This window comes from Actinokineospora spheciospongiae (assembly GCF_003182415.1).
GTDB classification, from domain to species: domain Bacteria; phylum Actinomycetota; class Actinomycetes; order Mycobacteriales; family Pseudonocardiaceae; genus Actinokineospora; species Actinokineospora spheciospongiae.
The window spans coordinates 1-56,891 of record NZ_QHCP01000012.1 but is presented as its reverse complement, the minus strand read 5'-3'; the positions used below and the strand labels follow the sequence as shown (position 1 = coordinate 56,891).

Here is a 56,891-nt window from a genome sequence, read left to right as displayed (position 1 = left end):
GCTGGTCGAGATCGTCACCAAGACCATCGAGGGCACCGGCGCGCGGGCACCGGAGGTGGCCCGCGCCTACGTGCGCACCCTGCGCGAACTGCTCCAGGCGCTCGACGTGTCGGACGTGCGGATGGACCAGGGTTCGCTGCGCTGCGACGCGAACGTGTCGCTGATGGCCAAGGGCGCCACCGAGTTCGGCACCCGCACCGAGACCAAGAACGTCAACTCGCTGCGCAGCGTCGAGCGGGCGGTGCGGCACGAGATGACCCGCCAGGCGGCGATCCTGGTCGAGGGCGGCACCATCCGCCAGGAGACCCGGCACTTCGAGGAGGTCTCCGGCACGACCCGCGCGGGCCGGGCGAAGGAGACCTCGGAGGACTACCGGTACTTCCCGGAGCCCGACCTGGTGCCGATCGCACCGTCGCGGGAGTGGGTCGAGGAGCTGCGCGGCACCATGCCCGAGCCGCCCGAGGAGCGCCGCAGGCGGGTGCAGGCGGAGTGGTCGCTGTCGGACGCGGAGCTGCGCGACCTGGTCAACGCCGGGGCGGTCGACCTGGTCGCGGCCACCGTCGCGGCGGGCGCCCCCTCGGGTGAGGCCCGGTCGTGGTGGGTGTCGTACCTGGCGCAGTCGGCGAACACCCGGGGCGTGGAGCTGGCCGACCTGCCCATCACCCCGGCCCAGGTCGCCAAGGTCATCGCGCTGGTGGCCGACGGGTCGCTGACCAACAAGCTGGCCCGGTCCGTGGTGGACGGGGTGCTGGCCGGCGAGGGCGAGCCGGAGCAGGTCGTGGAGTCGCGCGGGCTCAAGGTCGTCTCGGACGACTCGGCGCTGTACGCGGCGGTCGACGAGGCGCTGGCGGCCCAGCCGGACGTCGCGGACAAGATCCGGGACGGGAAGGTCGCCGCCGCCGGTGCCATCGTCGGCGCGGTGATGAAGGCGACCCGGGGGCAGGCGGACGCGAAGCGGGTCCGCGAGCTGGTCCTGGAGCGCTGCGGGGTCTGAGCGGTGTGACGGGAAGGGCCGGTCTCCGCACGGGGGACCGGCCCTTCCGCGCGTCGCGTGCTGCCGACCGCCGAGGTTCCCGGTCGCGGCCTGCGGTCCGGGGTGATCACCCGTTCCCGGGCCGAGCCCTAGTCGACCCCGCCGCCGCCCGCCTGGGGCTGGACGAGGATCGCCACCGCGCGGTCGTCGCTGGAGAGGGGGGTGCCGCCGCGCTTGTTGACCGTGCCCGCGACCGCCACCTGGTCGGTCATCAGGTCCAGGCCGTCGACGCGGCCGTAGCCCTCGGTGTCGGCGAAGGAGACCGTGGGTTTGCCGGTGAAGGAGCCGTCCGGGGCCTGGGGGAGGCTTTGCAGGTGGCCCGCGGTGGACATGGCCACCCACAGCAGTTGGGTCGTGGCCGCGCAGCCCGCCACGCCGGGGCGGTCGGTCCACTTCCAGGCGGGGGTGCCCAGCGGTTTGCCCGCCTCCACCTGGTAGATCACGTCGGCGGCCGGGGTGCGGTCGGTGACCCAGGTCCGCGACCCGTCCAGGGAGGCGCAGACGCCGCCGGGGGAGACCAGGCCCGCGGCCAGGACCGGGCTGCCCGGGGTGGGGTTGTCCGCGGCGGGTTTGCCCTCGCCGGTGAGGCGCAGGACCTTGCCCGCCAGTGACGCCGGGTCGGCCGCCGCCGTGGGGTTGCCCGCGGTGCCGGTGGCCAGGAGCAGGGCGCCCCTGTGGTCATTGGCCAGGGAGCCGCGGTTGCCGGTGGTGCCGCGCGGGATGCCGGTGAGGACCGGTTTGGGGGTGTCGCCGGGGGCGATGCGGACCACGCGGTTGTCGGTGGGGGTGGTGACGTAGGCGAAGACGAGTTGGTCCTCGGCGTAGGTGGGGGACAGCGCCAGGCCGGTGAGGCCGCCGTCGCCGGTGCCGTCGACCGGGACGGTGGCGAAGAGCGCGGGTTCGGTGTCCTTGCGGACCAGCAGGATGCGGCCGGTGGTGCGCTCGCCGACCAGGGCGGTGGGGTTGGTGCCGTCGCCGGGGAGGGCGGCCACGGCCATCAGCGTGTCCAGGCAGGTGGCCAGCACCGAGTCGTGGAAGTCCTTGCAGCCGTCCGGTGGGGGGACGGAGGTCTGCGGGCCGCTCGGTGCCCCGCCGCCCTGGCCGCCGCCACCGCCGCCGGAGCCGCCCTCCTGGGGGTCGGGTGCGGCCTGCGGGCTGAGCTGCGGCGCTTCCGACCAGTTGCCGGGGGCGGGCTGGTCGGTGAAGGAGGCGCACGAGGACAGCAGCAGTGCCGCCGCCGCGGTCGAGGCCGCGAGCACGCGGGACCCGCGCGGCATACCGGACATGCTCACCGACCCTAGGCGGGGGGTCGTGAACCCGGGGTGAGCGCGGCGGGGTCCGCGTCGGCCCTGGCCCGTTCCACCGCCGCCACCCGCCGCACCAGCATCGCCAGTTCCGCCACGATCACCTCCGGCGCCTCCAGCGGCATGAAGTGGCTGGTCGGCACCACCCTGGTCCGCGCGTGCGGCAGCCCGGCCACCGCCTCCAGGGTCCGCCGGGGGTCGGCGACGACGTCGTACTTCCCGGCCAGCACGGTCACCGGGACGCCGATGCCGGTCAGGTCCCGCTCCGGCACGTCGGCCAGGGCCAGCGCCAGGGTGACGTACCAGCGCGAGTCGTGGCCGAGGAAGCGGCGCACCGCCTCGGCCACCTCGTCCGCCTCCGCCCCGCCGGGCAGCATGAAGCCGGTGTGCTGGAGCAGCGTCGCCGTGGCGCGGTTGACCGGCACCCGGTGCAGCACCGCGTCGACCAGCGGGCCCAGCCCCTTGACCGCGTGCGCGGCCAGCAGCCCCAGGGCGCGCCCGAGCGGCCGGGGGACACCGGCCACCCCGAGCAGCGCGCCGAACATGTCCCCGGGCACCCCCGCGGCGAGCATCAGCCCGGACACCCGGTCGGGGTACCGCTGGGCCAGCTCCGTGGCCACCATCACACCCATCGACCAGCCCATCACCACGCACCGCCGCACGCCCGCCGCGTCCAGCACCGCGAGCGCGTCGGCGACGTGGTCGGCGAGGGTGATCCGGCTCTCGTCGGCCGGGCGGTCCGAGCCCATCGTCCCCCGGTGGTACCAGCTCAGCACCCGCACGCCGGAGTCCGGCAGCAGCAGGGCGGGCCAGGCCTCGGGGATGGTGCCCAGGCCGGGGCACAGCAGCACGACCGGCCCGGTGGAGTCGGTGTGCCAGCCGCGCACGCGGGTGCCGTCGGCGGAGAGGACGTCGTGTTCGCGCACGGGAACCGAGTCTGCCGCACCGGCCGCCGCCCGCGCTTAGTGTGTGTGCTGTGACAACCACCGTTCTGGTACCGGACGAGCAGGGACTGGTCACCCTCGGCGCCCTCGACGGCGTCCGGGCGGTCCGCTACGCCGCGGGGGCCGACCTGCCCCCGGAGGCGGCCGACGCCGAGGTGCTGGTGCCCGACTTCCTCGCCGCCGACCAGGCCGCGCTCGTGGCCGCGCTGCCCAGGCTGAAGCTGGTGCAGTTGCTCACCACCGGTGCCGACGCCTGGATCGGCAGGCTGCCCGACCACGTGATGCTCTCCACCTGCCGGGGCGCGCACGGCGGCAGCTCCGCCGAGTGGGTCGTCGGCGCCCTGCTGACCGTCTACCGGGACCTGGTGGGCTTCGCCGACGCGCAGCGCGCCGGGCGGTGGACCACGCACGTCACCGAAACCCTCCAGGGCAAGCAGGTGCTGGTCATCGGCGCGGGCGACCTGGGCAGGCAGTTGGAGCGGCGCCTGCTCGCCTTCGACGCCGAGGTCACCCTGGTCGCCACGTCCGCCAGGCCCGGGGTGCGCGCGCTCGCCGAGCTGCCCGCGCTGCTGCCCGAGCACGACGCGGTGGTGCTGGTCGTCCCGCACACGCCCGCCACCAGGGGCATGGTCGACGCGGGGTTCCTGGCCCGGATGCCCGACGGCGCGGTGCTGGTGAACGTCGCCCGCGGCCCGGTCGTGGACACCGGCGCCCTGCTGGCCGAGCTGACCTCCGGGCGGTTGCGCGCCGCGCTGGACGTCACCGACCCCGAGCCGCTGCCCGAGGGCCACCCGCTGTGGTCGGCGCCGGGCCTGCTGCTGACCCCGCACGTGGCGGGGAGCTGCACCGGGCACCGCGAGCGCGCCTACCGGGTCGTCGCGGAGCAGGTCGCCCGGTTCGCGGCGGGCGACAAGCCGGAGAACCTCGTGCAGGGCGACTACTGACCGCGTTCTTGTCATCCCGGCCACATCCGCCCCGGACGGGAAGTCGGCAAAAGGCGAGGTCAGGTCAGGCAGGCGGGAATCGGCGATCGAGGTCACGCCTGGTGGGCACCGGCCTCCCCCATCGTTTAGTGTCCGGCCCGTGAGCACCGATGACTTCTACCGGGCCTCGGAGTCGAAGACCTCCGGACCCGGCTACGACAAGGTCGCCTACGACGACGGGGCCACGGCCGCGTTCAAGGCCCCGCACGACGAGGTCTACCCGGAGGAGCGCAAGCCCGCCCGGGAGCCGCACGAGTGGCACTTCGGCGCGGACCTCGCGCTGTTCGTGCTGCGGGTGACCCTCGGCGCGCTGATCCTCGCGCACGGCCTGCAGAAGGTGTTCGGGCTGATGGGCGGCCCCGGCATCGGCGGGTTCGCCGAGTTCCTGGGCACCCAGGGCTTCCAGCAGACGACCCTGCTGGCCTGGGTCACCGGCGGTACCGAGCTGGGCGCGGGCGCGCTGCTCATCCTGGGCCTGTTCACCCCGGCCGCCGCGGCGGGCGTGCTGGGCGTCATGGCCAACGCGATCTGGATCAAGGTCGAGCCGCAGGAGTTCGTCGGCGCGGTGGAGCTGGAGGTGCTCTACGCCGCCGCCGCGTTCGCGCTGCTGTTCGCGGGCGCGGGCAAGATCTCCCTCGACCGCAACACCCCGTGGTTCCGCCGGGCCCCCGCGTTCGGGTTCATCTTCCTGCTCATCGCCGCCGGGCTGTCCGTGGTGACCCTGGTCGTCCTGCGGTAGGAGTGCCGATGGAAAGGGCCGCACCCCGACGGGGGTGCGGCCCTTTTCGCGTCTTCGCCGACTACCGCGACGGGTCGCGCACCGCGCCGGTGGAGGCGTCGGTGGCCATCCGCGCGTAGGCGCGCAGCGCGCTGGTCACCGGGCGGTCCCGGTCGACCGGCTGCCACGGGCGCTCGCTGGCGTCCATCTTGGCCCGGCGCTCGGCCAGCACCGCGGGCTCCACCAGCAGCTCCAGCAGGCGGGCGTGCACATCGATGCGGATCTGGTCACCGTCCTCGACCAGGCCGATCGCGCCACCGCCCGCCGCCTCCGGGGAGACGTGGCCGATGGACAGGCCGGACGTGCCGCCGGAGAAGCGGCCGTCGGTGACCAGCGCGCACTTCTTGCCCAGGCCGGTGCCCTTGAGGTACGCGGTCGGGTGCAGCATCTCCTGCATCCCCGGCCCTCCCGCCGGGCCCTCGTAGCGGATCACCAGCACCTCACCCGGCTGGACGACCTTGTTGAGGATGACCGACACGGCCTCCTCCTGGCTCTCCACCACCCGGGCCGGGCCCTGGAAGGTGAACAGCTCCTCGTCGATGCCCGCGGACTTGATCACCGCGCCGCGCTCGGCCAGGTTGCCGTGCAGCACCGCCAGGCCACCCTCGGCGGTGTGGGCGTGCTCGACGTCGTGCACGCAGCCGTTCACCGCGTCGGTGTCCAGCGACGACCAGCGGTTCTGCGTGGAGAACGCCTGCGTGGTGCGCACCCCGCCCGGGGCGGCGTGGAACAGCTCGATCGCGGCCTCCGACGGCGACTCGGCGCGGATGTCCCACGCGCCCAGCCACTCCTCGATGGTGGCGCTGTGCACGGTGTGCACGTCGGTGTTGAGCAGCCCGCCGCGCCACAGCTCGCCCAGGATGGCGGGGATGCCACCGGCCCGGTGCACGTCCTCCATGTGGTAGTCGGAGTTCGGCGCGACCTTGGACAGGCAGGGCACCCGCCGGGAGATCGCGTCGATGTCGGCGAGGGTGAAGTCGACCTCGCCCTCCTGCGCCGCGGCGAGGATGTGCAGCACGGTGTTGGTGGACCCGCCCATGGCCATGTCCAGCGCCATCGCGTTCTCGAACGCCTTGCGGTTGGCGATGGTGCGCGGCAGCGCGGTCTCGTCGTCCTGCTCGTACCACCGCCTGCACAGCTCGACCACGGTCCGGCCCGCCTGCTCGAACAGGGTGCGGCGGGCGGCGTGGGTGGCCAGCGTGGAGCCGTTGCCCGGCAGGGCCAGGCCCAGCGCCTCGGTGAGGCAGTTCATCGAGTTCGCGGTGAACATGCCCGAGCAGGACCCGCAGGTCGGGCAGGCCGAGCGCTCGACCAGGTCGAGCGCGGCGTCGTCGACCCCGCTGTTGGCCGAGGCGGAGATGGCGGTGACCAGGTCCGACGCGGGGTGCGCGACGCCGTCGACGACGACCGCCTTGCCCGCCTCCATCGGCCCGCCGGAGACGAACACCACCGGGACGTTGAGCCGCATGGCCGCGTTGAGCATCCCCGGGGTGATCTTGTCGCAGTTGGAGATGCACACGATCGCGTCCGCTTGGTGGGCGTTGACCATGTACTCCACCGCGTCGGCGATGACCTCCCGCGAGGGCAGCGAGTAGAGCATCCCGCTGTGGCCCATGGCGATGCCGTCGTCCACGGCGATGGTGTGGAACTCCCTGGGCACCCCGCCCGCCGCGCGGACGCCCTCGGCCACGATGTCGCCGAGGTCGCGCAGGTGCACGTGCCCGGGCACGAACTGGGTGTAGGAGTTGGCGATGGCCACGATGGGCTTGCCGAAGTCGCTGTCGGTCATGCCCGTGGCGCGCCACAGGGACCGGGCTCCGGCGGCGTTGCGGCCGTGGGTGGTGGTGCGGGAGCGCAGCGCTGGCACGGCTCCTCCAGATCTCGTCAGTGCTCGGGGGGCGAAAAGCGGGGACGGCGGCCGGGTCGGCGGTCGTCGGTGCCGGGAGCGGTACCCGACAGGTTACTCCGGTCCGGCCGCCCGCTCGCCCCGCGCGGCGCCCGGTTCCGCCGCCCCGACCACGGGGGCGGACTCGTCCACCGGCTCGGCGTCGGGTTCGGGCACGGGGTCGGCGCCCGGTTCCGGCGCGCGCTCGGTCGGGTCCGGGACGAGGCCGCCGCTGATGAACGACAGGGCGGGCAGGTGCCGCACCCGGACCTGCGGCAGGGCCACCTCGGTGCCGTCGTCGAGCACCGCGGTCACCCCCGCCTTCCCGGTCAGCCGCAGGCCGCGCAGCAGCCGCCACGGCACCCGGCGCGACCCGGTCAGGGTGTGGGCGACGAGGCCCTCGGTGTCGGCCACCGTGCGCACCCGCAGCACCCACACGATCAGGGCGACCGGGATCAGGTAGATCCACAGCAGGTACGGCGCGGCGGCGGCCACCGGTGTGGCGCAGATCGCCAGCAGCAGCGCGGCGAGCACCGCGATGCCGGGCACGCGGAACACGAGACGGGTCGGGACCTGCTGTTCAGCCACCCCCTGATGGTGCACCGGGCGCCCGCGCGCCCCGCGCCCGGGTCCGCGCGCGTCCCAGGACGCGGTCCAACATCCGAGACACGCGTCTCGCAGAGTTGACGCTCTACTGCGAACGAACTAACGTCCCCGACGTGCCTGCTCAGTCCATTCTCGTACTTCCGCCGCGCGTTCGCCGCTGACGGAAGCCGACTCAGCATCGAACGCGCGACCCTCGTGCGACCTTTGAGGTCGACGGGGGTTTTTTCGTGCCCAGAGCCGCCCCACCCGACCGACGACCGCCCCCGCACCGCCCACTGGAACCACGAACCCACGAGGCAGAACCGATGACCAGCGCAACTTCTCGGCCCAGCGCGGCCGCGGCGAACCCCGCCACCGCGCACGCCCCCCGACCCAAGCCCGCGCCGCCGACCGGCACCCCGGTGCGGGTCACCGGGGCGCAGTCGCTCGTCCGGTCCCTCGAGGCGGTGGGCGCCGAGATCGTGTTCGGCATCCCCGGCGGCACCATCCTCCCGGCGTACGACCCGCTGCTGGACTCCACCAAGGTCCGGCACGTGCTGGTCCGCCACGAGCAGGGCGCGGGCCACGCGGCCACCGGCTACGCCCAGGCCACCGGCAAGGTCGGCGTCTGCATGGCCACCTCCGGCCCCGGCGCGACGAACCTGGTCACCCCGCTGGCCGACGCCAACATGGACTCGGTCCCGGTCGTGGCCATCACCGGCCAGCAGACCCGCGCGCTCATCGGCACCGACGCGTTCCAGGAAGCCGACATCTGCGGCATCACCATGCCGGTCACCAAGCACAACTTCCTCGTCACCGACCCCGCGGACATCCCGCGCACGATCGCCGAGGCGTTCCACCTGGCCAAGACCGGTCGGCCCGGCCCGGTCCTGGTGGACATCCCCAAGGACGTCCTGCAGGAGCTGACCTCCTTCTCCTGGCCGCCGGAGCTGCGGCTGCCCGGCTACCGGCCCACCACCCGCCCGCACGGCAAGCAGGTCCGCGAGGCCGCCAAGCTCATCCGCGCCGCCAAGCGCCCGGTCCTCTACGTCGGCGGCGGCGTCATCAAGGCCGAGGCGTCCCCGGAACTGCTGGAGCTGGCCGAGCTGACCGGCATCCCGGTCGTCACCACGCTGATGGCCCGCGGCGCGTTCCCCGACTCGCACCGGCAGAACCTGGGCATGCCCGGCATGCACGGCACCGTCCCCGCCGTCGGCGCCATGCAGTCCTCCGACCTGCTGATCGCCCTCGGCGCCCGCTTCGACGACCGGGTCACCGGCGCGCTGGACAGCTTCGCCCCGAACGCGCAGGTCGTGCACGCCGACATCGACCCGGCCGAGATCTCCAAGAACCGCCGCGCCGACGTGCCGATCGTGGGCGACTGCAAGGAAATCATCACCGAGCTGATCGCCGCGGTGCAGGCCGAGGCCGAGCCCGCCCAGGACCTGGCGCCGTGGTGGGCCACCATCGACGAGTGGCGCCGCACGTTCCCGCTGGGCTACGAGTGGCCCGAGGACGGCACCCTGTCCCCGCAGTACGTCATCGAGCGCATCGGCGCCATCGCCGGACCGGACGCCGTCTACACCGCGGGCGTGGGCCAGCACCAGATGTGGGCCGCCCAGCACATCCGCTACGAGAACCCGCGCACCTGGCTCAACTCCGGCGGCCTGGGCACCATGGGCTACTCGGTGCCCGCCGCCATGGGCGCCAAGTTCGGCCGCCCGGACGCGGTGGTGTGGGCCATCGACGGCGACGGCTGCTTCCAGATGACCAACCAGGAGCTGGCCACCTGCGCCATCGAGGGCGCCCCGATCAAGGTGGCCGTCATCAACAACGGCAACCTGGGCATGGTCCGGCAGTGGCAGAACCTGTTCTACTCGGAGCGCTACTCCCAGACCGACCTGGGCACGCACAAGCACCGCATCCCCGACTTCACCCTCCTCGCCGAGGCCCTGGGCTGCGCCGGGCTGCGCTGCGAGACCAAGGAGGACGTCGACTCGGTCATCCAGCGGGCCATGGAGATCAACGACCGCCCGGTCGTGATCGACTTCGTGGTCGGCAAGGACGCCCAGGTGTGGCCGATGGTCGCCTCCGGCACCGGCAACTCCGAGATCATGGCGGCCCGGGGCATCCGCCCCCTGTTCGACGAGTGAGCGAGCGGAGAGCTGTGTTGAATTTCTCCCACCACCCGCCCCCTCGTCCCCGCCCGGCATCGTCCCCGACTCGCGTCGGCGGACTGCGGACCGGGGCCGCGGACCTGGACAGCCCGAAGCGTGAAAGCGGAGAGAGCGCATGAGCACCCACACCCTGAGCGTCCTGGTCGAGAACAAGCCCGGCGTGCTCGCCCGCGTCTCGGGCCTGTTCTCCCGGCGCGGGTTCAACATCGAGTCGCTGGCCGTCGGCCCGACCGAGCACCCGGACGTGTCCAGGATGACGATCGTGGTCGCGGTCGAGGAGCTGCCGCTGGAGCAGGTCACCAAGCAGCTCAACAAGCTGGTCAACGTCATCAAGATCGTCGAGCTGGAGCCCTCGGTCGCCGTGCAGCGCGAGCTGCTGCTGGTCAAGGTCCGGGCCGACGCCACCGTGCGCAGCCAGGTGCTGGAGACCGTGCAGCTCTTCCGGGCCAAGGTCGTCGACGTGTCCCCGGAGGCGCTGACCATCGAGGCCACCGGCACCCACGACAAGATCGAGGCGCTGCTGCGGATGCTGGAGCCCTACGGGGTGCGCGAGATGGTGCAGTCCGGCATGGTCGCCATCGGCCGCGGCCCGCGCTCCATCACCGCCACGGCGGTCCGCTAGACCCCCTGTTTTCTCGCGAGTTCCACCGAAGGGAAGTACTGAGCACCATGTCCGTCGAGATCTTCTACGACGCCGACGCCGACCTGAGCATCATCCAGGGGCGCAAGGTGGCCGTCATCGGTTACGGCAGCCAGGGCCACGCCCACGCGCTGAGCCTGCGCGACTCCGGCGTGGACGTCCGGATCGGCCTGCCCGAGGGGTCCAAGTCCAAGGCCAAGGCCGAGGAGCAGGGGCTGCGCGTGCTCACCCCGGCCGAGGCGTCCGCCGAGGCCGACCTGATCATGGTCCTGGCGCCGGACACCAAGCAGCGCTTCATCTACAGCGACGACATCGAGCCCAACCTCAAGGACGGCGACGCGCTGTTCTTCGGCCACGGCTTCAACATCCGCTACGACCTGATCAAGCCCCCGGCGGGCGTGGACGTGGCCATGGTCGCCCCCAAGGGCCCCGGCCACCTGGTCCGCCGCCAGTTCGTCGACGGCAAGGGCGTCCCCGCGCTCATCGCCGTGCACCAGGACGCCACCGGCGGCGCGCAGGCGCTGGCCCTGTCCTACGCGGCGGCCATCGGCGGCGCCCGCGCGGGCGTCATCAAGACCACCTTCACCGAGGAGACCGAGACCGACCTCTTCGGCGAGCAGGCGGTGCTCTGCGGCGGCGCGTCCGCCCTGGTGCAGACCGGCTTCGAGGTGCTGACCGAGGCGGGCTACGCCCCCGAGATCGCCTACTTCGAGGTCCTGCACGAGCTCAAGCTCATCGTCGACCTGATGTACGAGGGCGGCATCGCCCGCCAGCGCTACTCCATCTCCGACACCGCCGAGTACGGCGACCTCACCCGCGGCCCGCGCGTCATCACCCCCGCGGTCAAGGAGGAGATGAAGAAGATCCTGGGCGAGATCCAGGACGGCACCTTCGCCCGCGAGTGGGTGGCCGAGGACGAGAACGGCCGCGAGAACTACCGCAGGCTCCAGCAGGAGGGCGAGGCCCACCCGATCGAGGAGACCGGCAAGAAGCTGCGCGGCCTGATGTCCTGGGTCGACCGGCCGATCACCGAGACCGCCTGAGCGGTTCTCGACGGGGGAGGGGTCCGCGGCGGTGGCGCCGCGGACCCCTCCCCCGTCCCGGTCAGAAGTCGGGGTGCGTCCGCAGGGTGATCAGGGCCTCCGGGGCCAGCTCCGGCTCGAAGGACCAGCCGGGGAACCCGCCCCAGGCGATCGACTCGCGCAGGTACTCCACCAGGGTGATCCCCGGCCGCCCCGCCACCCCGTCCAGCTCGACGTCGGCGTGCAGGGACGGCAGCCGCACGTCGTGCGTGCCGCCGCTGAGGTTCGCCTTGCGCAGCTCGTCCGGGGCCAGCGGGAAGGTCAGGTCGTCGCCCTGGTCGAACTGCTCCAGCTCGTAGGCCAGGTGGTAGGCGTTGCCCAGGCACAGCGGGTCGGGGAAGTCCGGCCCCGGCGGCACCGTCGTCGGCGCGGGCTCCTGGTGGTGGGTGAGGAACAGCAGGTCGCAGTCCCCGGCGAACCACACCTCCCCCACGTGCCGCAGGCACGCCTCCAGCGACAGCGGCAACCCGCCCACCCGCTCCACCAGCGAGTCGACCAGCGCGTTGTCCGAATCCGTGGGCGGCTGGTGCGGCCGCACCATACGATCGGAGGACACCCAGCCGAGTTCCGGCAGGGCGGCCGCGAGCCGGGACACGTGCTGCGAAACCCGCACCATCGTCTCCTCCGCCACGGCGGCGGCGTCCTCCAGCAGGTCGTCCGGCACCGGACCGAGCGCCCGCAGCTCAGCCCACACGGTGACGTGCTCGCCGCGCAGATATCGCCCGTAGTAGGAGGTCACCCGTCGTACGCTACTGAGCGCAACCGCACACCCCCGCCAACGACACGTCCCCACCCGGGTGACGGCCAACCGCGAACGGTATACCTGACCCCCGACACAGAGCTTGAGGAGACGGTGATGGACAGCGCCCCGATCTACGACGACAAGGCCGAGGTCCGCGGCAGGCTGGACCTGACCAAGGCCGACTGGCAGCGAGCCGCCGAACCCGATGCCGACCCCGACGGCGAGTACGTCGAGATCGCCTTCGTCCCGCACACGGACGGCAAGACCTACATCGCCATGCGCAACTCGAAGTTCACCGGCCCGGACGACACGGTCCTGGTGTTCACCGAGTCGGAGTGGGACGCCTTCGTGGCGGGCGCCAAGGCGGGGGAGTTCGACGAGCCCTGGTGAGCACCGGGGGAGCAGGTTTGGGGGAACTGGCAGGTGGGGACTGAACGCCCGGTGTGGCTGACACCCGAGGAAGTGGCCGCGAGCGGGCCGGAGCACGCCCGGGAGCCGTCAGCCGCACCCGGTCCGGCACCCGCGACGCCCTCCGGTTCGGAGCTCGGGCCGTCCCCCGGGTCGGCGACGGTCTCCGGGCACCTGCCGATCCCACCGCACACCACGGCCTCGGCGCCCGACCCCGCCGCGACCGCCGCCGCGGACCCCCGTGCCGCTGCGGTTGCGCGCCCGGCTGCGGATTCCGGCGCCGCTGCGGTTGCGGGCCTGACCTCGGATTCCGGCGCGGTCCCGGCCGCCGCGGAAAGCCCGGCGCAGGATTCCGCCGCCGCAGCGGCCGCCGTCGAGGGCGAGGTGGTGGGTTCCGGTGCTGCTCCCGCCGTTGTCGGGGGCCCGGCCGCGGGCGCCACTCCGGCCGCCACCGGAAGCCCGGCAGATCCCGGCGTGCCCGCGACCGCGGGTTCGACCCCCACCCCGACCGCGGGTGCGAACCCCGGCACCGCTCCGGCCTGCCCCCCTGAAGCAGCCCCGGAGCCGAGCGCGGCGAGGCTTCCGCTGCCGAGCGCGGCGCCCGCCGCGGGAACCGGCGCCGGACCGGCCGACGCGTCGGCGGCGGCGCGTTGCCCGCTCGAAGCCGGCTCGCTTGGTGTGGCATCTGTTGCGGGGGCTGGTGCCGGGTCAGGTGGGGCGCGGGTGGTGGCATCTCGTTCGTTCGACGCCGATTCACCCGGCGCGTTCGCCGTGCCGCAGGGTGGCGATGGGTTCGCCGGTGCCGGGACCGTCGTGGCGTCCGTCGTCGTGCCGGTGCCGGGCGAGGCGATCACCGTGGCCGCGATGGCGGCGGATCAGCGGCCGGACCCCGGCTCCCCCGCGCCTCCCGTTCCGGTCCCGGAGCCGGTGGGCGCGGGTCTGCAGCCTGCCCCGGTCGCGGTTGCGACATCCGGGGAACCGGCCGCCCCACCGCTCACCCAGGGACCGCGAATGCCGTCGACCCCGAGACCCGGACCACCCGGCGAGGCACCACTCACCCCCGCCGAACCGTTCGGACCACCACCGGACGAGTCCCCACCCGCCGCGTCCACCGAGCAGCCGGACCGCCCCGCCGACGCCCCCGACCCGCGTCCCGGCACCGAGTCGAGCGCCGCACCACCGGCCTCCACCCCGCCCTCGGACGCCGTCAGCCCAGCCGAATCCCCGAGGCCCACAGCGGCATCAGTGTGGACGCTGCCGGAAGACCTCCCCGCGAAGCCTCCCGCCGATCCCCCCGCACCCAGGCCCGTCCGCACAGACCCGTCCTTCTCAGGGGAACTCCTCCTCCCCGCACCGGACCGCCACCGTCCGCAACAGCACCAGCCCGGAACCCCTGTGCCACAGGGCTTCCCCACCCAGCCCGGTACCACCGCGCCCCCACCCCGCGCGCAGCAGAATCCACCGCACCACAACCCCGGATGGCAAAACCCGCACCAGCCCCCCGGTCCGCAAAACCTCCCGCAGCAGCCCCAGGCACAGCAGAACCCGTCGCAACAGCCCCCCGCGCAACGAACCGGCCCCCACCACAACCCGGACCGCCGCGACCCCGTCCACCCCGGCCCCGGTCCGCGACAACGCCAAGGCGACCAGCCCCCCGCCCCACCGGGCTTCCCGCCCGACCCCGGCTCGCCCCGGCAGAACCCGGGCCCGCACAGCGCCGGGCAGCGGAGCCCGGAGAGGCAGAACCCGCCGCGCCGAAACCCCGGCAACCCCGGCCCGGGCAACCCCAACCCGGCGCAGCCAGCTCCGCCGTGGCCGAACCCCGGCAGGCCGACCCCCGTGGAGCAGGACCGCGCGCACCGGGGCCTGCCCCCGCAGGACCCCCGGCAGCACCCCGGTCAACCGGGTGCTTCGCCGCGGAACCCAGACCGGGTGAACCCGGCGCACCAGGTGCCGCCCGGGCGGCAGGATTCCCCGAACCACCGCCCCGAACAGCGGAACCCCGCCCAGCAGAGCGCGGGCAACCAGCCCCCTGGCAACCAGCCCCCGCCCCGGCCGGAACCCCAGCAGCAGTCCGGCCAACGGCCCACCCCCGGAAGGCCCACCGGCCCACACCCGACCCCGCCGCAGCCCGGCCGAACCGCGCAGCACCAACCCCCACCGCAATCCACCGGCACCGCCCGCTCACCCCAGCCCCCGCCTCAGCCCAGCGGAGCCGTGCAGCCACCCCAACCGGGCGGGACCACGCAACAGCCCGCACCCCGGTCCAGCAGGGCTGCGCAGGCGCAACAGCCCGCACCCCAGCCAGGTGGGGCCGTGCCTGCGCACCAATCCCCGCCGCAGTCGGGTGGGTTGGCGCAGCCGCAGCAGTCTGCGTCCCAGTCCGGTGGGGGTGCCCAGGCGCACCAGTCCGCGCCCCGGTCGGGTGGGGCTGTGCCGACGCAGCAGTCTCCGCCGCAGTCGGGTGGGTTGGTGCAGCCGCAGCAGTCCGTATCCCAGTCCAGTGGGATTGCGCAACCGCAGCAGCTCGCGCCTCAGTCGGATAGGGGCACTTCTGCGCAGCAGTCTCCGCCGCAGTCGGGTGGGTTCGTGCAGCCGCAGCAGTCCGTATCCCCGTCCGGTGGGGGTGCCCGGGCGCATCAGTCCGCGCCCCAGTCGGGTGGGGCTGTGCCCGCGCAGCAGTCTCCGCCGCAGTCGGGTGGGTTCGTGCAGCCGCAGCAGACCGCCCCCCGGTCCAGTGGCGGCGCCCAGCCGCAGCAGTCCGCGCCCCAGTCGGGTGGGGCCGGGCCTGCGCGTCAATCCCCGCTTCAGCCGGGCGGGGTCGCGCAGCCGCAGCAGTCCGCACCGCAGCCCAGCGGCACCGCGCAGCGGCCCCGACCCGGCAGGCCCGCGCAGCACCCCCCGCGACCCGGCGGTTCCGCGCAACCGACCGGCGCGCAGCGCACCCCACCCAACCCCACCCAGTCGCGCCCCGCCCCGCCCCAACCGTCCCGCCCGGCTCCGCGCCCGGCCCCGCCGCCCCGCGCCCTCCCGCCCCCCGCCGTCATCTCCACCCTCCCGCCGCCACCCCCGGTGACCTCCTTCGGCCCCGGCGGCTTCGGCCCGGCGGGTTCCGGTGCGGGCGTCACCGGCACGACCCCCGTCCCGCTCCGGCAGGACGCGGCGGAGGCCGATCCGGGTCCGGCGGTGGAGACGCGCCGGAGCAGGCCCGCGTACCTGGTGGAGGGCGATGACGACGAGATGTTCGGCAACGCCGACTTCACCGCGCCGCCCGTCATCGGGGAATGACGTGTCTCGTGGCTCACCCTGCGGTGGAACGGTTCAGTGACCGGCCTAGACTCCCTGTGGTTACAGAGTGGTAACCGCACCCAAAAATGCTGTCAGCACAGGAGCCCGCGTGACAACTACGAGCCGCCCCGTCGTCCTCATCGCCGAGAAGCTCGCGCCGTCCGTGCTGGACGTCTTCGGCGACGAGTTCGAGGTCCGCCACGTCGACGGCACTGACCGCCCCGCCCTCCTCGAGGCCGTGGCCTCCGCCGACGCGCTGCTCGTGCGCTCCGCGACCCAGGTCGACGCCGAGGTGCTCAAGGCCAGTGACACCCTGAAGGTCGTCGCCCGCGCGGGTGTCGGCCTGGACAACGTCGAGGTGCCCGCCGCCACCGATCGCGGTGTGCTGGTGGTGAACGCGCCGACGTCGAACATCGTCTCCGCCGCCGAGCACGCGGTGGCGCTGCTGCTGGCCACCGCCCGGCAGATCCCGGCCGCGCACCAGACCCTGCAGGAGGGTCAGTGGAAGCGCAGCTCGTTCTCCGGGGTCGAGGTGTCCGGCAAGACCGTGGGCGTCGTCGGCCTGGGCAAGATCGGGCAGTTGTTCGCGCAGCGCCTCGCCGCGTTCGGCACCACCCTGATCGCCTACGACCCGTACGCCTCGCCCGCGCGCGCCGCCCAGCTCGGTATTGAGCTGGTCGAGCTGGACGACCTGCTGGCCAGGGCGGACTTCATCTCCGTGCACCTGCCCAAGACCCCGGAGACCAAGGGGCTGATCAGCGCCGAGAAGCTCGCGCTGACCAAGAAGGGCGTCATCATCGTCAACGCCGCGCGCGGCGGCCTCATCGACGAGCAGGCGCTGGCCGACGCGGTGCGTTCCGGCCAGGTCGGCGGCGCGGGCATCGACGTCTACACCAAGGAGCCCACCACCGAGTCGCCGCTGTTCGGCGTCCCGGGCGTCGTGGTGACCCCGCACCTGGGTGCCTCCACCGCCGAGGCGCAGGACCGGGCGGGCACCGACGTGGCCCACTCGGTGCGGCTGGCGCTGCGCGGCGACTTCGTCCCGGACGCGGTCAACGTGGCCGGTGGCGTCGTCGGCGAGGAGGTGCGCCCGTACCTGTCGCTGACGCAGAAGCTGGGCACCGTGCTGACCGCGCTGGGCAGCAAGGCCCCCACCGCGATCACCGTGCTGGTGCGCGGCGAGCTGTCCTCCGAGGACGTGTCGGTGCTGTCGCTGGCCGCGCTGCGCGGGGTGTTCACCGGGATCGTCGAGGACCAGGTGACGTTCGTGAACGCCCTGCAGATCGCCGAGGCCCGGGGCGTGGCCGTGGAGGTCGCCACCGAGACCGAGAGCGCCAACCACCGCAGCGTGGTGACCCTGCGCGGCGCGTACGCCGACGGGTCGGTGGTGACCGTCAGCGGCACCCTGTCCGGCCTGGACCAGGTGCAGAAGCTCGTGGAGGTGCACGGCCGCGCGTTCGACCTGCGCGCCGAGGGCGACGTGCTGCTGCTGGAGTACGCCGAGCGCCCGGGCGTGATGGGCGCGGTCGGCACCCTGCTGGGCGAGTCCGGCATCAACATCGACGCCGCGCAGATCAGCCAGACCGCGCAGGGTTCCGACGCCGTCATGCTGCTGCGGGTGGACCGCGCGGTCGACCCGTCGGTGCTGGAGTCGATCGGCGCCTCGGTCGGGGCGAGCATCGTGCGGGCCATCGACTTCGGCTGAGTCGACCGCTCCACCCGTCCACGGGTTGGGACGCGGCGGAATTGCCGAACGGTGCCCGGATCGGTTGGTTGACAACCCTTCCGGGCACCGTTCGTGTCATATATCGGCCCAGAAGACATCTCGAAACCACCCGAACAGGTGGCGCGATGCGGCATCCGGGCGGCTTCCCGGTAGCCTTCGTTCGACTACCAGGCCCTGACAGTTCGGGCCGATACCCCGGGAGGTGTGTGCATGCGGCTCGCGGTGATCCCAGGTGACGGGATCGGGCCGGAAGTGATCGCCGAGGCACTGAAGGTGCTGGGCGAGGTCATACCGACCGCCGAGATCACCCGCTACGACCTGGGCGCGGCGAGGTGGCACGCGACTGGTGAGCTGCTGCCGGAGTCCGTTCTCGGTGAGCTGCGGGACCACGACGCCATCCTGCTCGGTGCGGTGGGGGACCCGTCGGTCCCCAGCGGCATCCTGGAGCGCGGGCTGCTGCTGCGGCTGCGCTTCGAGCTCGACCACCACGTCAACCTCCGCCCGGCCCGGCTGTACCCGGGGGTGAAGAGCCCGATCGCCGACCCCGGCGAGATCGACATGATCGTCGTCCGGGAGGGCACCGAGGGCCTGTACGCGGGCAACGGCGGCCTGCTCCGCAAGGACACCCCGCACGAGATCGCCACCGAGGTCAGCGTCAACACCTCCTTCGGCGTCGAGCGCGTCGTCCGCGACGCGTTCACCCGCGCGGCGGCCCGCCCCCGCAAGCACCTGACCCTCGTCCACAAGACCAACGTGCTCACGCACGCGGGTTCGCTGTGGTCGCGCGTGGTGGAGGAGGTGTCGTTGCAGCACCCGGACGTCACCGTCGCCTACCAGCACGTGGACGCCACCACCATCCACATGGTCACCGACCCCGGCCGCTTCGACGTGATCGTCACCGACAACCTGTTCGGCGACATCCTCACCGACCTCGCGGCCGCCGTCACCGGCGGCATCGGCCTCGCGGCCAGCGGCAACCTCGACATCACCCGCCGCAACCCGAGCATGTTCGAGCCGGTCCACGGCAGCGCCCCGGACATCGCGGGCCAGGGCATCGCCGACCCCACGGCGGCCGTCCTGTCCGTCGCCCTGCTCCTCGACCACCTCGGCGAGCACGAGTCGGCCCGCCGCATCGAGGCGTCGGTCGCCTTCGACCTCGCCACCCGCGACCACAACTCCCCCGGCGGCACCTTCGCCATCGGGGACCGCCTCGCGGCCCTGGTGTCCTCGAACGTCCGCACCGGCTGACCCGGCCACCGCACCACCCGCGAAGGCCCGCTCCCACCCGGAGCGGGCCTTCGCCGCTTCCCGGGCTTGCCCCGGCGAAAGCGCTTGCCCCGCCCATCGCGGACGGCGTGTGCGCGGGTCAACCGGCTGAGCGCGAGCGGGCGAGCGGGTGTCAGGGGCGGCGTCAGCCCAAGCGTCCGCTCGGAGCGGGCAGCCGCGTGCGCGGGACCAAGCCGCTGTCCTGGCGCCCGGCGCAGCCGAAGGCGCGGTGGATCGAGCGGGCAGTCACACGCAGCACAACGGTGAGCCACCGCCACGCGCAGCCAGGAACCCCAGCAGGCCAAGCGGGCGGCCACGCGCAGCACTGCGGTGAACCACCGCCGCTCGCACCCGAGGTACCCGAGTTGGCGCGAGCAAGTGGCCGCGCGCAAGAAGATGGTGGAACGCTGGATCGGGTGGTTGTTCTTGGTTGGGGGAGAAGACCCTCTGCCAAGCTGGCCAGCGACGGTGGGCATCCCTTCGCCCACTCACGCGCACCGCGGCAGAGGGTCTTCGTAGGGGCCCCGACCAAGAACAACCACCCGATCCAGCACTACCCACCCAAAAGAGCAGCCCCCGAATCAACCCAACCACGCGGCACCGACAGAAAAGCCGAGCAGGCAGGCAGTTGTCCACAGGCGGCACGGAGCAGCCCCCGACTTCCATCCAACCCGGACCCACCGACGGGAACGGTCGTCCGGGTCGGAGTTGTCCACGGTCCACGGGATGGGAAGCGGGGTCCGCGAGTTGGTACCCGGCCCGCAGGTGTGCCACCATCGGACCGTGGCTCACTCCGCCCTGATCATTATCGACGAGCGCGTCGGCTGACTCCGCACCACGGAGCACCGGCGCGCAGACCTCTCGCATGTTGCGGGGGGTCTTTTTGTTTGTCCACTCCCTGCACACCTCTCGATGAGGAGCGATCCCGTGACCCGCACGACTCCGGCCGGAACTCCGCTCGGCGACTCCTTCCACGTCTACGACACCACCCTGCGCGACGGGGCGCAGCGGGAGGGGATTTCCTACTCGGTGGCCGACAAGTTGGCCGTCGCCCGGTTGGTGGACGGGTTGGGGGTGGGGTTCATCGAGGGCGGGTGGCCGGGGGCGATGCCGAAGGACACCGAGTTCTTCGCCAGGGCCGCGGCCGGGGAGTTGCAGTTGCAGCACGCCGCGCTGGTGGCGTTCGGGTCGACCCGGCGGGCGGGGAGCACCGCCGCGAAGGACCCGCAGGTGCAGGCGTTGCTGGCGTCGCAGGCGCCGGTGGTGACGCTGGTGGCGAAGTCCGACCGCAGGCACATCGAGCGGGCGCTGCGGACCGACGTGGCCGAGGCGGCGGAGATGGTGCGCGACACCGTGGCGTTCCTGGTGGGGGAGGGGCGGCGGGTGTTCCTCGACGCCGAGCACTTCTTCGACGGGTACGCGTTCGACCCGGACACGTCGCTGCGGGTGCTGACCGCCGGGTTCGAGGCGGGAGCCGACGTGGTGGTGCTGTGCGACACGAACGGGGGGCAGTTGCCGCTGGGGTTGGCCGAGACGGTGCGGGAGGTGATCGCGCGGACCGGGTTCCGGGTGGGCATCCACTGCCAGGACGACACCGGGTGCGCGGTGGCCAACAGCGTCGCCGCGGTGCAGGCGGGGGCCACGCACGTGCAGTGCACGGCCAACGGGTACGGGGAGCGGGCAGGCAACGCGGACCTGTTCCCGGTGATCGGGAACCTGGCCGTGAAGCTCAGGATGGACGTGCTGCCGGAGGGGAAGCTCGCCGACCTGACGCACGTCTCGCACGCGCTGGCCGAGCTGGCGAACATCGCCCCGGACACCCACCAGGCGTACGTGGGGCACTCGACGTTCGCGCACAAGGCGGGCCTGCACGCCAGCGCGATCAAGGTCGACCCGCTGCTCTACAACCACATCGACCCGACCGTGGTGGGCAACGACATGCGCGTGCTGGTCACCGAGATGGCCGGGCGGGCGAGCCTGGAGCTCAAGGGCCACGAGCTGGGCGTCGACCTGGTGGGCAGGCCGGAGGCGGTGGACAGCGCGCTGCGGAAGGTGAAGGACCTGGAGTCGCGCGGGTGGTCGTTCGAGGCCGCCGACGCCTCCCTGGAGCTGCTGCTGCGCGGGGAGATCGCGGTGGTCGACCCGGACGCCCCCGCCACCGGGCACCCGTTCGAGCTGGAGTCCTACCGGGTGATCCTGGACCACCGGCTCGACGGCGAGGTGGTGTCGGAGGCGACGGTGAAGGTGCACGTGGCCGGGCACCGGGTGATCGCCACCGCCGAGGGCAACGGACCGGTGCACGCCCTGGACGCGGCGCTGCGCCGGGCGCTGGTGCCGCACCTGCCCTGGGTGGACGAGGTGGAGCTGACCGACTACAAGGTGCGCATCCTCACCGGGGCGTCGCGTGCAACCCAACACGGCACCGATGCCGTCACCAGGGTGTTGGTGCAGTCCTCGGACCGCGAGCTCGAGTGGACCACGGTGGGTGTGCACGGCAACATCGTGGAGGCGAGCTGGCTGGCGCTCTGCGACGCGCTCGCGCACAAGGCGATGCGGGTCCGGTCCGGGGTCGGCGCGGGCGGCCTGCGCGGGTAGGCCGCCCCCGAGCGGGAGGAGGCGGTCGGCGTGCGGGTTCTGCTCGTCGGTGCGGTGGTGGCGGTGTCGGTGGCCGGGTGCGCGGGGGGCGGGTCGGCGGAGCGGGAGCCCGCGGCGGCGCCACCGGCGACCTCGGCGCCCGCCGCGGACGTGTGGCTGGACCGGGTGGAACCGGCGGACGCGGTGTCCCGGGTCGGGGTGCCGGGGACGTGCCCGCTGCCGTTCGCCTTCGACGTCGCCGCGGGGTGGACGGCCGCGGCGGGGGACGGGGAGTCCCGCGACGGGCTGGCCGCCGACTGCGCGGTCAGCTCGGACACCGGGCGGCTGCGGGTGTGGGTGGGCGGTGAGCCGGGCAGCACCCCGCGCGGCGCGCTGGAGCGGTTCATCCAGGGTGAGGGGACCATCGCCGATCCGACCTACCGCGAGTCCACAGTGGGCCGGGGCACGGGCGTGGAGCTGACCTTCGCCCGCCCGGACGGCGGCGCGCCGGGGCGGGCGTTCGCCGTGGCCACGCCGCTGCGCACCCTGGTCGTGTCGGTGGAGACCGGTTCGGCGGCGGCCTACGAGCAGGCGCTGCCCGGCTACCTGCTGGCCAAGCAGAGCCTGACCCCGGTCGAGCGCTGAGGCCGTTCTAGTGTGGGTGCCGTGCGTATCGCTCGAATTGCCCATCCAGCAGGTGTCGCGTTCGTCTCGATCGAGGGCGAGGGGTCCGACCAGGTCGCCGCGGAGATCTCCGAGCACCCGTTCGGCACCCCCGAGTTCACCGGGCGCCGGTGGCCGCTGGCCGACACCCGGCTGCTCGCGCCCATCCTGCCCACCAAGGTGGTCTGCGTCGGCAAGAACTACGCCGACCACGCCAGGGAGATGGGCGGCGAGGCCCCGGCCGACCCGGTGATCTTCATGAAGCCCTCGACCACCGTGGTCGGCCCCGGGGCGGCCATCAAGCTGCCCAGGGACTCGTCCCGTGTGGACTTCGAGGGCGAGCTGGCGCTGGTCATCGGCCAGCCCTGCCGGGACGTGCCCGCCGCCAGGGCGGGCGGCGTGATCCTCGGCTACACGATCGCCAACGACGTCACCGCCCGCGACCAGCAGCAGCACGACGGGCAGTGGACCCGGGCCAAGGGGCACGACACGTTCTGCCCCCTGGGTCCGTGGATCGAGACCCGGCTCGACCCCGCCGACCTCGACCTGAAGACCACGGTCGACGGCGAGGTCAAGCAGGACTCCTCCACCGCGTTCCTGCTGCACGGGGTGCCCGAGCTGGTCGAGTGGATCTCGAAGGTGATGACCCTGCTGCCCGGTGACGTGATCCTCACCGGCACGCCCGCGGGCGTGGGGCAGATCGTGGCCGGGCAGACGGTGTCGGTGTCCATCACCGGCCTGGGCACCCTGACCAACCCGGTCGTCAACCGCTGAGCCCGCGGGCCGATCCCCCGCGCGGGCGGGGGATCGGCCCACCGGTCACCGGCGGGCGAAGTCCGGCACCGGTTCGCTGAGCACCCCGCGCCCGATCACCTGCGCCGGGACGCGGTTGAGCACCGGGAAGCGCCGGATGAGCCGGATCGGCAGCGGCAGCGTGGCCGACCGCGCGATCTCCACCCGCCCCGCCAGCGCGGGCGCGATCGCCCTGCGGTGCAGGAACCGTTGCAGGCCCTGGATGAGCACCGTCGGCAGCAGCCTGCGGTACCGGACCCGTGCCAGGTCGGCCTCGGTGACCCGCCCGCGCGCCAGCGGTCCGGCCAGCAGCCGGGCCGCGGCGATGGCGTCCTGCACCGCCAGGTTGATGCCCACCCCGCCCAGCGGTGACATCGCGTGCGCCGCGTCGCCCAGGCACAGCAGGCCGTCGCGGTGCCAGCGGGTCAGCCGGTCGAGCTGCACGTCCAGGGTCTTCACCTCGTCCCAGGAGCCCAGCGCCCCTGCCCGGTCCGCCAGCCACGGCGCCACCGCCACCACGTCGCGCAGGACCGCCGACACCTCGCCCCGGCGGGCGTCCGCGTCGGACCCCTTGGGGATGAGGGTCGCGGCCTGCCAGTACTCCCGGCGGTCGATCAGCACGGTCGCGCGCCGGTCGCTGATCAGCGGGACGATGCCGCGCGGGTCGGTGTCGTGGCGGGGCAGGCGGAACCACCACACGTCCATCGGGGTGCGGTAGCGCTTCTTCGGCAGCAGCGCGGCGTCGCGCAGCACCGAGGAGCGGCCGTCGCAGGCGATGGTCAGCCGGGCGCGGAGTTCGCCGGTCTGCCCGTCGCCGGTGCGGTACTCGATGCCGGTGACCCGGTCGCCGTCGCGGAGCAGGCCGGTGGCGGCGGTGTTCATCCGCAGCTCGAACGTCGGCTCCCGCTTGCCCGCCGCGGCCAGCAGGTCGAGCAGGTCCCACTGCGGGACCATGGCGATGAAGTTGTTCGGCCCCGGCAGCGAGCGCAGGTCGGCCACCCTGGCGACCCCGCCGGAGAAGGGCACCTCCACCTCCTCGATGCGGCTCTGCGGGATCTCCCGGAACGCCTCGCCCAGGCCCAGCGCGTCGATCAGGTCCAGGGTCGGCGGGTGCACGGTGTCGCCGCGGAAGTCGCGCAGGAAGTCCGCGTGCTTCTCCAGCACGGTCACCCGGATGCCCGCCCTGGCCAGCAGCAGCCCCGCGACCATCCCCGCCGGACCGCCCCCGACCACGAGGACGTCTGTGTCGGTCATGGCTCTCCCCTCTCCGGTTCCAACTGTTTTCAACACTCGTTGAATAACTGTGCACCCGGCCTCCGGCGAGGTCAAGGCGGATCGGCAGGGATACGCTGATCAGGCTATGAGCACCCCAGACGCCACCACCCCAGTCCGAGCCCGCTTCTGCCCGTCACCGACCGGCACCCCGCACGTCGGGCTCATCCGCACCGCCCTGTTCAACTGGGCCTTCGCCCGGCACACCGGCGGCAAGCTGGTCTTCCGGATCGAGGACACCGACGCGGCCCGCGACTCCGAGGAGAGCTACGCGGCGATCCTCGACGGCCTGCGCTGGCTCGGCATCGACTGGGACGAGGGTCCCGAGGTCGGCGGCGAGTTCGGCCCCTACCGGCAGAGCCTGCGCGCGGACAAGTACGCCGAGGTCATCGCCAAGCTCACCGAAGCCGGTGAGCTGTACGAGTCCTACTCCAGCAACGAGGAGGTCGAGGCGCGGCGCAAGGCCGCGGGCCAAGACCCCAAGCTGGGCTACGACAACCACGACCGCGACCTCACCGACGAGCAGCGCGCCGCCTTCCGCGCCGACGGCCGCGAACCCGTGCTGCGGCTGCGGATGCCCGACCGGGCCATCGCCTTCACCGACCTCGTCCGCGGCGACATCAGCTTCCCGGCGGGCAGCGTGCCCGACCCGGTCCTGGTGCGCGCCAACGGCCAGCCGCTCTACACCCTGGTCAACCCGGTCGACGACGCCCTCATGCGGATCACCCACGTGCTCCGCGGCGAGGACCTGCTGCCTTCGACCCCCCGCCAGATCGCGCTCTACGAGGCGTTGCAGCGCGTCGGTGTGGCCGAGTTCACCCCGCACTTCGGGCACATGCCCCTGGTCCGCGGCGAGGGCAACAAGAAGCTGTCCAAGCGCGACCCGCAGTCGAACCTGTTCGCCTACCGCGAGCGCGGGTTCGTCCCCGAGGGGATGCTCAACTACCTGGCGCTGCTGGGCTGGTCGATCGCCGAGGACCGCGACATCTTCTCCATGGCGGAGATGGTCGAGGCCTTCGACATCGGCCGGGTCAGCGCCAACCCGGCCCGCTTCGACCTGAAGAAGGCCGAGGCGATCAACGCCGAGCACCTGCGCGCCCTCGACACCGGCGACTTCGTGCGCCGGGTGCTGCCGTACCTGAGCGCCGCGGGCGTGCTGCCCGCCGAGCCCACGGCCGACCAGGTGGCCACTGTGGACGCCATCGCGCCGCTGGTGCGGGAGCGGCTGGTCGTGCTCTCCGACGCCGCGGGCATGGTCGGCTTCCTCTTCGCCGACGACGCGGGGTTCACCCCCGAGGCCGACGCCGCGGCGAAGAACCTCGGCCCGGACGCCGAACCGGTGCTGACCGCGGGCATCGCCGCGCTGGACGCACTGTCCGAGTGGACCACCCCGGCCATCGAGGAAGCGCTCAAAACCGCCTTGATCGACGGTCTGGGACTCAAGCCGCGCAAGGCGTTCGCGCCGGTGCGCGTAGCCGTGACCGGGCGAACCGTGTCCCCGCCGCTGTACGAGTCGATGGAACTGCTGGGCCGCGACCGCACCATGGGGCGGTTGCGCAAAGCGCTTCCCTAGTGGGGAACGGGTAACGCGATCCGGAGGTCCCGCGATAGTCTTTTCCCGGCTGTCGCGGGACCTTCGCGCTTGACCGTGTCAGAAGCCGGAACACCACCCGGGCAGACGAATCGCGGACCCCGGCGCGGCACTTAGCCTCGCGTGATGAGAACACCGCTCGCGCCCCTCCCGGCCGCCGCCGCCCCCGAACGGCAGGCGCGAGCGCCCCGCACCGAACCGCCCCGGATCACCGCCGTGTGCCTGGACATCGACGACACGCTGATCGACTTCACCGGCTCCGCCAGGAAAGCCCTGCACCGCCTCATCGGCCGCGACGACATGTGGGCCGCCTGGCAGCGGGTCACCGACGAACACCACGCCAGGGCCGTCGCGGGGGAGTACGACTACGACACCATGCGCAGGGCGCGCACCAAGGCCTTCCTGGCCGACCTCGGCGCCCTGGTGGACGACGAGGCGGTGGCGGTCCTCGAAGACCGCCGCCTGGCCCAGATGCGCGGCGCGTGGCGGCTGTTCCCCGACACCGTCCCCTGCCTGGACTGGCTGCGCGCCGCGGGCCTGAAGATCGGCGCCGTCACCAACGCCTCCGGCCCGCACCAGCGCGCCCGCCTCGCCGACCTGGGCCTGGGCCGCTTCTTCGACGCCGTCCTGAGCCCCGCCGCGATCGGCGCGGCCAAACCGGACCCGCAGATCTTCCACGCCGCCTGCGAACACCTCGGCGCCCCTCCCGAGGAGACCCTCCACATCGGCGACCGGCTCGACCTCGACGCCCACGCCGCCCGCGACGCCGGCCTGCACGGGGTCTGGCTCGACCGCCCCGCACCCGGCGGCCTCGGGGCCGGGAACCGGGCCGACGACCCCGACCCGGACGTCGGCGTACCCGTCCTCGACTCCCTCGCCGACCTGCCCGCGCTCCTCGTCAGCGAGTACCGCACACCGGCCGTGACCAGCGGGTCCGCCGTCCCCGATCCCCGGAGCTGACCCCCGATTTCACCCCGGAGGGGGCTGTGGTCTAACATCTTCTCCGGCAAGAGGGACAGGCCACCGGGTAGCTCTCGGAGGCCGGAACCGAATGCCATTGGGGTATGGTGTAATTGGCAGCACGACTGATTCTGGTTCAGTTAGTCTAGGTTCGAGTCCTGGTACCCCAGCGGTAGAGCACCACAGCGAGTCTGCTAAGGTCTCTCCCAGCAAAACAGAACACGAAGTAAGAGTTGTTCTAGGGCCCCGTCGTCTAGCGGCCTAGGACGCCGCCCTCTCAAGGCGGTAGCGCGGGTTCGAATCCCGTCGGGGCTACAGGGTTTGGGGTCCCCCATCAGCGGAAAAGATGCTGATGGGGGACCCTTTCGCTATGCCACCCGGGGGGCGACCCCCCGGACCCCCACGGTGCGGTGGGTGCCTGAACCAGCGTGGTCGGGTGGCTCTGGTGGTCGGGTGGCTCTGGTGGTCGGGTGGCTCTGCTCGGGCTTCGCCCGTGTGTTTGGTGGGCGAAGTGGGGCTTCGGGGGAGTGCTCGTTGGGGTGGATTGTGTTCTTTGGGGGAGAAGAAAGCATGCAAAGCTGACCCGCGACGGTGGGCATCCCTTCGCCCACTCACGCGCACCGGGCATGCTTTCTTCGTAGGGGGCCCGAAGAACACAATCCACCCCAACGAGCCCCGTCCCGGGAAGTCTCCGCAATCGGTGGCGGGGGCTAGAGGCGGTTTTGGAGGGCGTCGGCGGCGGCCAGGAGGTCGGCGGCCCAGCGGGCGCCGGGGCGGCGGCCCATGCGGTCTATGGGGCCGGAGACGGAGATTGCCGCCACGACCGTGCCGGAGGCGTCTCGTACTGGGGCTGAGACGCTGGCCACGCCTGGTTCGCGTTCGGCGACGCTTTGGGCCCAGCCCCTTCTGCGGACTTCCAGGAGTGCGCGTTCGCCGAAGACCGCGTCTGCCAGGAGGCTGCGCTGGGTTGCCGGGTCCGACCAGGCTGCGAGGACTTTTGCCCCTGAACCCGCTGTCATCGGGAGGCGGGTGCCGATGGGGACTGTGTCCCGCAGGCCGCTGGGGGGTTCTGCGGAGCAGACGCAGATTCGGTGCAGGCCGTCGCGGCGGTAGAGCTGGACGCTCTCGCCCGTGCGGTCGCGCAGTCTCGGGAGTACCGCCGTCGCGGCGTCGAGGAGGGGGTCGGTGGCGCCGCCCGCCAGTTCCGCCAGCGCGGCGCCGGGGCGCCACCTGCCGTCGGTTCCCCTGCGCAGCAGGCGGTGCACCTCGAGCCCCACCGCCAGGCGGTGCGCCGTCGCCCGGGGCAGGCCCGTCTTCGCGCACAACTCCGCCAGGCCGCAGGGTTCCTTCGCCACGGCCTGCAGAACGGCCATTGCCTTGTCCAGAACTCCGATGCCGCTATGCTGTCCCACGTCTCGATACTACTTTCCCGTCATGTGGGAAGTCCAGTCTGTTCGAAGTGCGACCGGGAAGCTGATGGTGATGAGCGATGGGCAAAACGCTCGCTGAGAAGGTGTGGGACCAGCACGTGGTGCGCCGCGGTGACGGCGCCGAACCGGACCTGCTCTACATCGACCTGCACCTCGTGCACGAGGTGACCAGCCCGCAGGCGTTCGACGGCCTGCGGCTGGCCGGGCGCCCCGTGCGCAGGCCGGACCTGACGATAGCGACCGAGGACCACAACGTCCCGACCATCGGGATCGATCTCCCGATCGCCGACCCGGTCTCGCGCACGCAGGTCGACACGCTCCGCCGCAACTGCGCGGAGTTCGGGGTGCGGCTGCACCCGATGGGCGACGTCGAGCAGGGCATCGTGCACGTGGTCGGCCCGCAGCTCGGCCTGACCCAGCCGGGCACGACGGTGGTGTGCGGCGACAGCCACACCTCCACCCACGGCGCGTTCGGCGCGCTGGCGTTCGGCATCGGCACCTCCGAGGTCGAGCACGTGATGGCCACGCAGACGCTGCCGCTGCGGCCGTTCAAGACCATGGCGATCACCGTCACCGGCGAACTGCGCCCCGGCGTCACCGCCAAGGACGTGATCCTCGCGGTCATCGCCAAGATCGGCACCGGCGGCGGCCAGGGCTACGTCCTGGAGTACCGCGGCCCGGCCATCGAGAAGCTGTCGATGGAAGCCCGGATGACCGTGTGCAACATGTCCATCGAGGCGGGCGCCCGGGCCGGGATGATCGCCCCGGACGAGACCACGTTCGAGTACCTCAAGGGCCGCCCGCACGCCCCCCGGGGCGCCGACTGGGACGCCGCCGTGGCCTCCTGGCGGGAGCTGCGCACCGACGACGACGCGACCTTCGACGCCGAGGTGGTCGTCGACGCCGCGTCGCTGACGCCGTTCGTCACCTGGGGCACCAACCCCGGCCAGGGCCTGCCGCTGTCGGCGACCGTCCCGGACCCGGAGCTGATCGCCGACGAGAACGAGCGCGTCGCCGCGGAGAAGGCCCTGGCGTACATGGACCTGGCGCCGGGCACCCCGCTGCGCGAGATCGGCGTCGACACCGTCTTCCTCGGCTCCTGCACCAACGGCCGGATCGAGGACCTGCGCGCCGCCGCCGACGTCATCCGCGGCAGGCGGGTCGCCGAGGGCGTGCGGATGCTCGTGGTGCCCGGCTCGATGCGGGTCCGCGCGCAGGCCGAGTCCGAGGGCCTGGACGCGGTGTTCCTGGCCGCGGGCGCCGAGTGGCGGCAGGCGGGCTGCTCCATGTGCCTGGGCATGAACCCGGACCAGTTGGCCCCCGGGGAGCGCAGCGCGTCCACATCGAACCGCAACTTCGAGGGCAGGCAGGGCAAGGGCGGGCGCACCCACCTGGTGTCGCCGCTGGTGGCGGCGGCCACCGCCGTGCGCGGGACGCTGTCGTCCCCGGAAGACCTGTCCGACGACCTCGTCGGCGCCGCGACCAGCGGCGACGACCGGAACTGAGGGGAAGCGACCATGGAGCCGTTCACCACCCACACCGGCGTCGGGGTGCCCCTGCGCCGGTCCAACGTGGACACCGATCAGATCATCCCGGCGGTCTACCTCAAGCGGGTGACCCGCACCGGCTTCGAGGACGGCCTGTTCGCCGCCTGGCGCTCCGACGAGCACTTCGTGCTCAACCGGGAGCCCTACCGGGCGGGCAGCGTCCTCGTCGCCGGACCCGACTTCGGCACCGGGTCCTCCCGCGAGCACGCCGTCTGGGCGCTGTCGGACTACGGCTTCCGGGTGGTCGTCTCCGCCCGGTTCGCCGACATCTTCCGCGGCAACGCGGGCAAGCAGGGGCTCGTGGCCGCCGAGTGCGAGCAGTCCGACGTCGAGCAGCTCTGGAAGCTGCTCGAAACCGAGCCTGGGACGCAGGTCACGGTGGACCTGGTCGAGAAGACCGTCAGCGCCAAGGACTTCACCGCCAGGTTCTTCGTGGACGACTACACCCGTTGGCGGCTGCTCGAGGGCCTCGACGACATCTCCCTGACCCTGCGCCACGAGGCCGACATCGACGCGTTCGAGCAGGCCAGGCCCAATTGGAAGCCGGTGACGACCCCGATCGCCACCCCCTGATCGAGGAGCCGGATTCCCCTTGTCGAGAAGGGGTATCCGGCCCCTTCCCCGGCCCCTTCCCGCCCCTCCCGGACACTTCACAACACACGCCGACCCCCGCGCGACGCCCCCCGAAAACCCCGAATCCGACCCCCCGAGGGATGCGGATCGGGACGGTTAAGGAAAAATCAGGGCGCGTCGCGTGGAAATCGCGCGCATTTCGGCCTATCTTGGGCAAGAAGTCGGCTCGCTTGGGTCGTAAACGGCAGTGTGGCTCTCTTACGGAGGACTGAAGGGTGAACAAGGCCCAACTCATCGAGGCGCTCACCGAGCGCCTGGGCGACAAGAAGGCCGCAGGCGCTGCGGTCGACGGTCTCGTCGACGTGATCGTCCGCACGGTCAACAAGGGCGAGAAGGTCAACATCACCGGCTTCGGCGTGTTCGAGAAGCGCGCCCGCGCCGCCCGGACCGCGCGCAACCCGCGCACCGGTGAGACCGTGAAGGTCAAGAAGACCAACGTTCCCGCCTTCCGCGCGGGCACGATGTTCAAGGAGGTCGTGAGCGGCGCGAAGAAGCTGCCCAAGGTCACCGCGGCCAAGGCCACCACCGCGCGCGCGGCGGCGGGCACCACCACCCGGGCGACCACGACCCGCGCGGCGGGCACCGCCACCACCACCCGCACCCGCGCGGCGGCGGCGAAGCCCGCGGCGGCGACCACGCGCGCCACCACGACGCGCAGCCGGGCGGCGGCAGCCAAGCCCACCGCGACCGCCACCAAGGCGACCACGGCGCGCACCACGAAGGCCACCGCGGCCAAGCCGAAGGCCGCCACCACGGCCAAGGCGACCCCGGCCAAGGCGACCACCGCGAAGGCGACCACCGCCAAGACCACGGCGGCCAAGGCCCCCGCGGCGAAGAAGGCCACCCCGGCGGCGGCCAAGGCCACCACCACCGCGGCCAAGAAGGCCGCCCCGGCCGCCAAGGCCGCGCCCAAGGCGGCGGCGAAGACCACCTCCGCCGCGCGCAAGACCACCTCCGCGGCACGGAAGACCACCACCAAGAAGTAGTCGGTGCACGGTCGTCCGAGAGGACGGAAGTCAGGTCGCGAGAGCCCCGCACGCTTCCCCCGTGCGGGGCTCTCGCGCATCCGCGCCCGGTTCCGGAACCCGATCCGGCGGCATTGACCACACCGATCCGGTGAACGCGCGAATTGGCAACGAAGGACAGCGCGCTCCCGGGAAATGCTGAGCCGCACTCACACGCCGGACTCCGCCGAACCCATCGCGCGTCTCACCGGCGGGCACTCCCGGACCGACTCCCCGTTCGGACTGCCCGCCCGGACCGGCGACCCGCGGCGGGTTGTCCGCGCGCAATTCCCGCGATCGGACCGCGCTCACGGCGCCAGGTAATGCGCGCCGACCAAGCGCGGTTTCCGGCCTTTCGTGAACGACAGGACCCACACGCTGCCCTTGCGGCAACGGGAGTCGGTGGGCACGTCCGTGCCCCGGCTCAGCTCCGCCACCACGTCCGGGATGACCCCGCCCTGGCTGCACACCACCGGTGTCCCGCCCGCCGCCGCGATCGCCAGCAGCCGCGCCGCCGCCCGCGCCGGGTGCCGCTTGTGGCTCGGCTCGGCCAGCGCGGGCTCGGTGGTCAGGGACAGCCCCAGCAACCCCGCCAGCGGCGCCACCGTCGCCGTGCAGCGCAGCTTCGGGACCGCGTGCACCCGATCGGGGTGGAACAGCGGCAGCAGCCGCGTCAGGGCGCGGGTCTGGCGCTCGCCGGTCTTCGACAGCGGCCGCTCGTCGTCCGGGCCCGCCCACAGCTCCTTCTTGCCCGCGTGCGCGTGCCGGACCAGCAGCACCGTCGTGGCGTCCGGGCCCACGGCGGTGAAGCGCGCCAGCACCCCCCGGTCGGCCGGGTGGGTCAGCACCGGCGCCGCGTCCGCCACGCCCAGCCAGCGCAGGGCGTCCACTTCGTCGTTGACCGCGAAGGCGCCCGACACGGCACGGGCGGCGAAGTAGTCCACCACCTTGTCACCCGCGGGCACGGTGTAGGCGACGCGGGACAGGTGCGCGCCCAGGACCGCGCGGAAACCGGTCTCCTCCGCCACTTCCCGCACGGCCGCCGCGCAGGTCGTCTCACCCCGGTGCAGCTTGCCCTTGGGCAGGCTCCAGTCGTCGTAGCGCGGCCGGTGCACCACCGCCACCTCGAGGGCGCCGGAGTCCCCCCGCCGCCACAGGACGCCGCCCGCCGCGTTGATCCGCCCCGACATGCTCAGCCGAGCGCCCGGTGCTTCACCAGCATCTGCGCCTGGTGGTCGCGCACCGTGGACTCGCCCGCCGGTGAGGGTTCCCAGTCGCCCTTGGCCGAGAGCACCCAGCACCGGGTGGCCGGGTCCAGCGCGGAGTCGAACATCTCGTCGAGCTGCCTGGTCAGCCTCGGGTCCTTCACCCGGACCTGCACCTCCACCCGGCGGTCGAGGTTGCGGTGCATCATGTCCGCGCTGCCGATCCAGTGCTCGTCGCACCCGGCGAAGACGAAGACCCGCGAGTGCTCCAGGAACCGGCCCAGGATCGACCGGACCCGGATGTTGTCGCTGAGCCCGGGGATGCCCGGCTTGAGCGCGCAGATCCCGCGCACCACCACGTCGACCTCGACCCCGGCCTGCGACGCCCGGTACAGCGCGTCGATGACCCCTTCGTCCACCAGGGAGTTCACCTTGATCCGCACCCCGGCCCGCCTGCCCGCGCGCCGGTGCTCGATCTCGTCCTCGATCCGCTCCACGATCCCGCGGCGCACCCCGTAGGGCGCCACCAGCAGGCTGCGGTACTCGTCCTGCCTGGCGTACCCGGTGAGCACGTTGAACAGGTCCGTCAGGTCCGAGCACACGCCCGCGTCGGCGGTCAGCAGGCCCACGTCCTCGTAGAGGCGCGCGGTCTTCGGGTTGTAGTTGCCCGTCCCGATGTGGCAGTAGCGGCGGATCGTGGACCCCTCCTGGCGCACCACCAGCGAGGTCTTGCAGTGCGTCTTGAGGCCCACCAGGCCGTAGACCACGTGCACCCCCGCCTTCTCCAGCGCCCGCGCCCACTTGATGTTCGCCTGCTCGTCGAAGCGCGCCTTCAGCTCCACCAGCGCCACCACCTGCTTGCCCGCCTCGGCCGCGTCGATCAGCGCGTCCACGATCGGGGAGTCGCCGGAGGTCCGGTACAGGGTCTGCTTGATGGCCAGCACGTGCGGGTCGCTCGCCGCCTGCTCGATGAACCGCTGCACGCTGGTGGAGAACGAGTCGTACGGGTGGTGCACCAGCACGTCGCCCTCGCGCAGGGTGGCGAACACGCTCTTGGGCGTCTCCCGCTCGCCGAACGCCGGGTGCGTGGCCGGGACGAACGGCGGGTCCTTCAACTCCTTGCGGTCCACGCCGTAGACCTGCCACAGGAAGGTCAGGTCGAGCAGGCCGCGCACCACCACGACGTCGTTGGGGTGCACCTCCAGCTCGCGCAGCAGCAGCTCCAGCATGTGCTCGCTCATGTCGTCGGCGACCTCCAGGCGCACCGACGGGCCGAACCGGCGCTGCGCCAGCTCCCGCTCCAGCGCCTGCAGCAGGTCCTCGTCGCGGTCCTCCTCGACCTCCAGGTCGGCGTTGCGGGTGACCCGGAAGGCGTGCACCTCGCTGACCTCCATGCCCGCGAACAGCGAACCGAGGTGCGCGGCGATGAGCTCCTCCAGCGGCAGGAAGATCGCCACCTGCTCGTCGGCGCTGCGGTCGATCGGCACCAGCCTCGGCACGTTGTCGGGGACCTTCACCCTGGCGAACCGCTCGGTGCCGCCCTCCGGGTCGCGCACCGTCACCGCCAGGTTCAGCGACAGGCCGGAGATGTAGGGGAACGGGTGCGCGGGGTCGACCGCGAGCGGCGTGAGCACCGGGAACACCTGACCGCGGAAGTAGTGCGACAGCCGGGTGCGCTCCTCCTCGGTCAGCTCCGACCAGGTGGAGATCTTGATGCCGCACTCCGACAGGGCCGGGCGCACCCGGTCGGTGAACGCCTTGGAGTGCTGCTCGACCAGCTCCTGGTTGCGCTTGGAGATGTAGGCCAACTGCTCGCGCGGGGTCAGGCCGTCCGCGCTGCGCACCGACAGGCCCGTCTCGTTGCGCCGTTTGAGCCCGGCCACCCGGACCATGTAGAACTCGTCGAGGTTCGAGGCGAAGATCGCCAGGAACTTGGCCCGCTCCAGCAGCGGCTGCGAGGCGTCCTCGGCCAGCGCCAGCACCCGGGCGTTGAAGTCCAACCAGGACAGCTCGCGGTTGAGGTAGCGGTCGTCCGGGAGGTCCGTCTCGGCGACCGCGGGCGTCACCGCGGGCGGCGCGGAGGGAACACCCCGCGGTTCCGGCGTCGACTCCGGTGCGCTGGTCGGGGTGGCCGCGGGCTCCTGGGGCTGGTTGTCGGTGCTCACACGCCCCATTGTCCGGTACCGATCCCGGAATGGCCTGTTCCGTGACCAACGCGTGGGTGAACTCTCAGCATCCTGACCAGCCCACTCACCCGGCAGCGTGGATCAGCCCCCGACCCGGCGGTGTCGATCAGCCCGCCCACCCGCCGGTGTCGATCAGCCCACCCACCCGGCGGTGTCGATCAGCCCGCCCACCCGCCGGTGTCGATCAGCCCGCCCGCCGGTCAGCCCACCCGCCCCGCCGCGCGGACCCGGTGCGCGGTGTGCGCGCCCAACCCCAGCGCGGCGGCCACCGCCAGGTCGGCGGCGGTGTCCACGTCGCACCGCAGCGCCGCCGACCCGAGCCCCACCGCGATCGCGTCCGCGCCGTGCGCCGCCGCGGAACCCGGCCCGAACCGGGGGTCGAGCCCGCCACCGGCCGCCGACAGCAGCAGCACCGTGCCGGTGCCCGGCCGGTCCGGGGTGAACGCCCGCCGCCCGGCCGCCTCGGCCACCGCCGCGCGCAGTTGCGCCGGGACCAGCGCGGGCAGGTCGGCCTGCAGCGCGCCCACCACGGAGGCGGGGTCGCGGGCGCGCAACCGGTCCGCGCCGAAGGCCAGGGCGGCGTTGAGGCCGGGCAGGCCGGGCTGGTCCACGCACTCGGCGCCGCTGCCGCGCAGCGCCTCGACCACCCTGGCGTCCTCGCACACCACCAGCACCGCGCGCACCGCCGCCACCGCGGCGGCCACCGTGTCGCGCACGACGGCCAGCACCAGGTCCCGGTGCCCCGCGGCCCCGCCCGGGGCGGCGCCGCGCAGCCGCGACTTGGCCCGGTCCAGGTGCTTCACCGGCACCACCAGGTCCACCGGGGGATCGACGGGCAGCTCAGCGCACACCCCGCCGATAGTGCCAGTGCCCGCCCCAGCCGACCCCGTCTGGACCGCGCGGGTGGTGGCCGTGGACACTCACAGGTCACGGACGCGTCGAGGAGGACGAGTTGGGCGAGCGGGAACGGGGCGGGTTCTGGGTCGGTGCGGCGGCATCGGTCTTCTACCCGCTGAGCTGGCTGGGCAGGCGGACGTACCTCGGCGCGGACAAGCTCCCCGCCACCGGCGCGGCCCTGCTGGTGATGAACCACGTCTCCCACCTCGACCCGCCCAACGACGCGGTGTTCGTGCACCGCAACCGGCGCGTGCCCCGGTTCATGGCCAAGGACAGCCTGTTCCACGTGCCCCTGTTCGGCAGGATGCTCGCGGGCTCCGGTGGCATCCCGGTCTACCGCGGCTCGGCCGAGGCCAGGGACAGCCTGCGCGCCGCGCACCAGGCGCTGCGCGAGGGCAAGGTCGTCGTCATCTACCCCGAGGGCACCATCACCAAGGACCCCACCGGCTGGCCGATGAAGGCGCGCACCGGCGCGGCCCGGCTGGCGCTGGAGAACGACGTCCCGGTCATCCCGGCCGCGCGCTGGGGCACCAACCACATCTGGGACGGCTACACCAAGAAGTTCCACCCGTTCCCGCGCAAGGAGGTCACCACCGCCCTCGGTGACCCCATCGACCTCTCGGCCTACCGCGGCCTGCCGGTGACCAGCGCCCTGCTGCGCGAGGTCACCGACGTGATGATGCGCGAGGTGCGGGCCCTGCTCGCCGGGGTGCGCGGGGAGGAACCGCCCGCGGAGTTCTTCCGCGCCTCCGCGCGCGGCGCCTCCTCCGACGAGAGCGCGGGCTGAGCCGTGGGCGGCCACATCACCGTCCTGGGCGCGGGCTCGTGGGGCACCGCGTTCGCCAAGGTCATGGCCGACGCCGGGCGCGAGGTGGTGCTGTGGGCCCGGCGCCGCGACGTGTCCGAGTCGATCACCTCGACCAGGGAGAACGCCGAGTACCTGCCCGGGGTGCGGCTCCCCGCCCCCCTGAGGTCCACATCGGACCCGCGGCGGGCGCTGGACGGGGCGCACACGGTCGTGCTGGCCGTGCCCAGCCAGAGCCTGCGGCACAACCTCACCTCCTGGCGCAGCCTGATCGCCGACGACGCCACCCTGGTCAGCCTGGCCAAGGGCGTGGAGCTGGGCACGCTCAAGCGGATGAGCGAGGTCATCACCGACGTCACCGGGTTCGCCGAGGACCGCATCGCGGTGGTCTCCGGGCCCAACCTGGCCAAGGAGATCGCCGAGGAGCAGCCCACCGCCACGGTGATCGCCTGCCGCGACCACGACCGCGCGGTGGCGCTGCAACGGGCCTGCACCACCGGCTACTTCCGGCCGTACACGATCACCGACGTGGTCGGCTGCGAGCTGGGCGGGGCGTGCAAGAACGTCATCGCCCTGTCTTGCGGCATGGCCGACGGCCTGGGCTTCGGCGCGAACACCCTGGCCACGCTGATCACCCGCGGCCTGGCCGAGACCAGCCGCCTGGGTGCCGCGCTGGGCGCGGACCCGCTCACCTTCGCCGGTCTGGCGGGCCTGGGCGACCTGGTCGCCACGTGCTCCTCGCCGCTGTCGCGGAACCGGACCTTCGGGGCCAGGCTGGGCCGGGGCGAGACCATGGCGCAGGCGCGGTCCGCCGCGGCCGGGCAGGTCGCCGAGGGGGTCAAGTCCTGCTCGTCGATCCGGGAACTGGCGCTGCGCCACGGCGTCGAGATGCCGATCACCGAGGTCGTGCACCGCGTCTGCCACGACGGGTTCCACCCGCGCGAGATGGCGGGCGCCCTGCTGGGCCGCCAGACCAAACCGGAGCGCGAGCGGTGAGCGGCCGACCGGACACCAGGGGCGACGGGACGCGCTGCGTGCACGCCGGTTCCGCGGTCGCGGGCCCGGACGTGCCGCTGGCCCCGCAGCCGGTCCTGGCCGCCCCGTTCCACCTGGGCGGCGAGGACTTCTACGGCCGCGCGTCCAACCCCACCTGGCGGGCCCTGGAGTCGGCCATCGGCTGGCTCGACGGCGGCGAGTGCGTCGTCTACTCCTCCGGCATGGCCGCGGTCTCCGCGCTGCTGCGCACGGTCCTCGGCGCGGGCGACGTCGTCGTGCTGCCCTCGGACGGCTACTACCTGGCCCGCTCCTACGTCCGCGACCACATGGCCGCCCACGGCCTGGAGGTCCGCGAGGTCCCCACGGCCGCGCACTGGACCGAGGAGACCGTCCGCGGCGCCCGGCTGGTGCTGCTGGAAACCCCGTCCAACCCGGGCCTGGACGTCTGCGACATCACCGCGGTCGCCGACCTCGCGCACGCGGCGGGCGCGCTCGTCGCGGTCGACAACACCACCGCGACCCCGATCGGGCAACGCCCGCTGGAACTCGGCGCGGACCTCACCGTCGCCAGCGACACCAAGGCGCTCTCCGGCCACAGCGACGTCGTGCTGGGCCACGTCTCCGCCCGCGACCCGGAGCTCCTCGCCCGGCTGCGCGCCGAGCGCACCGCCTCCGGCGCGGTCCCCGGCCCGTTCGAGACCTGGCTGGCCCACCGCGGCCTGGGCACCCTGGACCTGCGGCTGGCCCGGCAGGCGGAGAACGCCGCCGCCCTCTACCAGGCCCTGCGCGACCACCCCCGGGTCACCGGGCTGCGCTGGCCCGGCGCGGCGGCCGACCCGGCGCACCCCGTGGCCCGGCAGCAGATGCGCCGCTTCGGCGGCGTGGTGACCTTCGTGCTGGAGTCGACCGAGGCGGTGGAGGAGTTCCTGGCCCGGACCACCCTGGTCGCCTCCGCCACCAGCTTCGGCGGCCTGCACTCCACCGCCGACCGCCGAGCCCGCTGGGGCGACGCGGTCCCCGACGGCCTGGTCCGCTTCTCCTGCGGCTGCGAGGACCCCCGGGACCTGGTGGCCGACGTCCTCGCCGCACTGCGCTGATCCCCCGGGGCCGGTCCGGGTTTCGACCGACAGCACGGAGGCCGCGCACCCCGGGTGGGGTGCGCGGCCTCCGTCGTCGTGCGCTGCCTAGACCGGCAGCGTCATCTGCATGACCAGGTCCCCGGTCGGCGCGGGCGACCCGCCCGCGGGCTCCACCGTCACACCGATGTCCTGCGCCGCGCCGATGCCCGGCGTGGTCAGCAGCGAGGCGTGCCCGGACGGGTTCGGCGCCATCAGCCCGATGGGGCGCGGCGCGCCGTCGCCCATCAGCCACACCTGGTAGGTCTTGCCGTCCGGCGCGGAGGGCACGTTGCCCGCCAGCAGCATCACCTGCCCGCGCTCGCGGGACACCACGACCGTCCCGTTGAGCCCGGTCGTGGTGCTGCCGCTGACGACCCTGGCGTCCCCGGCCGAGAGCAGGTTCGACACCGCCGCCGCCTGCTGCTGGGTGGAGTCCAGGTCGTTGGTGTTGCGGACCAGGAGCACCCCCAGCGACACCGAGACGACCAGCAGCAGCGCCGCGGCCACCCCGAGGAACTTCGTCACCAGCGGTGCCCCCGCCGCGGACCGGCGCTCGCGCCGCGCGGTGAGGTCGTCGACCGGTGGGAGCTGGCGCACCTCGGCGATGCGGGCCAGCACCTGCGACTTCAACTCCGCGGGCGGCTGGTCCGACGCCGCCTCGCCCAGCCGGGTGGCGGTCGCCTGCAACTCCCGCACCTCCTGGGCGCAGGACTCGCACTCGGCCAGGTGGCGCTCGAACTCGGCGCGCTCGAACTCCGGGATCGCGTCGAGGGCGTACGCCCCGGTCAGCGCGTGGATGTCAGCGGTCATCGGGCCACCCCCAGGCAGTCGCGCATCCGGATGAGCCCGTCGCGCAATCGGGTCTTGATGGTTCCGAGAGGAGTGTCCAGCAGGTCGGACACCTCGCGGTAGGTCAACCCGCGGTAGTAGGCCAGTTCGACCGACTCCCGTTGCAGGTCCGTCAGGCTCGTCAGGCAGCGCCGCACCTGCTCGTGCTCCAGCCGGGTGCTCACCTGCTCGGCCACCTCGTCGAACGGCCGGGTGGTCTCCCGGCGGTGCGCCTTGTCCTCGCGGTCGGTTGCCGACTGCGCCGAGCGCACCCGGTCGACCGCGCGGCGGTGCGCCAGCGTCATCGCCCAGGTCATCCCGCTGCCCCGCTCGGTGGAGTAGCGGGCGGCGGTCCGCCACAGCTCCAGCATGACCTCCTGGGTGACCTCTTCGGACTGCGCCGGGTCGCGCACGATCCGCCGGACCAACCCGAAGACCGGGGCGGCCACGAGGTCGTAGAGGCGCTCGAAGGCCTTCTCGTCCCCGCGCGCCACCTGTTGCAACAGCGCCCCCGCGTCCGGCGGCGCCTGTGTGACAGTGTCCGCCTCCCCGGCGATGCGCCGCACTCGTTCGGCCATGTGCACTGCTCCCGTCCGTGGCGCGGCCCGACCCGCCGCGCTGGTTGTCCGCCACCACGTGTTCGGCACCGGGGTGTTCGCGGATGGGTTCGACCCCCGGTGCGGTGGGCCGGTTCCCCGGTTCCCCCGGAGGTGTTCCATTCCGTGGACCGAGTTGCCGCCCGCGCGACCCGGTGTTTACCTATGCCCCGTGTTGCAGCGCGCCATGACCGACGAGCGGGGCCCCCGCCCGGTTTGTCGCGCGCTCTGTCTCTGTCGGTGATACCGCCCCGAGGCCTTCTCCCCGGCCGCGCCGTGTCAGTTCACCCCCATGGAAGAGACGTAGGAACATGTTCGCCGTACCGCCCAATACCGTGGCGCTGGTCAGTCCCGCCGCGTTCGCGCACCCCGCCCTGGTCGCCGCCGAGTTCGCGCGCGACCGGGACCGCTGGCGCGGCCTGCTGCGCTACGACCCCGACCGGCGCTTCGCCGCGCTGGTCGAGCTGACCGAGGACCAGGAGGTGTGGCTGATGGGCTGGCTGCCCGGCCAGGGCACCGAGCTGCACGACCACGCGGGCACCACCGCGGCGTTCACCGTGGTCTCCGGGACGCTCACCGAGCAGGTGGCCCACCCCGGGCACCACGAGGACGTGGTGCACACCCTGGTCGCGGGCCAGTCGCGGGTCTTCGCCCCCGGCTACGTGCACCGCATCCACAACGCCGGGCCCGACCCGGCGGTCAGCATCCACGTCCACCGGGTGACCGGTCCGACCGGGGGCAGCCGCCGGGTCGACCGGTTCACCGGGGTCGAGCTGCGGTGACGTGCCCGGGGACCGGCCGCCCCGGTTCCAGGTCCGCGGCGGGCACCGGCTCGCCGTAGACCGTCCGGATCGGCAGCACCCCCGCCCAGGCGGTCCCGGCGGCGACGTCAGCCTCGTCGTCGCCGGGGCCGCCCGCGCGGACCTTCACCGCCGCCTCCGCCAGGTCGACGGCCAGCACGGCGGTCTTGGCCAGTTCCTTGTCGGTCGGCGGCCGGGCGTGGTCCCAGGAACCGGGCGTCAGGTGCTCGGTGATCACCCGCAGCGCGGCCAGCTTGGCGGGCGGGTCGAGGACCGGCACGGCGGTCGCGTGCACCACCGCCGAGCGGTAGTTCATGGAGTGGTTGAAGACCGACCGGGCGTAGACCAGCCCGTCGAGCAGGGTCACCGCCACGCACACCTCGACGCCCGCCGCGGCCGTGCGCAGGCTCAGCGCGCCGGTGGACCCGTGCAGGTAGAGGGTGTCGCCGTCGCGGCCGTACCCGGTGGGCAGCACGAGCGGCGACCCGTCGACGACGGTGGACAGGTGGCACACCAGCCCGGCGTCGAGCACCTGCCAGAGGACGGCCCGGTCGGTCACCGCGCGGTGGCTGCCCCGGCGGACCCGGGTGCGGTCGGTTGCGGACAGTGGTGCGTGCGGAGAAGGGTTCACCTCCCCAGGCTCGGGGATGAAGTGGAATGCTGACAGGGCCACGACCGCGCCATTCCAGGAGGCCACTGTTGTCCGAGAGCCCCGCGCTGCCGGTCCGCCTCAACCGCGGTTCGACCACCCCGCTGGCCGTCCAGCTCGCCGAGGAGCTGCGCACCTTCGCCGCCGACGGCAGGCTGCGCAGCGGCGACCGGCTGCCCTCCACCCGGGCGCTGGCCACCCAGCTCGCGGTCAGCCGCACGGTGACCGCCGCCGCCTACGAGCAACTGCACGCCGAGGGCTGGATCGCGGGCAGGCACGGCTCCGGCACCTACGTCACCACCGCCCCACCCGGCTCCCCGCGCGCCCGCCCCCGCCGCGCCAGGACCGCGGCACCGGGCGCCCCCGCGGTCGACCTGCGCCCCGGCTCACCGTGGATCGGCGGCCTGGACCGCTCCGCGTGGCGCCGGGCCTGGCGCGGTTCCGCCGACGTCACACCGTTGCAGCGCCACGAGCGCGCCGGGGTCCCCGCCTACCGGGCGGCGGTCGCCGAGCACCTGCTGCGCCACCGCGGCCTGCGCGTCAGCGGCGAGTACGACGAGGCGGGGGAGGGCGAGTCGGTCCTGGCCACCGGCGGCACCACGGCGGCGGTCGCGGAACTGGCGGCGTCGGTCCTGCGCCGGGGCGACCTGGTCGCCATCGAGGACCCCGGCTACCAGCGCGCCGTCGCCACCTTCCGCGCCGCGGGCATGCGCGTCGTCCCCGTCCCGGTCGACGCCGACGGCCTGCTGCTGGACGCGGTCCCGGCCTCGGCCAGGGTCGTCTACTGCTCCCCGGCGCACCAGTACCCGCTGGGCAGGCGCATGTCGGCGGGCAGGCGCGTCGAACTCGTCGAACGCGCCCGCCGCCAGGGCTGGCTCGTCGTCGAGGACGACTACGACGGCGAACTGCGCTACGACGTCGCCCCCCTCCCGCTGCTCGCCGCCCTGGCCCCCGACGTCGTCGTGCACCTGGGCACCACCAGCAAGATCCTCACCCCCACCCTCGGCACCGGCTGGATGGTCGCCCCGCCCCCGGTCGTCACGGCCGTCCTGGAACACCGCGACAACACCGGCACCACCCCCGCCGCCGCGGGCCAACTCGTCCTGGTCGAACTCGCCCGCAACGGCGACCTGGGCCGCCACCTGCGCAAGCTCCGCCGGGAACTCTCCGAGCGCCGAGCCCTCCTGGTCACCGCCCTCACCACCGCCCACGTCCCCGTCCTGGGCGACGACGCAGGCGCCCACCTGGTCATCCCCCTCCCCGACACCCCGACGGAACGGGCGGTCATCGACGCCGCCCGCACCCACCACCTCGTCCTCGACGGCCTCGCCCGCCACCACCAGGGAAAGCCGACGTGGTCCGGCATCGCCCTGGGCTACGCCGCCTGCTCCCGGACCCAGCTCACCGAAGCGATCCCCACCCTCGTCGACCTCGTCACCACGACACGGCCCTCGTAGGGTCCGTCAGCGCAGGAGACGACTGTCGAAGCCTGCCGCGAGCAGCCGGTCGTAGGCGGCCGAGATGTCGGCAGGCACGTCCTGTTCGGCGGCGAAGCCCTGCTTCGGATACTCGATGACCCGCTGGAGGTCGCCGACCAGCATGTCGATGACCAACTTCTCGTCGCCGATGGACCGCACGTAGTCCCCGAGTTCCAACGGCTCCGACGTGCACACGACCTCGACCTCCGGCCAGACCGCTCGACAGGTGGCATAGGCGCGGCGTTCCATGTACGGCTTGGAGATGATCAGCGCTGAGCGCGGCGTCCGCCCGCGCTCAGCGAGCAGCGCCCGCGAGAACGTCACGTTCTGCCCGGTGTTGCCCGCCTCCGGTTCAACCAGGATGGCGCTGTCCGGTACGCCAAGGCTCATCGCGTGTTCGCGGTAGTGCACGGCTTCGCCCCGGGGGAACCGCTCGGCCGTGGTCGGGCTGTTGCCGCCGCTGAACACCACGAGGGGGAACACGCCCGATCGGTACAACTCTGCCGCGTGGCTCGCGACACCGAGGTCATGGCTGCCCAGCCCGATGGCCACGTCGCAGGGGCGCACCTCATGCCCCATCCGGTGGTAGTCCCAGATCAGTTCAGCGTCCTGCCGGTGCTGTTCGGTGATGCCGGTCGGTGCCATGGGGTGTTCGTCCTCCAGTTGGTTCACTGTGCCCGTTCGAAGGCGTGGCGGATGCTGTCGATGCTGGCTGACTGGTGTGACATGCCGTACTCGCGAGAGGTCTCCGCGGCTTGGCTCAGGAGTCGCAACCCGCTCGCGGCGGTGGCTTTGTCGGTCAGGAGGATGTGGGCGTGGGCGGTGTCCAACCGGACGCGCTGCATGGGGGAATCCGCAGCGTGAGCAGACAATGCCACCTCGATGTAGCTCAAGGCGGTGGACAGATCACCTGCTCCCCGGTGGGCGAGCGCCAATTTCTGATGCGCCACCGCCCAGTCCGCTGGCTCTTCGAGGTCTTCAAAACGCCGAGTGGCCTCATTCATGACCCTGATGGCATACGCGTTGTCGCCTTCCTTGCTCAGCGCGGTGCCGATCCACAGTCGAGCCCGCGACCGGTCTCGGGGGCTGAGCCGCTCGTCTTCGGTGAGGACTTTGTAGCGCTTGGCGGCAGACCGCAAGCGCCCACCCATTTCCTCGGTGACCGCGAGCGACAACTCGACTTGCGCCGTTCGTCTGGGTACCCGCAAGTCTTGGAAGAGTCGCTGTGCCTTGTGATAATTCTGCCGCGCGGAAAAGGCGCCGTGGATGTCCCCTCGATCGCGTTGCGAGTCGCCGAGGAGCACCAGTGAGCGGGCGTGCAGGTACAGGCCGTGGCTGTCCAGGCTGTGGGGGTCGAACCGTCGTAGCCAGCGGTCGACCAGACTGGCTGCGAATTTGAAATCTTGGCGGGCGAGGCAGGCTGCGGCCCGCCCCAGGTCGTCCATCCAGGTTTCGTAATCCCACTCGCGTGGGGCGCTCCGGTAGTAGCCCTTGAGGGGTGTACTGCCGTCCTGCATGAGCAGCAACTCAAAGCGGACTCTGGCGTCGGAGTCGGCCCGCGACAGGGCAGTGTCCAGGATCGCTTGTTTGTCCGGTCGAGGTGTGGTGTCGACTCCCAGCGCCTCCCACTTGGTGACTGTGCGGACAGCCACCCCGAGGTAGTCGGCAAAGGCGCGGATGCTCAGACGCAGGGCACGGCGAAGCGCTTGGGCTTCGAGCCCAGTCCACTGCCGAATCGAAGCCATCTCCTGTTCCTCCTGCTCTGTATGCAACCACGTTCGTGCACCGCGATGCACTGCAGGTGCTACGGAAGTGCCACAATCGTTCGTTTCGCTCATGGCCCCCGTTGACGAGAATTTTCAGTACAGCATCCCCCGTATCGGCGGCGCGCGGAAGCCTTTCAGACCCTGATAGAAGATTTCCGAGCTCCAGTATCCATACCGTCCACGGGGTATCCGACAGACGGGAGTTGATCAGTGAAGGTTCCGGACGCCACCAGCGTGTCGGTCACCCCTGCTGACCAGTTGTGCACCCGACCGTGTTCGCGCGTCTTCGAGGGCGGTTACACGTTCCGGCTCGCCAAGGGGGACACCGGGGTCGTGGTTTTCCAGGGGACGTGCGTCGAGCAGCGGAGAGTCCTCGTGGTCCGGGACATCCCCTTTCCCTCACGGCCGATCGAGGGGCCGCAGAGCCCGTTCCTCGTGCTGCCCAAACCCGACGCCGTGAGCTGGGACGACAACGCCGCTCTGCGGGTGTTCGCCAAGGCGTGCATGAACCTCGTGCACGACCGTCATCGCCTCGTGCGCGGGCATTCCCGGCGGGATGCCTGAGGACATGGCCGTTCACAAGGCGGGAAGTGGTGCGCGTCTGCGGCACGACATCCGCGCGAAGACCGCGAGGGCGTTGCTGCTCTCCACGGAACTGGACTCGGCACGCGTCGAGCGCGGTTTCACGACTCGGCAGTTGGCGGAGCTGATGACCATGTCACCGGCGATGATCAACCGGATCATGAATGGGCGGAGGATTCCGGACGCGCTGGAACTGGGGGGTCTGTGCGCTCTCCTCGACATCCCGCCGCGTCGTCGGGAACACCTGTACGGCCTGCGCCGGGCGAGCGAGGAGATGAACTGGGTGATCCATGCCACCCCGTCGACGCGCGACCCGGACGACGTGGTCCGCTCGCTGTGGTCGCTGGCTGACGGGATCACCACCTACGCCACGAGCGTGACCGGGCCGCGAGCGCTGGGCAACTCCGGGGGGTCGACCGCACTGGCGTCCCCAGGGCACCACGGCGACACCATCTGGACCCGCTACGTCTCGGCCGACGCCATCGAGCGGGCTCCGTACGACCTGGGGACGCAGGAGCTCCGGCTCGCCCGCCTGGCCCGGTTCGACGGCATCCGGATCGTTCCCCGCACCACGCCGCCACTCCTCCAGCACCCCGTGCGGGTCCTGCACTTCCGGACCTTCTCGCCCGTGGCAGTCCTCGACCTCGACTTCACGACCGTCATCCTCGAAAAGGACAGCGCCGTGCACTACGTCGACTCGCTTCGCCGGGTCGCGGAGTCGGCCCTGTCCACGGGAGATTCCCGGAAGGTGCTGGCCCGCCTGTGGGGCGAGTTCGACTGAGGTGGGTACCGGTGGACGCCGGTCGCCCACACCACAGCCGGGCATCCCGGAAATCCCCGCCGGGTAGGGTCCACTCCCATGGCCAGCTCAAAGATCCGCGTCGCGGTGGTGTTCGGGGGGCGGAGCACCGAGCACGCGGTGTCCTGCGTGTCCGCGGCGAGCGCTCTCGCGAACCTCGACCCCGACCGCTTCGAGGTGGTGCCGGTCGGCATCACCCGGGAGGGCGCGTGGGTCCTGGGGCCGAGCGACCCCGGCGCGCTGCGCATCGAGGGGCGCACCCTGCCCACCATCACCGCGGGCACCGCCGTCACCCTGCCCGCCGACCCCGGCTCGGTCGGCCTGGTCGTCCTGGAACCGGGGCGGGCGGGGGAGGTGCTGACCGGTGTGGACGTCGTCTTCCCCATGCTGCACGGCGCCTACGGCGAGGACGGCACCATCCAGGGGCTGCTGGAGATGGTCGGCGTCCCCTACGTCGGCCCCGGGGTGCTGGCCAGCGCGGTCGCCATGGACAAGGGCTACACCAAGAAGCTGCTGGAGGCCGAGGGGTTGCCCGTCGGCCGGTACGTCGAGCTGCGGCGCGGCGCCACCACCCTCACCGGGCAGGAGCGCGACCGGTTGGGGCTGCCCGTCTTCGTGAAGCCCGCCCGCGCGGGCTCGTCCACCGGCATCAGCCGGGTCACCTCGTGGGACGACCTGGACGCCGCCATCGCCGCCGCGCGCGAGGTCGACCCGAAGGTGCTCGTCGAGGCCGGGGTCGTCGGGCGCGAGGTGGAGTGCGGGGTGCTGGAATTCCCCGACGGGCGGGTGGAGGCGTCGGTGCCCGCGGAGGTGCGGCTGGTCGACGACTCGGTGGACTGGTACGACTTCGACGCGAAGTACCTCGACGACGTCGCCGAACTGGACATCCCGGCCAAGCTGGACGACGAGGTGTCCGAACGGCTGCGGGCGATGGCCGTGGACGCGTTCCGCGCACTGGACTGCCAGGGCCTGGCCAGGGTGGACTTCTTCGTCGGCGCGGGCGGGGAGCTGACGGTCAACGAGGTCAACACCATGCCCGGCTTCACCCCCACCTCGGCCTACCCGAAGATGTGGGCCGTCACCGGCCTCGACTACCCGGCACTGCTGGCCACCCTGGTCGACACCGCCGTGGCCAGGGGAACCGGATTGCGCTGAGGCCCGGCCCGACCACCAGCCACCCAGAACCCCACCCGGCGCAGCAACAACCAGCCGGCCACCCCGACAACCACCGGCCCGGCAAGCGAATGCCCGCATGAGTGGATGTGCTGCTTGGTCAGCCGACCACCCCGAGAACCGGCGGCCCGGTCAAGCAGAGGCCCGGGTGGGTGGAGGTGCTTGCCCAGCCGATCACCCCCGAAACCGCCGGCCCGGCGAGCAACTGCCCGGGTGGGTGGATGTCCTGAACGCAGGCCGACCGCCCCGAGAACCGCCGGCCCGGCTACACAGAGGCCCGGGTGGGTGGATGTGTTTGGCCGGGGGTGGCGATCATGTGACAGCCTGCCTGGGCGGTGGGGCATCTTTTCAGCCCCACCTGACGCACTGGAGCACATGATCGCCATAGGGGCCCCGGCCAAACACATCCACCCAGCCGGGCACCCACGACAAACGACCGGGCTCTGAAAACGGCCAAGCCCACCCAAGCACCCCAGCGAAACCCAGTCTCAGGACACTACGGCCGCACCGGCTGCGCCGGCAGCACCCGACCGACCACTTCGGACACCGTTTGCAGCGGACCGGTGCCCAGCCCGTCGGGCAGGGTCAGCGCCACGTACACCGGCCGGTCGACGGCGAACCACGTCGACGCCCCGGTGCCCTCGACCGGCAACCACTGCACCCCGGATACCACGCGGAGCTGCGCCGTCGGCGTCAGCTCGCCCGGTTTCGACAGGCCGCAGCGCAGCACCACCGGCTCCGCCACCCGGTCACCCCACACGACCGCCCCGGCCGGGGCGGGGTCGGCGACGGGCAGCTTCTCCAGCGTGCCGTCGCCGTTGGGCAGCGCACCGGTGAGCTGCCCGACCAGGGACGCGCACGACGGCGACCCGGCGTCCGGCGCCTCCACCGGGACCAGGCCGACCGGGCCGGTGCGCGGGGCCGCCATGGGATTCGATGCGGTGGGGTCCTGCGCGGCGGTGTCGGCGGGTCCGAGGAACCGGCTGGCCAGCACGACCCCGGCGACCAGCAGCGCCACCAGGACCGCGGCGGCGACCACCGCGCGGCGGGACGGTCCGGCGGCGGGGGCGGGGGTGGTCGGGACGTTCACCGCCCCAGTGGACCACGCCTCAGAGGTGCACCACCGGGCAGGTCAGCGTGCGCGTGATGCCCTCCACGTTCTGGATGTTGGCGACCACGAGCTGCCCCAGCAGGTCCACGTTGTCGGCCTCCGCGCGCACGATCACGTCGTAGGGCCCGGTGACGTCCTCGGCCGTGGTCACCCCTTGGAGCCCGGCGATCTCGGACGCGACCGCGGCGGCCTTGCCGACCTCGGTCTGGATCAGGATGTATGCGTGCACCACGGCGCGCCCCTTCGCGGCTAGGTGTCCCCAAGAGGTAGGAACGTGTCCAGCAACGTACCCCAGACGCGGTTTCGGTGGGGGGTCCGAAAGTCGGTGATCGGAGGACATGGGTGCGACCTGAGATCCCGGGGGCCCCGGAGACGGTCGCCGACGTCGGCGAGTTCGGGCTCATCCGGCGGCTGACCGAGGGGCGGGTCCAGCCCGCGGCCACGCTGCTGGGCCCCGGCGACGACGCCGCCGTGGTGACCGCGGCCGACGGCAGGGTCGTGGCCAGCACGGACGTGCTGGTGGAGGGCGTGCACTTCCGGTTCGACTGGTCGGACCCGGCTCAGGTGGGGCGCAAGGCGGTCGCGGCGAACCTGGCCGACGTGGCGGCCATGGGCGCGGTGCCCACCGCCGTCCTGGTGGGCCTCGCCTGCCCGGCGACCACGAAGACCACCGTCCTGGAGGGGCTCACCGACGGCATGTGGACCGAGGCCCGGCGGGCGTCGGTCGGGGTGGTCGGCGGCGACATGGCGACCGCCCCGGTGCTGGTGATCTCGATCACCGCGCTCGGCGAGCTGCGCGGTCGCGCACCGGTCACCAGGTCCGGGGCCAGGCCCGGCGACGTGCTGGCGGTGTCGGGCAAGCTCGGCTGGAGCGCGGCCGGGCTGGCCGTCCTCAAGCGCGGTTTCCGGTCCCCGGTCAACGTCGTGGCCGCCCACCGCTCGCCGGAGCCGGACTACGCGGCCGGACCGCTGGCCGCCGACGCCGGTGCCACCGCGATGCTCGACGTGTCCGACGGCCTGCTCGCCGACCTCGGGCACCTGTGCGCGGCCTCCGGCGTCGCCGTCGACGTGCGGTCGGACCTGGTCGAGGTGCACCAGCGGCTGATCGACGTCGCCTCCGCGCTCGGCGGCGACCCCCGGCACTGGGTGCTCACCGGCGGCGAGGACCACGCGCTGGCCGCCACCTTCCCCGACCCCGACGCGGTGCCCGACGGCTGGCGCACCATCGGCACCGTCACCCGACCCGGCACCGGCCCCGCGGTGACCGTCGACGGCAGGCCCTACCCGGGGGCCACCGGCTGGCAGCACTGGCGCTGACCGTCGGGGTGGTGGGACACAATCGGGTGGTGCGCATCGAAGTCCTCACCTACGACCACCCCGATTCGACCACCCTCATCGCCGAGGTCCAGCAGGAGTACGTCGTCCGCTACGGCGACGTCGACCTGACCCCGGTCGACCCGGCCGAGTTCGCCCCGCCGCACGGGCTGTTCCTGGTCGGCTACCTCGACGGCGTCGCGGTGGCCACCGGCGGTTGGCGCCGCCACGGCGAGCACGACGCGGAGATCAAACGCATGTACGTCAACGCTTCCGCCCGCGGTCGGGGGCTGGCCAGGCGGGTCCTGGCCGAACTGGAGGACACCGCGCGGGCGGCGGGCCTGCGCAGGCTCGTCCTGGAGACCGGCGACGAGCAGCCGGAGGCCATCGCGCTGTACCGGTCCGCCGGCTACACCCCGGTGCCCCCGTTCGGCTACTACGCCGACGAGGAGGGATCGGTCCACCTCGGCAAGGAACTCCGGTCGCTGGGGACCGATCACGACACCCGAGTGAGTGACGAACGGGTCGGCACACCCGAGTAGGCTCCGACGCCGTGCCACAACCGCTGTCCGAGACCGTCGAAGCCGGGTGGGCCGAAGCGCTCGCCCCCGCCGCCGACCAGATCGCCACCATGGGCGAGTTCCTCCGCGCGGAGATCGCCGCGGGCCGCCGCTACCTCCCGGCGGGCGAGAACGTCCTGCGCGCCTTCAAGCAGCCCTTCGCCGACGTCCGGGTCCTCATCGTCGGGCAGGACCCCTACCCCACCCCCGGCCACGCCGTGGGCCTGTCCTTCTCCGTGGCCCCGGACGTGCGGCCCATCCCCAAGAGCCTCATCAACATCTACAAGGAGTACCAGGAAGACCTCGGCCTCCCCCTCCCGTCCAATGGGGACCTCACGCCGTGGGCCGAGCACGGGGTGCTGCTGCTCAACAGGGCGCTCACCGTGGAACCGGGCAAGGCCAACTCCCACCAGGGCAAGGGGTGGGAGCAGGTGACCGAGCAGGCCATCCGGGCGCTCGCCGCGCGCGGTGGGCCGCTGGTCGCCATCCTGTGGGGGCGCAACGCGCGCAACCTCAAGCCGATGCTCGGCGACGTGCCCGCCATCGAGTCGGCGCACCCCAGCCCGCTGTCGGCGCACGCCGGTTTCTTCGGGTCGAAGCCGTTCAGCCGGGCCAACGCGCTGCTCGTCGAGCAGGGCGGCGAACCGGTGGACTGGAAGCTCCCGTAAAACCGGTTGTTCGCCCCCGCTAGCGTCGGACGCGTGCGGAACACCAGAGACCTGGTCCTGATCGCGTCCGGTGCGGGGGTGTCGCTGTTCGGGTCCGCGGTGACGCTGCTCGTGCTCCTGGTGCACTTCAAGGAGTTCGGGGCGTTCGCGGTCACCGCGGTGCTGATCGCCGAGTTCCTGCCCATCGCGCTGGGCGCGCCGCTGGCCGGGCTGCTGGTCGACCGGCTGCCCAACCGCAGGCTGATGATCGCCGGGCAGGTGCTCCAGGGCGCCGCCGTGCTCGGCATCGTGGCGGTGCTGGGGAACCTGGCCGCCACGCTGGTGCTGCTGTTCGCCCTGGGGTGCGGCACCGCCGTGGTCAACCCGGCCGCCGCGGCGCTGGTGCCCGCCGTCGTGGGGGAGGACGGGGCCACCCGCGGGTACTCGTGGATCGCCACCGGCCGCACCCTCGGCACGCTCGCCGGGTCGGCGGCGGGCGGGCTCCTGGCGGCCGCGGTGGGCACCGAGCGCGCGCTGCTCGTCGACGCCTGCACCTACGCGGTGCAGGCGCTGGCCCTGTGCCTCGTCCGCGCCGAGCGCCGCCCGGAACGCGGTGGGCAGCGGGCGCGGGCGGCCGACGGTATTCGGCACCTGTGGGCGGACCGGGTGCTCAGCACGTCCGCGGCCTGCCTGGCGATCGCGTGCCTCGGGGTCATGTTCGCCGAGGTGGCGAACGTGTTCTACGTCACCGACGTGCTGGGTGGGGGCGCGGTGCTGCTCGGGGTGCTGCACGCCTGCTGGATGGTCGGGATGCTCGTCGGCGTCCGTTTGGTCACCGGGCTGCGGACCGCCACGGCGCTGCTGGTGGGCCTGGGGTCGTCCTGCGCGGTGATGGGCGCCGCGATGGTGCTGCCCGCCGCCGTGCCGTTCACCGCCGCCGTGGTCGTCGGGTACGCGCTCGGCGGGATCACCAACGGGGCGCAGAACGTGATCAACCAGGCGCTGGTGCGGTTGCGCACCCCCGACGCCCTGCGCGGGCGCGCGTTCGCCGCGATGGGGTCGGTGCTGATGGCCGCCAACGTCACCGGGATGGTCACCGGCGGGGTGCTGACCGGGTTGGTGGGGCCGCGGTGGACGTTCGCGCTCGCGGGCATCCCGGCCGTCCTGGTCGGACTCGCCTCTGTCGCCGTGGCCCGCGGTCGGGTGGCGTCCGAGGTCAGTGCCTGAGGGGTGCGCACAGCGAACCGGCGCCCGGGGCCTGGTGGCCTCGGACGCCGGTCGGGGATCTGCTGCGGTGACTCGCTCAGCCGCGAACGACCTTGCCCGCCTTCAGGCAGGAGGTGCACACGTTCAACCGCTTGCGCTGGGAAACGCCGGTCTTCGCGTGCACGGTCTGGATGTTCGGGTTCCACCGGCGGTTGGTGCGCCGGTTCGAGTGCGAGACCGACTTGCCGAAGCCTGGCCCCTTGCCACAGACGTCGCACACGGCAGCCACGTCGACACTCCTTCAGGTTGCGGGTGCCCGGCCGGTCGATTCCTCGACCACTGCGGGCGCACGTACGAGAGCCCAGGCGGGCCCAGGCGGTCTGCACAGGGTAACCGGTGCCCCACCGGTGCTCCAAACCGGGTGGGTGCCCACCGGTGGTTACCCTCGCCGGAGGGGACCGACGAGCTGGGAGGCCCGGTTGCTGGAGGCACTCGACGCGGCGGCGGTCCGGCGGTGGGCCGCGGCGTGCGTCGGCGCCCTGGACGCGCACCGGGAGGCGATCGACCGGATCAACGTCTACCCCGTGGCCGACGGGGACACCGGGTCGAACCTGCTCACCACGGTCCGCGCGGCCCTGGAGGCGCTGCTGCGGGCCCCGGTGACCGAGCGGGCGGACGCGGGCGGGGCCTTCGGGGTGCTGGCGACCGGGGCGCTGGCGGGGGCGCGCGGCAACTCCGGGGTGATCGTGTCGCAGGTGCTGCGCGGCATGGCCGAGGCGGTGCGGGAGCAGCCCGTCGTCGAGGGGGAGCACCTGCGGCGGGCGCTGCGGCGGGGGGCGGAACTGGCCACCGCGGCGATGGCCGAGCCGGTGCCCGGCACCATGATCAGCGTGCTGTCGGCGGCCGCGGCGGCGACCGGCGGCGAGGGGCTGCACGAGGTGGCCCGGGCCGCGGTGCGGGCGGCCGCGGTGGCGCTGGAGCACACGCCGCGCCAGCTCGACGCGCTGGCCGACGCCGGGGTGGTCGACGCGGGCGGGCGCGGGGTGGTGGTGCTGCTCGACGCGCTGCTGGCCGTGGTGCAGGGGCGGGAACCGGACCTGCGGGACGCGGGCACCACCGTCGCCCGGCCGGTGAACCCGCACGTGGCGCCTCGGGAGGCGGGGTCGGACCTGTACGCCTACGAGGTGATGTACCTGCTCGACGGGGTCGACGACGCCACGGCGGGCGCGCTGCGGGAGGTGCTCGTCGGGCTCGGGGACTCGGTGTCGGTCGTCGGCGACGGGGCCGGGCTGTGGACCGTGCACGTGCACTGCAACGACGTCGGCGGGGCCGTCGAGGCCGGGGTGCGGGTGGGCAGCCCGCGGCGCATCCGGGTGGCCCGGTTCGCCGACGCCGCCCCGGACGGCCCTGCCCGGTTCACCCGCGACCGCGCCGTGGTCGTGCCCGTGCGCGGGGAGGGGCTGGCGGAACTGCTGCTCGCCGAGGGGGTGGCCGTGCTGCGCGTCGGCGACGGGGAGGAACCGACGCCGTACGAGCTGACGCAGGTCATCACGGCCACCGGCGCCGCGCACGTCACCGTGCTGCCCGGGCACCCGCTGCTGATGGAACTCGCCGACGAGGCCGCGATCCGGGCGGTGGCCGGGGGGCAGGACGTGGTGGTCGTCCCGTGCGCCTCCCCGGTGCAGGTGCTGGCGGCGGTCGCCGTGCACGACCCCCGCCGCAGACCGGCCGACGACGTGGTGGCGATGACCGAGGCCGCCGCCGCGACCCGCCGCGGGGAGGTGCGGGTGGCCGTCGAGGACGCGATCACCTGGGCCGGGCCGTGCCGCGCCGACGACGTGCTGGCGCTGGCCGACGACGAGGTCGTGCTGGTGGAACCGGGGCCGCCCGGGGTGGAGGCGCTGGCCAGGGCGACCCGCGCGGTGGCGCGCAGGCTGCTGGCGGCGGGCGGGGAACTGGTGACCGCGCTGCTCGGCCGCGACGCGCCGGAGGGGCTGGCCGACGGGCTGGCGGCGTTCCTGCGCGCCGAGCGCCCCGAGGCCGACCTGGTCGTGTACGCGGGTGGGCAGGCGGATTCGGTGCTGCTGCTCGGGTTGGAATGACCCGCCCCGGTGACCCGCTGTGGACGGGCCGCGACCGCTGTCGGTGGGGGTCGACATAATCGGGCGGTGACCGAGGTGCGGCGGACAGTGGAATTGCGGGAAGTGGGTGGGGAACGGCGATGGCGTCGCTGAGCGACCGGCTGGACCGGGTGGTGGGCAAGAAGTCGGCGGACGCGCTGGCCGCCGCGTTCACCCTGGAGACCGCGGGGGACCTGCTGCGCCACTACCCGCGCCGCTACGCCGAGCGCGGGCAGCTCACCGACATCGCCGGGCTGGAGGTGGGCGAGCACGTCACGGTGATGGCCAAGGTCGTGTCGGTGACCAAGCGGCAGATGAAGACCAAGCGCGGCTCCCTGGTCGAGGTCTCGCTGACCGACGGCAGGCGCTCGCTGGACTGCGCGTTCTTCAACCAGCCGTGGCACCTGGACAAGCTCAAGCCCGGCACGAGCGCCCTGTTCGCGGGCAAGGTCACCGCCTTCCGCCAGAAGCTGCAACTGGCCAACCCGGACTACCAGCTCCTCGACGCCGACCCGGAGTCCACCGACGGCGCCCCCGCCGTGGAGGAGTTCGCGGGCGGTCTCATCCCGGTCTACCCGGCCTCGGCGAAGATCCAGTCGTGGCAGATCGCCCAGTGCGTCCAGCAGACCCTGGCGATGCTCGACGAGATCGAGGACCCGTTCCCCGAGGAGCTGCGCAAGCGCCTGGACGTCGCCGAGTACGACGTGGCAGTCCGCGCCATCCACCGCCCCGCCGAGTGGGACGATCTGGAGACCGCGCGCAAGCGCTTGAAGTGGGACGAGGCCCTGTCCCTGCAACTGGCGCTGGCCCAGCGCAGGCAGACCGCCGCGGCCCGCCCGGCCCCGGCCTGCCCGCCCCGCCCCGGCGGCATCCTGGACGCGTTCGACCAGCGCCTGCCCTTCACCCTGACGGCGGGGCAGAACGAGGTGGGCGCGGCCATCGCCGCCGACCTCGCGGGCGAAGCCCCGATGAACCGGCTGCTGCAGGGGGAGGTCGGCTCCGGCAAGACGATCGTGGCGCTGCGGGCCATGCTCCAGGTCGTCGACTCCGGGCGGCAGGCGGCGCTGCTGGCCCCCACCGAGGTGCTGGCCGCGCAGCACGCGCGGTCGCTGACCGAACTGCTGGGCGACCTGGCGAGCGGGGGGCAGTTGGGCGGCGCGGAGAACGCCACCGCGTTGACCCTGCTGACCGGGTCGCTGTCCACGGCCCAGCGCAAGCAGGCGATGCTCGACGCCGCCAGCGGCGCGGCGGGGATCGTGGTGGGCACGCACGCGCTGATCCAGGACAAGGTCGCGTTCGCCGACCTGGGGTTCGTGGTGGTCGACGAGCAGCACCGGTTCGGCGTGGAGCAGCGGGACGCGCTGCGGGCCAGGGCGGGGGCGCTGAGCCCGCACGTGCTGGTCATGACGGCCACGCCGATCCCGCGGACCGTGGCCATGACCGTGTACGGGGACCTGGAGACCTCGTCGCTGCGTGAACTCCCGGCTGGTCGCTCGCCGATCTCGACGACCGTGGTGCCGGTGGCGGAGAAGCCCGCGTGGTTGGACCGGGTGTGGCAGCGGGTTCGCGAGGAGGTCGCCGCGGGGCACCAGGCTTATGTGGTGTGCCCGCGCATCGGGGACGAGGATTCGGCTGTGGCCGATGACGGGTCGGGGCGGCGGCCGCCGTTGGCCGTGGCCGATGTGGCACCCGATCTGGCGGGGGGTGCGCTCGCCGGGCTTTCCGTCGACGTCCTGCACGGGCGGATGGCGGCGGAGGACAAGGACCGGGTGATGCGGGGGTTCGCCTCGGGGGCGGTGGACGTGCTGGTGGCCACGACGGTGGTCGAGGTGGGGGTGAACGTGCCGAACGCGACGGCGATGGTGATCCTGGACGCCGATCGGTTCGGGGTGAGTCAGTTGCACCAGTTGCGGGGGCGGGTGGGGCGTGGGTCCGCTGCCGGGGTTTGCCTGCTGGTGACGGAGATGATCGGGGGGACGTCGACCCGGGAGCGGTTGGACGCGGTCGCTTCAACGTTGGACGGGTTCGAGTTGGCTCGGCTGGACCTGGAGTTGCGGCGGGAAGGGGATGTGTTGGGGTCTTCGCAGTCGGGGACCAAGTCGGGGTTGAAGATGCTGTCGTTGTTGCGGGATGAGGGGATCATCGCTGACGCGCGGGTGGTGGCTCAGGCGTTGATCGCTGATGATCCGGGGTTGGGGGCTTATTCGGGGTTGGCGGGGATGGTGGCTCAGGTGGTGAACGCTGAGCGGGCGGAGTACCTGGAGAAGGCTTGATCCTGCTTGTTCGCCTGCGGCGCTGCTCGGCTGCGGGGCTTGTGGGTTGGTGAAAAGCGCGGGTCCGACTTCGGGGGTCGCTGTGGCGTGGTCAAGAGCAGGAGCCTGGCCTCGGGGTCGCTGTGGCGTGGTCAAGAGCAAGGGCCTGACTTCGGGGTCGCTGTGGCGTGGTCAAGAGCAAGGGCCTGACCTCGGGGGCCGCGATTGTTTAGCTCTGCGAGCGCGGCGTCAAGGGCGCCTTCGGCGTCGGCTTCGCCGATGGCCTTCGGCCACCCTTGACACCGCGCTCGCAGAGCTAACGGCGGCCGGGACAAGTTCGGGCCCTCCCCCTAGGGCCTGTCCTGCGGATCTTCACTTGAGATGGAGGACGATGCAGGCGAGGATGATCTCGGCTCGGTGGTAGGCGGCTCGTTTGGCGAACCTGGTGGCCAGGCCGCGGAACTGCTTGAGCCGGTTGAAACAGCGTTCGACGACG

General features: G+C 72.9%; 50 protein-coding genes and 2 tRNA genes (1 of these 52 running past the window's edge). 34 read left to right on the top strand and 18 right to left on the bottom strand.

The window, feature by feature from the left end:
• Positions 1-994, top strand: the 3' portion of a protein-coding gene (gene gatB, locus DFQ13_RS26485) for an Asp-tRNA(Asn)/Glu-tRNA(Gln) amidotransferase subunit GatB (protein ID WP_110081751.1). It extends 512 nt beyond the left edge of the window; only the last 994 of its 1,506 coding nucleotides appear in the window; its start codon lies beyond the left edge, outside the window; the stop codon is at positions 992-994.
• A 128-nt stretch (positions 995-1,122) separates the two neighbouring features.
• Here gatB and DFQ13_RS26480 read toward each other — a convergent pair whose 3' ends face one another.
• Together DFQ13_RS26480 and DFQ13_RS26475 are read right to left on the bottom strand one after the other, a co-directional pair.
• Positions 1,123-2,319 (bottom strand): PQQ-dependent sugar dehydrogenase, encoded by a 1,197-nt coding sequence (locus DFQ13_RS26480; RefSeq protein ID WP_110081750.1) that lies wholly within the window; start codon positions 2,317-2,319, stop codon positions 1,123-1,125.
• Between the two features lie 11 nt (positions 2,320-2,330).
• Entirely contained in the window at positions 2,331-3,263 is a 933-nt protein-coding gene (locus tag DFQ13_RS26475; protein ID WP_110081749.1) for an alpha/beta fold hydrolase, read from the bottom strand.
• 41 nt (positions 3,264-3,304) lie between these two features.
• On the opposite strand from DFQ13_RS26475, the gene DFQ13_RS26470 reads away from it, so the two are divergent.
• Complete coding sequence (locus tag DFQ13_RS26470; protein WP_219994664.1) at positions 3,305-4,225, top strand: 2-hydroxyacid dehydrogenase; 921 nt, start codon at positions 3,305-3,307, stop codon at positions 4,223-4,225.
• A gap of 139 nt (positions 4,226-4,364) precedes the next feature.
• Entirely contained in the window at positions 4,365-5,003 is a 639-nt protein-coding gene (locus DFQ13_RS26465; protein WP_052020409.1) for a DoxX family protein, read from the top strand.
• Between the two features lie 61 nt (positions 5,004-5,064).
• Here the strand turns inward: DFQ13_RS26465 and ilvD are convergent, their stop codons facing one another.
• Together ilvD and DFQ13_RS26455 are read right to left on the bottom strand one after the other, a co-directional pair.
• Complete coding sequence (ilvD, locus tag DFQ13_RS26460; protein ID WP_035277888.1) at positions 5,065-6,909, bottom strand: dihydroxy-acid dehydratase; 1,845 nt, start codon at positions 6,907-6,909, stop codon at positions 5,065-5,067.
• A 93-nt stretch (positions 6,910-7,002) separates the two neighbouring features.
• Positions 7,003-7,515 (bottom strand): PH domain-containing protein, encoded by a 513-nt coding sequence (locus DFQ13_RS26455; protein WP_219994662.1) that lies wholly within the window; start codon positions 7,513-7,515, stop codon positions 7,003-7,005.
• A gap of 323 nt (positions 7,516-7,838) precedes the next feature.
• On the opposite strand from DFQ13_RS26455, the gene DFQ13_RS26450 reads away from it, so the two are divergent.
• From DFQ13_RS26450 to ilvC, 3 genes are all read left to right on the top strand, one after another.
• Positions 7,839-9,665, top strand: a complete 1,827-nt coding sequence (locus DFQ13_RS26450; RefSeq protein ID WP_110081747.1) for an acetolactate synthase large subunit — start codon at positions 7,839-7,841, stop codon at positions 9,663-9,665.
• A gap of 139 nt (positions 9,666-9,804) precedes the next feature.
• Complete coding sequence (gene ilvN, locus DFQ13_RS26445; RefSeq protein WP_035277890.1) at positions 9,805-10,311, top strand: acetolactate synthase small subunit; 507 nt, start codon at positions 9,805-9,807, stop codon at positions 10,309-10,311.
• Positions 10,312-10,358: 47 nt separating this feature from the next.
• On the top strand, positions 10,359-11,372 hold the full coding sequence (gene ilvC, locus DFQ13_RS26440; RefSeq protein ID WP_035277892.1) for a ketol-acid reductoisomerase: 1,014 nt from the start codon (positions 10,359-10,361) through the stop codon (positions 11,370-11,372).
• Positions 11,373-11,433: 61 nt separating this feature from the next.
• On the opposite strand, the gene DFQ13_RS26435 is transcribed toward ilvC, so the two are convergent.
• Positions 11,434-12,150 carry a hypothetical protein gene (locus tag DFQ13_RS26435; protein WP_110081746.1) on the bottom strand — a complete coding sequence of 239 codons (717 nt, stop codon included), beginning with the start codon at positions 12,148-12,150 and terminating at the stop codon, positions 11,434-11,436.
• Between the two features lie 117 nt (positions 12,151-12,267).
• Between DFQ13_RS26435 and DFQ13_RS26430 the strand changes: the two genes are divergently transcribed.
• The 7 genes from DFQ13_RS26430 (at position 12,268) to DFQ13_RS26395 (ending at position 22,852) form a co-directional block, all read left to right on the top strand.
• Positions 12,268-12,543, top strand: coding sequence for a DUF397 domain-containing protein (locus DFQ13_RS26430; protein WP_035277895.1), 276 nt, complete (start codon positions 12,268-12,270; stop codon positions 12,541-12,543).
• A 3,090-nt stretch (positions 12,544-15,633) separates the two neighbouring features.
• On the top strand, positions 15,634-15,849 hold the full coding sequence (locus DFQ13_RS26420) for a hypothetical protein (protein ID WP_035277898.1): 216 nt from the start codon (positions 15,634-15,636) through the stop codon (positions 15,847-15,849).
• A 109-nt stretch (positions 15,850-15,958) separates the two neighbouring features.
• Complete coding sequence (gene serA / locus DFQ13_RS26415; RefSeq protein WP_035277900.1) at positions 15,959-17,554, top strand: phosphoglycerate dehydrogenase; 1,596 nt, start codon at positions 15,959-15,961, stop codon at positions 17,552-17,554.
• 231 nt (positions 17,555-17,785) lie between these two features.
• Positions 17,786-18,823, top strand: a complete 1,038-nt coding sequence (locus DFQ13_RS26410) for a 3-isopropylmalate dehydrogenase (RefSeq protein WP_035277901.1) — start codon at positions 17,786-17,788, stop codon at positions 18,821-18,823.
• A 945-nt stretch (positions 18,824-19,768) separates the two neighbouring features.
• Complete coding sequence (gene cimA / locus DFQ13_RS26405) at positions 19,769-21,436, top strand: citramalate synthase (RefSeq protein ID WP_110081744.1); 1,668 nt, start codon at positions 19,769-19,771, stop codon at positions 21,434-21,436.
• 30 nt (positions 21,437-21,466) lie between these two features.
• Entirely contained in the window at positions 21,467-22,060 is a 594-nt protein-coding gene (locus DFQ13_RS26400; protein ID WP_110081743.1) for a lipoprotein, read from the top strand.
• Positions 22,061-22,081: 21 nt separating this feature from the next.
• A complete protein-coding gene (locus DFQ13_RS26395) occupies positions 22,082-22,852 on the top strand; it encodes a fumarylacetoacetate hydrolase family protein (RefSeq protein ID WP_110081840.1) in 771 nt (256 codons plus the stop codon).
• A 45-nt stretch (positions 22,853-22,897) separates the two neighbouring features.
• Here the strand turns inward: DFQ13_RS26395 and DFQ13_RS26390 are convergent, their stop codons facing one another.
• A complete protein-coding gene (locus DFQ13_RS26390; protein WP_110081742.1) occupies positions 22,898-24,124 on the bottom strand; it encodes an FAD-dependent oxidoreductase in 1,227 nt (408 codons plus the stop codon).
• Positions 24,125-24,230: 106 nt separating this feature from the next.
• Here DFQ13_RS26390 and gltX point away from each other — a divergent pair, with 106 nt between their 5' ends.
• The 4 genes from gltX to DFQ13_RS26370 all read left to right on the top strand — a co-directional run bounded on the left by gltX (position 24,231) and on the right by DFQ13_RS26370 (position 27,008).
• Positions 24,231-25,715 carry a glutamate--tRNA ligase gene (gltX, locus tag DFQ13_RS26385; protein ID WP_110081741.1) on the top strand — a complete coding sequence of 495 codons (1,485 nt, stop codon included), beginning with the start codon at positions 24,231-24,233 and terminating at the stop codon, positions 25,713-25,715.
• 144 nt (positions 25,716-25,859) lie between these two features.
• Complete coding sequence (locus DFQ13_RS26380; RefSeq protein WP_233427527.1) at positions 25,860-26,693, top strand: HAD family hydrolase; 834 nt, start codon at positions 25,860-25,862, stop codon at positions 26,691-26,693.
• 98 nt (positions 26,694-26,791) lie between these two features.
• Positions 26,792-26,863 (top strand) — tRNA-Gln (locus tag DFQ13_RS26375).
• Between the two features lie 72 nt (positions 26,864-26,935).
• A tRNA-Glu gene (locus DFQ13_RS26370) sits at positions 26,936-27,008 on the top strand.
• A gap of 395 nt (positions 27,009-27,403) precedes the next feature.
• Here DFQ13_RS26370 and DFQ13_RS26365 read toward each other — a convergent pair.
• Entirely contained in the window at positions 27,404-28,105 is a 702-nt protein-coding gene (locus DFQ13_RS26365; RefSeq protein ID WP_181400161.1) for an IclR family transcriptional regulator, read from the bottom strand.
• A 77-nt stretch (positions 28,106-28,182) separates the two neighbouring features.
• On the opposite strand from DFQ13_RS26365, the gene leuC reads away from it, so the two are divergent.
• The 3 genes from leuC to DFQ13_RS26350 all read left to right on the top strand — a co-directional run bounded on the left by leuC (position 28,183) and on the right by DFQ13_RS26350 (position 31,289).
• Positions 28,183-29,628: a 3-isopropylmalate dehydratase large subunit gene (gene leuC, locus DFQ13_RS26360; RefSeq protein ID WP_110081740.1), complete on the top strand. Its 1,446-nt coding sequence runs from the start codon at positions 28,183-28,185 to the stop codon at positions 29,626-29,628.
• A 12-nt stretch (positions 29,629-29,640) separates the two neighbouring features.
• Positions 29,641-30,243 (top strand): 3-isopropylmalate dehydratase small subunit, encoded by a 603-nt coding sequence (gene leuD / locus DFQ13_RS26355; RefSeq protein ID WP_035281325.1) that lies wholly within the window; start codon positions 29,641-29,643, stop codon positions 30,241-30,243.
• Between the two features lie 275 nt (positions 30,244-30,518).
• Complete coding sequence (locus tag DFQ13_RS26350) at positions 30,519-31,289, top strand: HU family DNA-binding protein (protein WP_035281326.1); 771 nt, start codon at positions 30,519-30,521, stop codon at positions 31,287-31,289.
• A 326-nt stretch (positions 31,290-31,615) separates the two neighbouring features.
• Here DFQ13_RS26350 and DFQ13_RS26345 read toward each other — a convergent pair whose 3' ends face one another.
• The 3 genes from DFQ13_RS26345 to cofC form a co-directional block, all read right to left on the bottom strand.
• Positions 31,616-32,497, bottom strand: coding sequence for an NUDIX hydrolase (locus DFQ13_RS26345; protein ID WP_035281327.1), 882 nt, complete (start codon positions 32,495-32,497; stop codon positions 31,616-31,618).
• A 2-nt stretch (positions 32,498-32,499) separates the two neighbouring features.
• Positions 32,500-34,686: an RNA degradosome polyphosphate kinase gene (locus DFQ13_RS26340; protein WP_110081739.1), complete on the bottom strand. Its 2,187-nt coding sequence runs from the start codon at positions 34,684-34,686 to the stop codon at positions 32,500-32,502.
• Between the two features lie 212 nt (positions 34,687-34,898).
• Positions 34,899-35,549, bottom strand: coding sequence for a 2-phospho-L-lactate guanylyltransferase (gene cofC / locus DFQ13_RS26335; protein WP_233438584.1), 651 nt, complete (start codon positions 35,547-35,549; stop codon positions 34,899-34,901).
• 101 nt (positions 35,550-35,650) lie between these two features.
• Between cofC and DFQ13_RS26330 the strand changes: the two genes are divergently transcribed.
• From DFQ13_RS26330 to DFQ13_RS26320, 3 genes are all read left to right on the top strand, one after another.
• Positions 35,651-36,382: a lysophospholipid acyltransferase family protein gene (locus tag DFQ13_RS26330; protein ID WP_052021001.1), complete on the top strand. Its 732-nt coding sequence runs from the start codon at positions 35,651-35,653 to the stop codon at positions 36,380-36,382.
• A gap of 63 nt (positions 36,383-36,445) precedes the next feature.
• A complete protein-coding gene (locus DFQ13_RS26325) occupies positions 36,446-37,396 on the top strand; it encodes an NAD(P)H-dependent glycerol-3-phosphate dehydrogenase (protein ID WP_233438594.1) in 951 nt (316 codons plus the stop codon).
• The gene (locus tag DFQ13_RS26320; RefSeq protein WP_110081736.1) at positions 37,393-38,493 is read left to right on the top strand and encodes a cystathionine gamma-lyase; all 1,101 of its coding nucleotides are present in this window, start codon (positions 37,393-37,395) and stop codon (positions 38,491-38,493) included. Before DFQ13_RS26325 ends, DFQ13_RS26320 begins: the two co-directional genes overlap by 4 nt.
• Positions 38,494-38,580: 87 nt before the next feature.
• On the opposite strand, the gene DFQ13_RS26315 is transcribed toward DFQ13_RS26320, so the two are convergent.
• Positions 38,581-39,324: an anti-sigma factor gene (locus tag DFQ13_RS26315; protein ID WP_110081839.1), complete on the bottom strand. Its 744-nt coding sequence runs from the start codon at positions 39,322-39,324 to the stop codon at positions 38,581-38,583.
• A complete protein-coding gene (sigK, locus tag DFQ13_RS26310; RefSeq protein ID WP_110081735.1) occupies positions 39,321-39,920 on the bottom strand; it encodes an ECF RNA polymerase sigma factor SigK in 600 nt (199 codons plus the stop codon). The genes DFQ13_RS26315 and sigK overlap by 4 nt, the downstream gene beginning before the upstream one ends.
• A gap of 329 nt (positions 39,921-40,249) precedes the next feature.
• Between sigK and DFQ13_RS26305 the strand changes: the two genes are divergently transcribed.
• On the top strand, positions 40,250-40,720 hold the full coding sequence (locus DFQ13_RS26305; protein ID WP_035281338.1) for a cysteine dioxygenase: 471 nt from the start codon (positions 40,250-40,252) through the stop codon (positions 40,718-40,720).
• On the opposite strand, the gene DFQ13_RS26300 is transcribed toward DFQ13_RS26305, so the two are convergent.
• Positions 40,698-41,369: a pyridoxamine 5'-phosphate oxidase family protein gene (locus DFQ13_RS26300; protein ID WP_110081734.1), complete on the bottom strand. Its 672-nt coding sequence runs from the start codon at positions 41,367-41,369 to the stop codon at positions 40,698-40,700. The two genes, DFQ13_RS26305 and DFQ13_RS26300, sit on opposite strands and share 23 nt — an antisense overlap.
• A gap of 26 nt (positions 41,370-41,395) precedes the next feature.
• Between DFQ13_RS26300 and pdxR the strand changes: the two genes are divergently transcribed.
• Complete coding sequence (pdxR, locus tag DFQ13_RS26295; RefSeq protein ID WP_052021003.1) at positions 41,396-42,844, top strand: MocR-like pyridoxine biosynthesis transcription factor PdxR; 1,449 nt, start codon at positions 41,396-41,398, stop codon at positions 42,842-42,844.
• Between the two features lie 6 nt (positions 42,845-42,850).
• On the opposite strand, the gene DFQ13_RS26290 is transcribed toward pdxR, so the two are convergent.
• Both DFQ13_RS26290 and DFQ13_RS26285 read right to left on the bottom strand, forming a co-directional pair.
• Positions 42,851-43,510 (bottom strand): YdcF family protein, encoded by a 660-nt coding sequence (locus DFQ13_RS26290; RefSeq protein WP_110081733.1) that lies wholly within the window; start codon positions 43,508-43,510, stop codon positions 42,851-42,853.
• A gap of 23 nt (positions 43,511-43,533) precedes the next feature.
• Entirely contained in the window at positions 43,534-44,610 is a 1,077-nt protein-coding gene (locus tag DFQ13_RS26285) for a helix-turn-helix domain-containing protein (RefSeq protein WP_110081732.1), read from the bottom strand.
• Positions 44,611-44,841: 231 nt separating this feature from the next.
• Between DFQ13_RS26285 and DFQ13_RS26280 the strand changes: the two genes are divergently transcribed.
• The 3 genes from DFQ13_RS26280 to DFQ13_RS26270 all read left to right on the top strand — a co-directional run bounded on the left by DFQ13_RS26280 (position 44,842) and on the right by DFQ13_RS26270 (position 47,167).
• Complete coding sequence (locus DFQ13_RS26280; RefSeq protein ID WP_110081731.1) at positions 44,842-45,195, top strand: hypothetical protein; 354 nt, start codon at positions 44,842-44,844, stop codon at positions 45,193-45,195.
• Positions 45,196-45,199: 4 nt separating this feature from the next.
• Positions 45,200-45,994 (top strand): helix-turn-helix domain-containing protein, encoded by a 795-nt coding sequence (locus DFQ13_RS26275; RefSeq protein WP_181400160.1) that lies wholly within the window; start codon positions 45,200-45,202, stop codon positions 45,992-45,994.
• Positions 45,995-46,072: 78 nt separating this feature from the next.
• Positions 46,073-47,167: a D-alanine--D-alanine ligase family protein gene (locus tag DFQ13_RS26270; protein ID WP_110081729.1), complete on the top strand. Its 1,095-nt coding sequence runs from the start codon at positions 46,073-46,075 to the stop codon at positions 47,165-47,167.
• Positions 47,168-47,681: 514 nt separating this feature from the next.
• On the opposite strand, the gene DFQ13_RS26265 is transcribed toward DFQ13_RS26270, so the two are convergent.
• On the bottom strand, positions 47,682-48,275 hold the full coding sequence (locus DFQ13_RS26265; RefSeq protein ID WP_181400159.1) for a DUF3515 domain-containing protein: 594 nt from the start codon (positions 48,273-48,275) through the stop codon (positions 47,682-47,684).
• A gap of 19 nt (positions 48,276-48,294) precedes the next feature.
• The gene (locus DFQ13_RS26260; protein ID WP_035284199.1) at positions 48,295-48,528 is read right to left on the bottom strand and encodes an Lrp/AsnC ligand binding domain-containing protein; all 234 of its coding nucleotides are present in this window, start codon (positions 48,526-48,528) and stop codon (positions 48,295-48,297) included.
• A gap of 110 nt (positions 48,529-48,638) precedes the next feature.
• Between DFQ13_RS26260 and DFQ13_RS26255 the strand changes: the two genes are divergently transcribed.
• From DFQ13_RS26255 to DFQ13_RS26240, 4 genes are read left to right on the top strand one after another with little or no spacing between them, the layout of a single operon-like run.
• Positions 48,639-49,613: a thiamine-phosphate kinase gene (locus DFQ13_RS26255; protein WP_110081728.1), complete on the top strand. Its 975-nt coding sequence runs from the start codon at positions 48,639-48,641 to the stop codon at positions 49,611-49,613.
• Positions 49,614-49,642: 29 nt separating this feature from the next.
• The gene (locus DFQ13_RS26250) at positions 49,643-50,152 is read left to right on the top strand and encodes a GNAT family N-acetyltransferase (RefSeq protein WP_035284212.1); all 510 of its coding nucleotides are present in this window, start codon (positions 49,643-49,645) and stop codon (positions 50,150-50,152) included.
• An 11-nt stretch (positions 50,153-50,163) separates the two neighbouring features.
• Positions 50,164-50,838, top strand: coding sequence for a uracil-DNA glycosylase (locus DFQ13_RS26245; RefSeq protein WP_110081727.1), 675 nt, complete (start codon positions 50,164-50,166; stop codon positions 50,836-50,838).
• A gap of 33 nt (positions 50,839-50,871) precedes the next feature.
• Positions 50,872-52,044 carry an MFS transporter gene (locus tag DFQ13_RS26240; protein ID WP_181400158.1) on the top strand — a complete coding sequence of 391 codons (1,173 nt, stop codon included), beginning with the start codon at positions 50,872-50,874 and terminating at the stop codon, positions 52,042-52,044.
• A 76-nt stretch (positions 52,045-52,120) separates the two neighbouring features.
• Here the strand turns inward: DFQ13_RS26240 and rpmB are convergent, their stop codons facing one another.
• Positions 52,121-52,312 carry a 50S ribosomal protein L28 gene (rpmB, locus tag DFQ13_RS26235; protein ID WP_035284204.1) on the bottom strand — a complete coding sequence of 64 codons (192 nt, stop codon included), beginning with the start codon at positions 52,310-52,312 and terminating at the stop codon, positions 52,121-52,123.
• A 193-nt stretch (positions 52,313-52,505) separates the two neighbouring features.
• Here rpmB and DFQ13_RS26230 point away from each other — a divergent pair, with 193 nt between their 5' ends.
• Together DFQ13_RS26230 and recG are read left to right on the top strand one after the other, a co-directional pair.
• Positions 52,506-54,125, top strand: a complete 1,620-nt coding sequence (locus tag DFQ13_RS26230; RefSeq protein WP_181400167.1) for a DAK2 domain-containing protein — start codon at positions 52,506-52,508, stop codon at positions 54,123-54,125.
• Between the two features lie 119 nt (positions 54,126-54,244).
• Complete coding sequence (recG, locus tag DFQ13_RS26225) at positions 54,245-56,416, top strand: ATP-dependent DNA helicase RecG (protein ID WP_110081725.1); 2,172 nt, start codon at positions 54,245-54,247, stop codon at positions 56,414-56,416.
• Positions 56,417-56,891 lie beyond the last annotated feature (475 nt).

Excerpts from the sequence above, each read along its gene's own strand:
- DFQ13_RS26480 (WP_110081750.1), bottom strand. The coding sequence starts at position 2,319 with ATGTCCGGTATGCCGCGCGGGTCCCGCGTGCTCGCGGCCTCGACCGCG.
- DFQ13_RS26450 (WP_110081747.1), top strand. The coding sequence starts at position 7,839 with ATGACCAGCGCAACTTCTCGGCCCAGCGCGGCCGCGGCGAACCCCGCC.
- ilvN (WP_035277890.1), top strand. The coding sequence starts at position 9,805 with ATGAGCACCCACACCCTGAGCGTCCTGGTCGAGAACAAGCCCGGCGTG.
- ilvC (WP_035277892.1), top strand. The coding sequence starts at position 10,359 with ATGTCCGTCGAGATCTTCTACGACGCCGACGCCGACCTGAGCATCATC.
- DFQ13_RS26430 (WP_035277895.1), top strand. The coding sequence starts at position 12,268 with ATGGACAGCGCCCCGATCTACGACGACAAGGCCGAGGTCCGCGGCAGG.
- DFQ13_RS26410 (WP_035277901.1), top strand. The coding sequence starts at position 17,786 with ATGCGGCTCGCGGTGATCCCAGGTGACGGGATCGGGCCGGAAGTGATC.
- DFQ13_RS26390 (WP_110081742.1), bottom strand. The coding sequence starts at position 24,124 with ATGACCGACACAGACGTCCTCGTGGTCGGGGGCGGTCCGGCGGGGATG.
- gltX (WP_110081741.1), top strand. The coding sequence starts at position 24,231 with ATGAGCACCCCAGACGCCACCACCCCAGTCCGAGCCCGCTTCTGCCCG.
- DFQ13_RS26380 (WP_233427527.1), top strand. The coding sequence starts at position 25,860 with ATGAGAACACCGCTCGCGCCCCTCCCGGCCGCCGCCGCCCCCGAACGG.
- leuC (WP_110081740.1), top strand. The coding sequence starts at position 28,183 with ATGGGCAAAACGCTCGCTGAGAAGGTGTGGGACCAGCACGTGGTGCGC.
- leuD (WP_035281325.1), top strand. The coding sequence starts at position 29,641 with ATGGAGCCGTTCACCACCCACACCGGCGTCGGGGTGCCCCTGCGCCGG.
- DFQ13_RS26345 (WP_035281327.1), bottom strand. The coding sequence starts at position 32,497 with ATGTCGGGGCGGATCAACGCGGCGGGCGGCGTCCTGTGGCGGCGGGGG.
- DFQ13_RS26340 (WP_110081739.1), bottom strand. The coding sequence starts at position 34,686 with ATGGGGCGTGTGAGCACCGACAACCAGCCCCAGGAGCCCGCGGCCACC.
- DFQ13_RS26325 (WP_233438594.1), top strand. The coding sequence starts at position 36,446 with ATGGCCGACGCCGGGCGCGAGGTGGTGCTGTGGGCCCGGCGCCGCGAC.
- DFQ13_RS26315 (WP_110081839.1), bottom strand. The coding sequence starts at position 39,324 with ATGACCGCTGACATCCACGCGCTGACCGGGGCGTACGCCCTCGACGCG.
- sigK (WP_110081735.1), bottom strand. The coding sequence starts at position 39,920 with ATGGCCGAACGAGTGCGGCGCATCGCCGGGGAGGCGGACACTGTCACA.
- DFQ13_RS26305 (WP_035281338.1), top strand. The coding sequence starts at position 40,250 with ATGTTCGCCGTACCGCCCAATACCGTGGCGCTGGTCAGTCCCGCCGCG.
- pdxR (WP_052021003.1), top strand. The coding sequence starts at position 41,396 with ATGCTGACAGGGCCACGACCGCGCCATTCCAGGAGGCCACTGTTGTCC.
- DFQ13_RS26290 (WP_110081733.1), bottom strand. The coding sequence starts at position 43,510 with ATGGCACCGACCGGCATCACCGAACAGCACCGGCAGGACGCTGAACTG.
- DFQ13_RS26285 (WP_110081732.1), bottom strand. The coding sequence starts at position 44,610 with ATGGCTTCGATTCGGCAGTGGACTGGGCTCGAAGCCCAAGCGCTTCGC.
- DFQ13_RS26275 (WP_181400160.1), top strand. The coding sequence starts at position 45,200 with ATGGCCGTTCACAAGGCGGGAAGTGGTGCGCGTCTGCGGCACGACATC.
- DFQ13_RS26270 (WP_110081729.1), top strand. The coding sequence starts at position 46,073 with ATGGCCAGCTCAAAGATCCGCGTCGCGGTGGTGTTCGGGGGGCGGAGC.
- recG (WP_110081725.1), top strand. The coding sequence starts at position 54,245 with ATGGCGTCGCTGAGCGACCGGCTGGACCGGGTGGTGGGCAAGAAGTCG.